This is a genomic window from Enterobacter sp. Ap-867, assembly GCF_011752855.1.
GTDB lineage: Bacteria > Pseudomonadota > Gammaproteobacteria > Enterobacterales > Enterobacteriaceae > Cedecea.
In genome coordinates this window covers 456,701-514,371 of the sequence record NZ_VWWS01000002.1, presented here as the reverse complement: position 1 = coordinate 514,371, position 57,671 = coordinate 456,701, and the positions used below count along the sequence as shown (strand labels likewise).

Annotated in this window: 51 protein-coding genes and 1 riboswitch (1 of these 52 cut by a window edge); of the genes, 21 read left to right on the top strand and 30 right to left on the bottom strand. The window is 54.0% G+C overall.

Features of this window, described 5'->3' with window-relative positions; all coding sequences use genetic code 11:
- Positions 1-327: 327 nt before the first annotated feature.
- Positions 328-1,695, top strand: a complete 1,368-nt coding sequence (gene aroP, locus F3J26_RS09995; protein ID WP_166993637.1) for an aromatic amino acid transporter AroP — start codon at positions 328-330, stop codon at positions 1,693-1,695.
- Between the two features lie 49 nt (positions 1,696-1,744).
- Here the strand turns inward: aroP and ampE are convergent, their stop codons facing one another.
- Both ampE and ampD read right to left on the bottom strand, forming a co-directional pair.
- Positions 1,745-2,599, bottom strand: coding sequence for a beta-lactamase regulator AmpE (gene ampE / locus F3J26_RS09990; protein ID WP_166876761.1), 855 nt, complete (start codon positions 2,597-2,599; stop codon positions 1,745-1,747).
- Positions 2,596-3,159 (bottom strand): 1,6-anhydro-N-acetylmuramyl-L-alanine amidase AmpD, encoded by a 564-nt coding sequence (gene ampD, locus F3J26_RS09985; protein ID WP_166993563.1) that lies wholly within the window; start codon positions 3,157-3,159, stop codon positions 2,596-2,598. The genes ampE and ampD overlap by 4 nt, the downstream gene beginning before the upstream one ends.
- Positions 3,160-3,242: 83 nt before the next feature.
- On the opposite strand from ampD, the gene nadC reads away from it, so the two are divergent.
- From nadC to hofC, 4 genes are all read left to right on the top strand, one after another.
- Positions 3,243-4,133, top strand: coding sequence for a carboxylating nicotinate-nucleotide diphosphorylase (gene nadC, locus F3J26_RS09980; protein WP_166993561.1), 891 nt, complete (start codon positions 3,243-3,245; stop codon positions 4,131-4,133).
- 185 nt (positions 4,134-4,318) lie between these two features.
- The gene (ppdD, locus tag F3J26_RS09975; protein WP_166993559.1) at positions 4,319-4,774 is read left to right on the top strand and encodes a prepilin peptidase-dependent pilin; all 456 of its coding nucleotides are present in this window, start codon (positions 4,319-4,321) and stop codon (positions 4,772-4,774) included.
- Positions 4,771-6,150 carry a type II secretion system protein GspE gene (gene gspE / locus F3J26_RS09970; protein WP_166993557.1) on the top strand — a complete coding sequence of 460 codons (1,380 nt, stop codon included), beginning with the start codon at positions 4,771-4,773 and terminating at the stop codon, positions 6,148-6,150. The genes ppdD and gspE overlap by 4 nt, the downstream gene beginning before the upstream one ends.
- Complete coding sequence (gene hofC, locus F3J26_RS09965; RefSeq protein WP_166993555.1) at positions 6,143-7,348, top strand: protein transport protein HofC; 1,206 nt, start codon at positions 6,143-6,145, stop codon at positions 7,346-7,348. The genes gspE and hofC overlap by 8 nt, the downstream gene beginning before the upstream one ends.
- Before the next feature lie 29 nt (positions 7,349-7,377).
- On the opposite strand, the gene F3J26_RS09960 is transcribed toward hofC, so the two are convergent.
- Positions 7,378-8,421 (bottom strand): GMP reductase, encoded by a 1,044-nt coding sequence (locus F3J26_RS09960; RefSeq protein WP_008461816.1) that lies wholly within the window; start codon positions 8,419-8,421, stop codon positions 7,378-7,380.
- Between the two features lie 387 nt (positions 8,422-8,808).
- On the opposite strand from F3J26_RS09960, the gene coaE reads away from it, so the two are divergent.
- From coaE to yacG, 3 genes are read left to right on the top strand one after another with little or no spacing between them, the layout of a single operon-like run.
- Positions 8,809-9,429: a dephospho-CoA kinase gene (gene coaE, locus F3J26_RS09955; protein ID WP_166993553.1), complete on the top strand. Its 621-nt coding sequence runs from the start codon at positions 8,809-8,811 to the stop codon at positions 9,427-9,429.
- Positions 9,429-10,172 carry a cell division protein ZapD gene (zapD, locus tag F3J26_RS09950; protein ID WP_008461814.1) on the top strand — a complete coding sequence of 248 codons (744 nt, stop codon included), beginning with the start codon at positions 9,429-9,431 and terminating at the stop codon, positions 10,170-10,172. The genes coaE and zapD overlap by 1 nt, the downstream gene beginning before the upstream one ends.
- A 9-nt stretch (positions 10,173-10,181) precedes the next feature.
- On the top strand, positions 10,182-10,379 hold the full coding sequence (yacG, locus tag F3J26_RS09945) for a DNA gyrase inhibitor YacG (RefSeq protein ID WP_008461812.1): 198 nt from the start codon (positions 10,182-10,184) through the stop codon (positions 10,377-10,379).
- Here yacG and mutT read toward each other — a convergent pair.
- The 3 genes from mutT to secM all read right to left on the bottom strand — a co-directional run bounded on the left by mutT (position 10,376) and on the right by secM (position 14,103).
- Positions 10,376-10,765, bottom strand: coding sequence for an 8-oxo-dGTP diphosphatase MutT (gene mutT / locus F3J26_RS09940; protein ID WP_008461811.1), 390 nt, complete (start codon positions 10,763-10,765; stop codon positions 10,376-10,378). The two genes, yacG and mutT, sit on opposite strands and share 4 nt — an antisense overlap.
- 62 nt (positions 10,766-10,827) lie before the next feature.
- Positions 10,828-13,533: a preprotein translocase subunit SecA gene (gene secA / locus F3J26_RS09935; RefSeq protein ID WP_008461809.1), complete on the bottom strand. Its 2,706-nt coding sequence runs from the start codon at positions 13,531-13,533 to the stop codon at positions 10,828-10,830.
- Positions 13,534-13,596: 63 nt separating this feature from the next.
- The gene (gene secM / locus F3J26_RS09930) at positions 13,597-14,103 is read right to left on the bottom strand and encodes a secA translation cis-regulator SecM (RefSeq protein ID WP_166993551.1); all 507 of its coding nucleotides are present in this window, start codon (positions 14,101-14,103) and stop codon (positions 13,597-13,599) included.
- A gap of 22 nt (positions 14,104-14,125) precedes the next feature.
- Between secM and F3J26_RS09925 the strand changes: the two genes are divergently transcribed.
- A complete protein-coding gene (locus F3J26_RS09925; RefSeq protein ID WP_166993549.1) occupies positions 14,126-14,641 on the top strand; it encodes a DUF721 domain-containing protein in 516 nt (171 codons plus the stop codon).
- 8 nt (positions 14,642-14,649) lie between these two features.
- Here the strand turns inward: F3J26_RS09925 and lpxC are convergent, their stop codons facing one another.
- From lpxC to leuO, 20 genes are all read right to left on the bottom strand, one after another.
- Positions 14,650-15,567, bottom strand: a complete 918-nt coding sequence (gene lpxC, locus F3J26_RS09920; RefSeq protein ID WP_085541415.1) for a UDP-3-O-acyl-N-acetylglucosamine deacetylase — start codon at positions 15,565-15,567, stop codon at positions 14,650-14,652.
- 101 nt (positions 15,568-15,668) lie between these two features.
- On the bottom strand, positions 15,669-16,820 hold the full coding sequence (ftsZ, locus tag F3J26_RS09915) for a cell division protein FtsZ (protein WP_166993547.1): 1,152 nt from the start codon (positions 16,818-16,820) through the stop codon (positions 15,669-15,671).
- A 63-nt stretch (positions 16,821-16,883) separates the two neighbouring features.
- On the bottom strand, positions 16,884-18,140 hold the full coding sequence (gene ftsA, locus F3J26_RS09910; protein ID WP_008461798.1) for a cell division protein FtsA: 1,257 nt from the start codon (positions 18,138-18,140) through the stop codon (positions 16,884-16,886).
- Positions 18,137-18,973: a cell division protein FtsQ gene (gene ftsQ / locus F3J26_RS09905; protein WP_166993545.1), complete on the bottom strand. Its 837-nt coding sequence runs from the start codon at positions 18,971-18,973 to the stop codon at positions 18,137-18,139. Before ftsQ ends, ftsA begins: the two co-directional genes overlap by 4 nt.
- 1 nt (position 18,974) lies before the next feature.
- Positions 18,975-19,895, bottom strand: coding sequence for a D-alanine--D-alanine ligase (locus F3J26_RS09900; protein ID WP_166993543.1), 921 nt, complete (start codon positions 19,893-19,895; stop codon positions 18,975-18,977).
- Positions 19,888-21,363 (bottom strand): UDP-N-acetylmuramate--L-alanine ligase, encoded by a 1,476-nt coding sequence (gene murC / locus F3J26_RS09895; RefSeq protein WP_166993541.1) that lies wholly within the window; start codon positions 21,361-21,363, stop codon positions 19,888-19,890. Before murC ends, F3J26_RS09900 begins: the two co-directional genes overlap by 8 nt.
- 70 nt (positions 21,364-21,433) lie before the next feature.
- The gene (gene murG, locus F3J26_RS09890) at positions 21,434-22,501 is read right to left on the bottom strand and encodes an undecaprenyldiphospho-muramoylpentapeptide beta-N-acetylglucosaminyltransferase (RefSeq protein WP_008461791.1); all 1,068 of its coding nucleotides are present in this window, start codon (positions 22,499-22,501) and stop codon (positions 21,434-21,436) included.
- Positions 22,498-23,742 (bottom strand): cell division protein FtsW, encoded by a 1,245-nt coding sequence (ftsW, locus tag F3J26_RS09885; protein ID WP_039290282.1) that lies wholly within the window; start codon positions 23,740-23,742, stop codon positions 22,498-22,500. Before ftsW ends, murG begins: the two co-directional genes overlap by 4 nt.
- Positions 23,742-25,058 carry a UDP-N-acetylmuramoyl-L-alanine--D-glutamate ligase gene (gene murD, locus F3J26_RS09880; protein ID WP_166876797.1) on the bottom strand — a complete coding sequence of 439 codons (1,317 nt, stop codon included), beginning with the start codon at positions 25,056-25,058 and terminating at the stop codon, positions 23,742-23,744. The genes ftsW and murD overlap by 1 nt, the downstream gene beginning before the upstream one ends.
- 2 nt (positions 25,059-25,060) lie before the next feature.
- Complete coding sequence (gene mraY / locus F3J26_RS09875; protein WP_039290277.1) at positions 25,061-26,143, bottom strand: phospho-N-acetylmuramoyl-pentapeptide-transferase; 1,083 nt, start codon at positions 26,141-26,143, stop codon at positions 25,061-25,063.
- Complete coding sequence (murF, locus tag F3J26_RS09870; protein ID WP_166993539.1) at positions 26,137-27,495, bottom strand: UDP-N-acetylmuramoyl-tripeptide--D-alanyl-D-alanine ligase; 1,359 nt, start codon at positions 27,493-27,495, stop codon at positions 26,137-26,139. Before murF ends, mraY begins: the two co-directional genes overlap by 7 nt.
- A complete protein-coding gene (gene murE, locus F3J26_RS09865) occupies positions 27,492-28,979 on the bottom strand; it encodes a UDP-N-acetylmuramoyl-L-alanyl-D-glutamate--2,6-diaminopimelate ligase (protein WP_166993537.1) in 1,488 nt (495 codons plus the stop codon). The genes murF and murE overlap by 4 nt, the downstream gene beginning before the upstream one ends.
- A complete protein-coding gene (gene ftsI, locus F3J26_RS09860) occupies positions 28,966-30,732 on the bottom strand; it encodes a peptidoglycan DD-transpeptidase PBP3 (protein ID WP_008461778.1) in 1,767 nt (588 codons plus the stop codon). Before ftsI ends, murE begins: the two co-directional genes overlap by 14 nt.
- A 15-nt stretch (positions 30,733-30,747) precedes the next feature.
- Entirely contained in the window at positions 30,748-31,110 is a 363-nt protein-coding gene (ftsL, locus tag F3J26_RS09855) for a cell division protein FtsL (protein ID WP_008461776.1), read from the bottom strand.
- A complete protein-coding gene (gene rsmH, locus F3J26_RS09850; RefSeq protein WP_039300407.1) occupies positions 31,107-32,048 on the bottom strand; it encodes a 16S rRNA (cytosine(1402)-N(4))-methyltransferase RsmH in 942 nt (313 codons plus the stop codon). Before rsmH ends, ftsL begins: the two co-directional genes overlap by 4 nt.
- 2 nt (positions 32,049-32,050) lie before the next feature.
- A complete protein-coding gene (mraZ, locus tag F3J26_RS09845) occupies positions 32,051-32,509 on the bottom strand; it encodes a division/cell wall cluster transcriptional repressor MraZ (RefSeq protein ID WP_008461772.1) in 459 nt (152 codons plus the stop codon).
- A 562-nt stretch (positions 32,510-33,071) separates the two neighbouring features.
- The gene (gene cra, locus F3J26_RS09840) at positions 33,072-34,076 is read right to left on the bottom strand and encodes a catabolite repressor/activator (protein WP_008461770.1); all 1,005 of its coding nucleotides are present in this window, start codon (positions 34,074-34,076) and stop codon (positions 33,072-33,074) included.
- Positions 34,077-34,252: 176 nt separating this feature from the next.
- On the bottom strand, positions 34,253-34,744 hold the full coding sequence (gene ilvN / locus F3J26_RS09835; protein WP_008461768.1) for an acetolactate synthase small subunit: 492 nt from the start codon (positions 34,742-34,744) through the stop codon (positions 34,253-34,255).
- Between the two features lie 2 nt (positions 34,745-34,746).
- On the bottom strand, positions 34,747-36,471 hold the full coding sequence (ilvI, locus tag F3J26_RS09830) for an acetolactate synthase 3 large subunit (protein ID WP_166993535.1): 1,725 nt from the start codon (positions 36,469-36,471) through the stop codon (positions 34,747-34,749).
- Between the two features lie 405 nt (positions 36,472-36,876).
- Positions 36,877-37,821, bottom strand: coding sequence for a transcriptional regulator LeuO (gene leuO / locus F3J26_RS09825; RefSeq protein WP_166993635.1), 945 nt, complete (start codon positions 37,819-37,821; stop codon positions 36,877-36,879).
- A 427-nt stretch (positions 37,822-38,248) separates the two neighbouring features.
- Between leuO and leuL the strand changes: the two genes are divergently transcribed.
- The 5 genes from leuL (at position 38,249) to leuD (ending at position 43,111) form a co-directional block, all read left to right on the top strand.
- Positions 38,249-38,332 carry a leu operon leader peptide gene (gene leuL, locus F3J26_RS22785; RefSeq protein WP_139827388.1) on the top strand — a complete coding sequence of 28 codons (84 nt, stop codon included), beginning with the start codon at positions 38,249-38,251 and terminating at the stop codon, positions 38,330-38,332.
- A gap of 90 nt (positions 38,333-38,422) precedes the next feature.
- On the top strand, positions 38,423-40,000 hold the full coding sequence (gene leuA / locus F3J26_RS09815; protein ID WP_008461762.1) for a 2-isopropylmalate synthase: 1,578 nt from the start codon (positions 38,423-38,425) through the stop codon (positions 39,998-40,000).
- Positions 40,000-41,091: a 3-isopropylmalate dehydrogenase gene (gene leuB, locus F3J26_RS09810; protein WP_166993533.1), complete on the top strand. Its 1,092-nt coding sequence runs from the start codon at positions 40,000-40,002 to the stop codon at positions 41,089-41,091. Before leuA ends, leuB begins: the two co-directional genes overlap by 1 nt.
- A 2-nt stretch (positions 41,092-41,093) precedes the next feature.
- Positions 41,094-42,494, top strand: a complete 1,401-nt coding sequence (leuC, locus tag F3J26_RS09805; RefSeq protein WP_166993531.1) for a 3-isopropylmalate dehydratase large subunit — start codon at positions 41,094-41,096, stop codon at positions 42,492-42,494.
- 11 nt (positions 42,495-42,505) lie between these two features.
- Positions 42,506-43,111: a 3-isopropylmalate dehydratase small subunit gene (leuD, locus tag F3J26_RS09800; protein WP_008461753.1), complete on the top strand. Its 606-nt coding sequence runs from the start codon at positions 42,506-42,508 to the stop codon at positions 43,109-43,111.
- Between the two features lie 36 nt (positions 43,112-43,147).
- On the opposite strand, the gene F3J26_RS09795 is transcribed toward leuD, so the two are convergent.
- Both F3J26_RS09795 and sgrT read right to left on the bottom strand, forming a co-directional pair.
- The gene (locus F3J26_RS09795) at positions 43,148-44,326 is read right to left on the bottom strand and encodes a sugar efflux transporter (protein WP_166993529.1); all 1,179 of its coding nucleotides are present in this window, start codon (positions 44,324-44,326) and stop codon (positions 43,148-43,150) included.
- A gap of 112 nt (positions 44,327-44,438) precedes the next feature.
- Complete coding sequence (gene sgrT, locus F3J26_RS09790; RefSeq protein ID WP_008461749.1) at positions 44,439-44,618, bottom strand: glucose uptake inhibitor SgrT; 180 nt, start codon at positions 44,616-44,618, stop codon at positions 44,439-44,441.
- Between the two features lie 87 nt (positions 44,619-44,705).
- Here sgrT and sgrR point away from each other — a divergent pair, with 87 nt between their 5' ends.
- From sgrR to thiQ, 4 genes are all read left to right on the top strand, one after another.
- On the top strand, positions 44,706-46,364 hold the full coding sequence (sgrR, locus tag F3J26_RS09785) for an HTH-type transcriptional regulator SgrR (protein ID WP_008461747.1): 1,659 nt from the start codon (positions 44,706-44,708) through the stop codon (positions 46,362-46,364).
- A 49-nt stretch (positions 46,365-46,413) separates the two neighbouring features.
- Positions 46,414-46,515: riboswitch (TPP riboswitch) on the top strand.
- A gap of 31 nt (positions 46,516-46,546) precedes the next feature.
- Entirely contained in the window at positions 46,547-47,530 is a 984-nt protein-coding gene (thiB, locus tag F3J26_RS09780; protein ID WP_166993527.1) for a thiamine ABC transporter substrate binding subunit, read from the top strand.
- Entirely contained in the window at positions 47,506-49,116 is a 1,611-nt protein-coding gene (gene thiP / locus F3J26_RS09775) for a thiamine/thiamine pyrophosphate ABC transporter permease ThiP (protein WP_166993525.1), read from the top strand. Before thiB ends, thiP begins: the two co-directional genes overlap by 25 nt.
- Positions 49,100-49,798, top strand: coding sequence for a thiamine ABC transporter ATP-binding protein ThiQ (thiQ, locus tag F3J26_RS09770; RefSeq protein ID WP_166993523.1), 699 nt, complete (start codon positions 49,100-49,102; stop codon positions 49,796-49,798). Before thiP ends, thiQ begins: the two co-directional genes overlap by 17 nt.
- Here thiQ and F3J26_RS09765 read toward each other — a convergent pair.
- Complete coding sequence (locus tag F3J26_RS09765) at positions 49,795-50,562, bottom strand: DedA family protein (protein WP_166993521.1); 768 nt, start codon at positions 50,560-50,562, stop codon at positions 49,795-49,797. The two genes, thiQ and F3J26_RS09765, sit on opposite strands and share 4 nt — an antisense overlap.
- A gap of 198 nt (positions 50,563-50,760) precedes the next feature.
- On the opposite strand from F3J26_RS09765, the gene polB reads away from it, so the two are divergent.
- From polB to rluA, 3 genes are all read left to right on the top strand, one after another.
- Complete coding sequence (polB, locus tag F3J26_RS09760; RefSeq protein WP_166993519.1) at positions 50,761-53,121, top strand: DNA polymerase II; 2,361 nt, start codon at positions 50,761-50,763, stop codon at positions 53,119-53,121.
- A 222-nt stretch (positions 53,122-53,343) separates the two neighbouring features.
- Positions 53,344-56,250, top strand: a complete 2,907-nt coding sequence (gene rapA / locus F3J26_RS09755; RefSeq protein ID WP_166993517.1) for an RNA polymerase-associated protein RapA — start codon at positions 53,344-53,346, stop codon at positions 56,248-56,250.
- A gap of 136 nt (positions 56,251-56,386) precedes the next feature.
- Positions 56,387-57,046: a bifunctional tRNA pseudouridine(32) synthase/23S rRNA pseudouridine(746) synthase RluA gene (gene rluA, locus F3J26_RS09750; RefSeq protein WP_008461732.1), complete on the top strand. Its 660-nt coding sequence runs from the start codon at positions 56,387-56,389 to the stop codon at positions 57,044-57,046.
- A 29-nt stretch (positions 57,047-57,075) separates the two neighbouring features.
- Here rluA and djlA read toward each other — a convergent pair whose 3' ends face one another.
- Positions 57,076-57,671, bottom strand: the 3' portion of a protein-coding gene (djlA, locus tag F3J26_RS09745) for a co-chaperone DjlA (protein WP_166993515.1). Its footprint extends 217 nt past the window's final position; only the last 596 of its 813 coding nucleotides appear in the window; its start codon lies beyond the right edge, outside the window — the gene reads right to left on this strand; it ends in the stop codon at positions 57,076-57,078.

Genomic DNA, 57,671 nt, shown 5'->3' with positions numbered 1-57,671 from the left:
TTATGAAACGATATATTTTTCAAAAACAACCGAAAGACGCGATGAATGTATGTCATTTTTGTGACGCAAAATGGCCGCTCAAGAAGTATTCTCGACTCACCTTGTCCTCCCCTCTTTTTTACAAATGGTTTCTTTTTGCCCAACTCGTCAGAGCAGTGGCAGAAAGCAGGTGCAAAGGCCTGCGCTTAACATTATTCTTTGCGATGCGGTAGCCCTATCCGCAAAATTCATAATTGATAACCGTAAAAAAAAGACTACACATTACGGAATAAAACAATTACATCCGCGTCAATGTAGCGCAGACATTAACCACTACGAGGTTACATGATGGAAGGTCAACAGCACGGCGACACGCTGAAGCGCGGTCTTAAAAACCGCCACATTCAGCTTATCGCGCTTGGTGGAGCTATCGGGACGGGCCTGTTTCTGGGCAGCGCATCCGTCATCCAGTCCGCAGGTCCGGCAATTATTCTCGGCTATGCTATCGCCGGGTTTATCGCATTTTTAATTATGCGCCAGCTGGGTGAAATGGTTGTTGAGGAGCCGGTAGCCGGGTCCTTCAGCCATTTTGCTTACAAGTACTGGGGTGGTTTCGCGGGCTTCGCTTCAGGCTGGAACTACTGGGTACTCTACGTTCTGGTTGCCATGGCTGAACTGACGGCCGTCGGCAAATACATCCAGTTCTGGTGGCCGGAGATCCCAACCTGGGCTACGGCGGCGGTATTCTTCATCGCTATCAACGCCATCAACTTAACTAACGTTAAAGTCTTTGGTGAGATGGAGTTTTGGTTCGCCATTATTAAAGTGGTGGCGGTTATCGCCATGATTCTGTTCGGCGGCTGGTTACTCTTTAGCGGCAACGGTGGCCCACAGGCGTCCGTCAGCAACCTCTGGGATCAGGGTGGCTTTCTGCCGCACGGCATCACCGGGCTGGTCATGATGATGGCTATCATTATGTTCTCCTTCGGCGGGCTTGAGCTGGTCGGTATTACCGCCGCAGAGGCAGACAACCCGGAAGTGAGCATTCCAAAAGCGACCAACCAGGTTATCTACCGTATTCTGATTTTCTATGTGGGTTCGCTGGCGATTCTGCTGTCCCTGCTGCCGTGGACGCGCGTGACCGCAGACACCAGTCCGTTCGTGCTGATCTTCCATGAGCTGGGCGACACTTTCGTGGCTAACGCTCTGAATATCGTGGTGCTCACCGCCGCCCTGTCGGTTTACAACAGCTGCGTTTACTGCAACAGCCGTATGCTGTTCGGCCTGGCACAGCAGGGGAACGCGCCGAAGATGTTGAAAAGCGTCGATAAGCGCGGTGTACCGGTGAACACGATTCTGGTTTCCGCAGGCTTCACCGCCCTTTGCGTGCTGATTAACTACCTGGCACCGGAATCCGCTTTCGGCCTGCTGATGGCGCTGGTTGTCTCAGCCCTGGTGATCAACTGGGCGATGATCAGCCTGGCTCACATGAAATTCCGCCGTGCTAAGCAGCAACAAGGGGTGAAAACCCGCTTCCCTGCCCTGTTCTATCCGTTAGGAAACTGGGTCTGCCTGCTGTTTATGGTTGGCGTGTTGGTCATCATGCTGATAACGCCAGGCATGGCCATCTCGGTTTACCTGATCCCAGTGTGGATTGCGATTCTGGGCGTCGGTTATTTCCTGAAGCAGAAAAACCTGAAGACAGTGAAAGCCTGATAAAGAAAACGCCCCGCAATGCGGGGCGTTTTCTTACAGCCTTCCGGCCCTAAACCAAAGTGCCGTAAATCGTCAGTAACGCCACCACGACCACAATCACCAATGAAATTTTCTTCGCCAGCGATACCGCAGCTTTCGGTGTTTTCATCTTATCCTGATGGGGTTCTCTCGCCAGCGAGTACTGTGCCAGTTGTGTGAGAACCTGGTATTGAGAGGTATGCCTGTCGGCAAGGGATGCAAACCAGGCTGGAAGCGCTCGCTCACCGTGGCCCAACAGGGCATAAGCGACACCCACCAAACGCACGGGCACCCAGTCAAGAATATGAAGAATGCCGTCAATTCCCGAGAGCAAGCGCTCGTGTGCCGTATGATGCCGGGCAAGCCATGTCTGCCATGCGCGCAGGAAAGCATACCCTGCGAGCGTAACCGGCCCCCATGTTCCGCCCACCACAAACCAAAACAGCGGCGCGAGATAGAAACGGAAGTTAATCCACAGCAGCGCGTTTTGTAGCTCGCGCAGGTATTCACGCTCGCTGCACTCAGGCGGAACACCATGAATCAATGTAAGCTCTGCAGCCATTGCATCACGGGCATGTTCATCATCATGGCTGGCGGCTTTAAGATACGAATGATAATGCAGCCTGACCTGCCCGGCCCCGATGCAAAGCACACCCAGCGCAATCCAGAACACCAGCAGTGGGACGTTGAATAGTAACCCATGCAAAGCACGGAGAATCAGGAAAACCACGGCCATAAATGCAGCGGTCATTAACAGCGTTCTTAACAGAGAAAAATGCTTAACCCGTCCAAACAGGACTTCAAGACGATGATCTAACTGCCAGTGTTCGCCCATTTTGAACAATCGCTCGCCCATCAGGACTAACAGCAGGGTAAACAGGGTCATGTGCTCTCCTTGTCAGTTGCCTCTTCAACCGCACCCCAAAAGCGCGGCCAGTCAAACGAAGGGCCTGGATCGGTCTTCCGACCAGGTGCTATATCGCTGTGGCCCGTGATGTTTTTCGCCATATCAGGATAGTGTTGAATCAGTAAGTTAGCTAAGGCTGTGAGTTGTTCATATTGAGCGTCGGTATAGGCCAGCGTATCGGTACCTTCCAGCTCAATACCGATAGAAAAGTCGTTGCACTTTTCTCTTCCCTGATAGCTCGAGACGCCCGCATGCCAGGCTCGTTTATCGAAAGGGACGTACTGAACAATTTCGCCGTCCCGGCGAATCAGACAATGGGCAGACACGCGCAAATGCGAAATACCGGCAAAGTAAGGGTGCGCTGCAGGATCGAGCGTTCCGGCAAATAACGCATCAATCCAGGGGCCACCGAACTCCCCCGGCGGCAAACTAATATTGTGCACCACCAGCAATGAGGGGTTTTCCTCTTCCGGTCGGCCGTCACAATGCGGGGATGGCAGATGTTTTACCCCCACCAGCCAGCCGTCTTTAAGCTGCATGAGAGGTTCTCCTTAGAGTGGTACTTGAAGTCGCTTCAGAGTAGCATGAAACAATATTAACTTATTCATTCTGGAGTTTAATCATGCCGCCCCGCCGTTATAATCCTGACCGCCGACGTGACGAGCTGCTCGAACGAATTACCCTCGATATCCCTCTCGCCGTAGCCCAGGCGCTGCGGGAAGATCTGGGCGGTGAAGTCGACCCAAACAACGACATCACGGCACAATTATTACCCCCAGAAAACACGTCGCATGCGGTTGTTATCACCCGCGAAAAGGGGATTTTTTGCGGTAAACGCTGGGTAGAAGAAGTCTTTATTCAGCTTGGCGGCGACGTGACGGTGACCTGGCATGTCGAAGATGGCGCTGAAGTCACCATCAATCAGCCACTTTTTGAGCTTAATGGCCCGGCCCGTATTCTCTTGACCGGAGAAAGAACGGCGCTGAACTTCGTGCAAACGCTCTCAGGCGTAGCCAGCGAAGTTCACAGTTACGTGGCGCTGCTTGAGGGCACTAAAACGCAGTTGCTGGATACCCGTAAAACACTTCCGGGCCTGCGCACCGCGCTGAAATATGCCGTGCTATGCGGCGGGGGCAGCAACCATCGCCTCGGCCTTTCCGATGCTTTCCTGATCAAAGAAAATCACATTATTGCTTCCGGCTCTATTCGTCAGGCAGTGGAGAAAGCATTCTGGATGCACCCTGACGTGCCGGTAGAAGTGGAAGTTGAGTCACTGAATGAATTGGAACAAGCGCTCAAAGCTGGGGCTGACATCATCATGCTGGACAACTTTACCGTTGAGCAAATGCGTGAAGCCGTGGCACTTACCCAAGGGAAAGCGCGCCTGGAAGTCTCTGGCAACGTGACCAAAGAGACGCTGAGAACATTCGCTGATACCGGCGTGGACTACATCTCCGTAGGTGCTCTGACTAAGCACATACGCGCCCTCGACTTGTCTATGCGCTTCCGCTAATGCAACACCACGGCGGGCCAGCCATTACTGCGCCCGCTTTTTTGCGTACTGATTTCCATTTTTATTGTCGATACATACAACTGCGTTAACTAACACGGAAAGCATTTCCCGAATGTCCTTTTCCCTGTTCGCTATTGCTTAGCCTGTTCAGCACAGTGTTGCTCTCTAACCAAAAGGAGCGACAGATGAACAAGCAAAAAGGATTTACGCTAATTGAGCTTATGGTGGTGATAGGCATCATCGCCATTCTGAGCGCCATCGGCATTCCTGGATATCAAAACTACCTTCGTAAAGCAGCTTTGACCGATATGCTGCAAACCTTCCTGCCCTATCGTACCGCCGTCGAACTTTGTGCCATCGAGCGTGGAGGGATCTCCGATTGCAATGCCGGCAGTAACGGCATCGCTGAAACCAAAACGACGCGCTACATCAGTTCAATGAGCGTTGCCAGCGGGATTGTGACGCTCAACGGCCAGGAATCCCTGAACGGGCTGGCGGTTACGTTCACCCCTCAGTGGAGCGACGCTAACGGCGTAACCGGCTGGGCAAGGGTCTGCAGTGCTGAAAACGGATCGCCGCTGAAACAAGCCTGTGAAGATGTATTCCGCTTTAACGAAACGCAAGCGGGGACGGGTAAATGAGTACAAAAGAACAGCTTAACGCCCTATGCCAGCACTACAACGCCATACTGATAGAGGAAACGCCTGACGCGGTACGAATTGCTGCGGTTGAAGCCCCAAACGAGCAAATGTACGAGGCGCTCCGCTTTCTTTGCGATAAACACATTGATGTAGAGATCTGGCCCATTGAACGGCTCGAGAAATGGCAAACGCTGGAGCCCTCTCAGCCTTCGGAGCACGACCGCAGCAGTTCAGCGGTCGCACTTTTGAATACAACACTTGCCACCGCCGTACAGCAGCGTGCATCCGATATCCATTTTGAGCCCTTCGAAAATGCCTATCGAATTCGGCTTCGCATTGATGGCGTGCTGCAATGTCAACCGCTACTGCCTCAGGCAATGGCCGCGCCCGTCACTGCAAGGCTCAAAATTCTGGCTAACCTGGATATCGCAGAAAAGCGGCTGCCTCAGGACGGACAAATGGACTACCTCGCCGAGGAGGTGAAAGCGTCATTTCGCGTCTCGACGCTGCCTTGTCGATACGGCGAGAAGGTCGTTTTACGGCTTCTTCAGCAGGGCAAACAGCATATGGACATTCATTCTCTGGGGATGTCAGAGGATGAAAAAAAACAACTTCAGCAATCACTCCAGGCCCCGCAGGGGATGATTCTGGTAACCGGTCCTACAGGGAGCGGAAAAACCATTACGCTGTATAGCGCCCTGGCGGCGCTTAACCAACCGGGTATCAACGTCTGCAGCGTAGAAGATCCCATAGAAATTCCTCAGGAAGGGCTGAACCAGACGCAGATAAACCCTAAGGCTGGTCTCACCTTTCAGCACGTCCTACGCGCATTACTGAGGCAGGATCCAGACGTCATTATGGTCGGTGAAATCAGGGATGGTGAAACAGCAGAAATTGCCATCAAAGCTGCCCAGACCGGGCACCTGGTTTTATCGACATTGCACACCAACTCCACCGTTGAAACGCTTGTCCGCCTGGAGAAAATGGCCATTCCTCGCTGGATGATCGCATCTGCCTTGAATATCATCGTGGCTCAAAGGCTGGTGAGAAAGCTTTGCCCTCACTGCAAAACACACCACGAATCAGCCATAACATTACCTGGACACATTTGGCCTTCCGCGCTGCCCAATTGGCATGCGACAGGATGTGAACGTTGCTACGGAGGATATTATGGGCGAACAGCGTTATTTGAAATCCTGCCGCTATCCGCCGCTCTAAGACAAGCCATCACGCAAGGCAAATCCGCAAGTAACATTGAAAGTCTCGCCAGAGAGCAAGGGATGAGTACGCTTTTCGAAAATGGCTGCGTTGCCGTAGCACAAGGCCATACGACGCTGGAAGAGGTTTACCGCGTGCTGGGTATGCCACATGCCTAAACCTCTGCTTTGGCGATGGGAAGCCATAGACCACGAAGGCCAATTAAAAAATGGTGAATCACTTGCCGGCGAGCGCGCTTCTCTTGAGGAGGAGCTTGCTCAGCAGCAGCTTCAGCTCCTGTCCGTTAAAAAATCATCGCTGTCAGGGAGATCCTGTTGGCATATTCAGCACAAAATTGACTTTGTCCGGCAACTTGCAGCGCTGATCCATGCCGGTATCGCCTTAACTGACGCGCTGTTGCTCATAGCCCGACAGCATCCCAAACCTGCATGGTCGGCATTATTACAGCACACAGAACGACAGGTAGCGCAGGGCATACCGTTTTCCGAAGCGCTTAAGCAATGGCCCCATATCTTCCCGCCCCTGTTTATTGCATTACTGCATACCGGAGAGCTGACGGGAAGGCTTGCAGAGTGCTGCCAGCGGCTGGCAGAACAACAAGAACAACACTACCAACTCAGCAAAAAGGTCGTGAAAGCCCTGCGTTATCCGCTCTTTATTTTGATTGTTGCACTGCTGGTAACCGCAGGCATGGTTGGGTTTGTTCTGCCTGAGTTTGCCAATATCTATCGTTCTTTTAACGCGCCTCTGCCCGCGATCACCCAGGCCGTTATGAGTCTTTCAGAGTGGGCAACGTCTCAAGGAGGATGGTGGATTTTAACCGCTATGCTCTTAGCCGTTATAGGTTGGTGGCTTCGCCGCACCCAACCCGTCATTCGAGAAAAAGAACAATTACTGCTGTTAAAAGTACCGGTCATTGCTCCCTTGAGGCGAGGCCAGCTACTCAGCCAGATATTTACCGTACTAACGCTGTCTCAGCACTCTGGCGTCCCCTTGTTACAGGGTCTTGAAGCGGTTGAAAAAACGCTGACCCAGACGTTCTGGCAACGGCAAATTACTGATGTACGCGATCGGGTTTCCGAGGGAAAGCCCCTCTGGCAGGCGTTGGAGCAGTCGGGGTATTTCACACCACTTTGCCAACAGTTGGTTCGAATTGGTGAAGAATCCGGTTCTCTGGATCTGATGCTTGAGCGCCTGGCGCGCTGGCATTATGAGAAAACGCAGGAGCTGGCTGAAAATCTTGCCGCCACGCTGGAGCCAGTCATGATGCTGGTCATTGGCTTGATCATTGGCACGCTGGTGATAGCCATGTATCTACCTATTTTCCAGATGGGGGATGCCATGGGAGGAGGATGACGCAGCCTGAGCTGCGTCATCGATGCTCATCAGAGGCTATTGAAAACGCGGTTTTCCTGTTCCGCTACGCGGATGAAAGTTGTGCGTTTAGTCAGCTCTTTAAGGCGAGAGGCACCTACATAGGTACAGGCAGAACGCAGGCCGCCAAGGATATCGCGAGCGGTATTTTCCACCGGCCCGCGCAGAGGCAGCTTAACGGTTTTGCCTTCTGCAGCGCGGTACTGCGCAACACCGCCTACGTGGCGGGTCATGGCAGACTCGGAGCTCATGCCGTAGAACAACATAAACTTCTCGCCATCCTGCTCAACAACGGTACCACCGCTTTCTTCATGCCCTGCCAGCATACCGCCCAGCATAACGAAGTCAGCTCCCCCACCAAAGGCTTTAGCCACATCGCCCGGCACAGTACAGCCACCATCGCTGACGATCTGGCCGCCTAAGCCGTGAGCTGCATCAGCACATTCAATGACGGCGGAAAGCTGAGGGTAGCCCACGCCGGTTTTAACGCGCGTGGTGCATACAGAGCCTGGGCCAATGCCAACTTTCACGATATCGGCCCCTGACAGGATCAGCTCTTCACACATTTCACCGGTAACCACGTTACCCGCACAGATAACTTTATCAGGCCATGCTTCGCGGGCTTTGCTGACGAACTGGGTGAAGTGCTCAGAGTAGCCGTTCGCCACGTCGATGCAGATAAATTTCAGTGCAGGAGTCAGGGCCAGAATCTGCTTAGTTTTGGCAAAATCTGCATCAGAAGTGCCGGTTGAGACCATGATATGGCGCAACAGGTTTTCAGGCACGGAACGAATAAAGTTGCTCCACTCTTCTACAGAGTAGTGTTTGTGCACGGCGGTAAGAATATCGAATGAGGCCAGCGCCTGCGCCATCGCGAAAGTGCCTACGGTGTCCATATTCGCAGCAATAATAGGGACGCCAGACCAGGTGATACCGGAATGCTTGAATGTGAATTGACGTTCCAGCTCAACGTCTGAACGGCTTTTGAGGGTGGAGCGTTTTGGGCGAATTAAAACGTCTTTAAAACCTAACTTCAAATCTTCTTCAATACGCATGATGCAGATCCCTGGGTCGAATGGCGATGAACGCGATCGGCGGTAGGCTCTTCATTACTCAAGACAGAGAACAACGGCAAGCCCGGAACCCAGATATACAGAAATCAGACACTGGGGTGAGCAAGCACGGAAAACGTACCTGTGGCTTAAAGTAAAACGAGCAAACAACAGCCAACTCCAGTGACGCTATCATACGCAGTAATAATGACTCCGCAAGACTGCGAAAACCGACTTTTTTACGCTACAATCGTTTAAATTTACCTGGTAAACGGTAAAAAGCCCGCAGACGGCGAATACCCGATTTTTACGTGATACAAAATCACCTAAAATCACGCCACCAAAGACTTTTTATCTTATTGATAAATATAGCATCAGGATCGGTTATTTATGGTTTACACGGTTGCACTTACGGGCGGCATTGGCAGTGGTAAAAGTACCATCGCCGAAGCCTTTTCCCGCGCTGGAGTCACCGTCATAGATGCAGATGTAATTGCCCGTCAGGTTGTTGAGCCAGGCCAACATGCGTTAGCTCTCATTTCTCAACATTTTGGCCCAAAGATCCTTCTGGAAGATGGTTCTTTAAACCGTCGAGCGTTGAGAGAAACGATCTTCAGCTCCCCGCAGCAAAAGCAATGGGTTAATAACCTGCTACATCCTATTATCCAGCAGCAAACTCGTGATGAGATTGCTCGTGCTACCTCACCTTACGTGTTGTGGGTAGTCCCTCTGCTGGTAGAAAACAATCTGCAACAAAAGGCGGACCGGATTTTAGTGGTGGATGTTTCCCCCGAGACCCAGATTGCGCGTACTATGCTGCGGGACAATGTTTCCCGCGAACACGCCCAGCAGATTCTGGACGCTCAGGCGTCCCGGGAAGCTCGCCTCGCCGTGGCAGATGATGTAATTAATAATGACGGCAGTCCCCAGGACGTTGTCGTGCATGTTGACCGCCTGCATCGCCAGTACCTGAAACTGGCTGGTCTGGCCGCACAACAGGAAGCAGAATGATGAACACTCAGGTTCTTTTCGAACACCCATTGAATGAGAAAATGCGCACATGGCTGCGTATTGAGTTTTTGATCCAACAGATGCAGTCAGCACTTCCTATCAATGACAGCGCAAAGGCGCTGCATTTTTTTCGTAACGTCGGTGACTTACTGGATGTGTTTGAAAGGGGCGAAATTCGCACCGATATTCTCAAAGAGATAAGCCGTCAGCAGCGTAAACTGCTGAGCTGGTCAGAAGTCCCGGGGGTTGATATGCAGCGCATCGACTCGCTGCGAAGCCAGTTGGAGAGCTGCGGCAGCGTGTTGATGGCCGCGCCGCGCATCGGGCAAATTCTGCGAGAAGATCGCCTTATTGCGCTGGTACGCCAGCGGCTTAGCATCCCAGGCGGCTGCTGTAGCTTCGACCTGCCTACCCTGCACATTTGGCTTTATCTGCCGCAGGAACAACGCGATGCTCAGGTTCATTTTTGGCTAAACAGTCTCGAACCAGTGAAACAGTCGCTCGATCTTCTGCTGGACATCATCCGCAATTCTGCGCCATTCCGGAAACAAACCAGCCTCAATGGATTCTACCAGGACAATGGCGACGATGCCGACCTGCTTCGTCTTCATCTCACTCTCGGCGATCAGCTTTATCCACAGATTTCCGGCCACAAAAGCCGCTTTGCGATTCGTTTTATGCCGCTGGATTCAGAGAATGGCCTGGTGCCTGAACGCCTCGACTTTGAGCTGGCCTGCTGCTAAGGAAACAACATGAACGAAGAAACCATCGTTAATTGTCCTGGCTGCGGCAAAGCGGTTATCTGGAACGAAAGCAGCCCATACCGACCATTTTGCAGCAAGCGCTGCCAGCTTATCGACCTGGGCGAGTGGGCCGCTGAGGAAAAACGTATTCCCAGCAGCGGCGACCTCTCTGAAAGCGAAGGCTGGAGCGAAGAACAGGAACGCTAATCGTTTAGCAGCTTTAAAATGACGGGCTCATTGGCTGGCGGAAACTCGTCGGCGATGAGTTCCCCTTGAGCAACCCAACGCCCGGGTTGCCCTTCTTTGCCCCAGGGTTCACCTTCCCAACTTTCTATCAGATAGAACCACAGGGAAATATGACGATCCGGGAACTGGTACTCCAGGGTTTCAAACAGGCTGGCACTTTGCACCACAATACCGGTTTCTTCCTGTAATTCCCGGATAACGGCCTGTTCCGGGGATTCACCTGCCTCAATCTTCCCGCCGGGAAATTCCCATTTATTCGCCATGTGCGCATCGGCTGCGCGCTGCGTGATAAAAATTTCACCCTGTTGATTACGGATAATGCCGACAGCGATTTGCAGTTGCTTCATATTCTCAAACTCCATGCGTAAAAAAGGCGCAGCAAGCTGCGCCTTTTCGATTTTGTCAGACCTTAGCTCAGACGGCCATGGCACTGTTTGTATTTCTTACCGGAACCGCAAGGGCAAGGATCGTTCCGACCCACTTTACGATCGCCAGTTTCTGCTGCCAGCGCCTGTGCGGCCTGAGTTTCATCATCCACATGACTAAGCTGCTGCATACGTGCCAGACGCTCGGCTTCTTCACGACGCTGTTGTTCCATCGCTTCAACTTCTTCCGGCAGGCGGACCTGAACTTTGCTCAGGGTGCTGATCACTTCATATTTCAGTGACTCCAGCATCGCGGCAAACATAGAGAAGGATTCACGCTTGTATTCCTGCTTCGGATCTTTCTGCGCATAACCGCGCAGGTGGATCCCCTGACGCAGGTAATCCATTGCGGCCAGATGCTCTTTCCACAGGGAATCCAGCGTTTGCAGCATCACGCCTTTTTCGAAGTGGCGCATCATTTCTGCACCCACGACTTCTTCTTTACGTTGATAAAGCTCAATCGCCGTCTGCAGAATACGCTCACGCAGCGTTTCTTCGTGCAGCTCAGGTTCTTTATCCAGCCACTCTTTGATTGGCATCTCGAGATCAAAGTCGTTTTTCAGACGCTCTTCCAGACCTTCTACATCCCACATTTCTTCCAGAGACTGAGGCGGAATATGCGCATCGATGGTGACTTTGAAGACGTCTTCACGAATGCTGGCGATGGTTTCGCTCACGTCGGTAACGTCGAGCAGCTCATTACGCTGGGTATAAATAGCGCGGCGCTGATCGTTTGCGACGTCATCGTATTCCAGCAGCTGCTTACGAATATCAAAGTTACGGCTTTCGACTTTACGCTGTGCGTTGGCAATCGCCTTGGTTACCCAAGGGTGTTCAATGGCTTCGCCCGGCTTCATACCCAGTTTACGCATCATATTGGATACGCGATCCGAGGCGAAGATACGCATCAGGGCATCTTCCATCGACAGGTAGAAGCGGGAAGAACCGGCATCACCCTGACGGCCAGAACGGCCACGCAGCTGGTTATCGATACGGCGGGATTCATGACGCTCGGTGCCGATAATATGCAGACCACCTGAAGCCAGTACCGCATCGTGGCGAACTTTCCAGTCCGCTTTGATCTGAGCAATTTGCTCTGGCGTTGGCTCATCCAGCTCAGCAATCTCTTCCTGCCAGCTCCCGCCCAACACGATATCCGTACCACGACCCGCCATGTTAGTCGCGATAGTTACCGCGGCTGGGTAACCCGCCTGAGCAACGATAGCCGCTTCGTTGGCGTGGAACTTGGCATTCAGAACATTGTGTTTGATACCGGCCTTGGTCAACTCATTGGAAACCACTTCAGATTTCTCAATGGAGATGGTCCCCACCAGCACAGGCTGGCCGTTCGCGGTACGCTCTTTAATGTCTTCGATAATCGCGCCAATTTTATCCAGTTCGGTCATGTAGACCAGATCCGGCATATCTTTACGGATCATTGGGCGGTTGGTCGGCACAACGATGGTGTCGAGCTTATAAATAGAGCTAAATTCAAACGCTTCGGTGTCTGCAGTACCGGTCATCCCTGCCAGCTTCTCGTAAAGACGGAAGTAGTTCTGGAAGGTGATGGACGCCAGCGTCTGGTTTTCATTCTGAATTTCGACGCCTTCTTTTGCCTCAACGGCCTGGTGAAGACCATCTGACCAACGACGCCCCTGCATAGTACGGCCCGTGTGTTCATCAACGATGATGACTTCGCCATCTTTAACGATGTAGTCAACGTCGCGGGTGAACAGCGCATGGGCGCGAAGTGCCGCGGTCACATGATGCATCAGCATGATGTTGGCTGGTGAGTACAGCGACTCGCCCTCTTCCATCATGCCTTCTTGCACAAGCAGCTCTTCAATCAGCACCAGACCACGTTCGGTCAGGTTAACCTGGCGAGATTTTTCATCCACGGAGAAGTGGCCTTCACCCTGGAAGGTGTCAGAGTCTTCTTTTTCCTGACGCATCAGGTGCGGAATGATTTTGTTCACGCGTTTGTACAGCTCAGAGCTGTCTTCCGCAGGGCCGGAGATGATCAGCGGCGTACGCGCTTCGTCGATCAGGATGGAGTCAACTTCATCCACCAGCGCATAGTGAAGCTTGCGCTGCACGCGCTCTTCAGGGCTGAAAGCCATATTGTCGCGGAGGTAGTCGAAACCGTATTCGTTGTTGGTACCGTAGGTGATGTCTGCTGCGTAAGCTTCACGCTTAGCAGGCGCTGGCATGCCTGGTAGGTTGATACCTACGCTCAGCCCCAGATATTCAAACAGAGGACGGTTGTTTTCGGCGTCACGCTGGGCCAGGTAGTCGTTCACGGTAACAACGTGCACACCTTTGCCGCTCAGTGCGTTCAGATAAGCTGGCAGCGTTGCCGTCAGGGTTTTACCTTCCCCAGTACGCATTTCCGCGATGCAGCGATCGTTCAGGACCATACCGCCCAGCAGCTGCACGTCGAAGTGACGCATGCCGAAGACGCGCTTACTTGCTTCACGAACAACAGCGAAAGCTTCCGGGATTAGCGTTTCCAGCACTTCACCTTTTTCCAGACGCGCGCGGAACTCACCGGTTTTAGCCTTCAGCTCATCATCCGTGAGCTTTTCCATCTGCGGTTCCATGCTGTTGATCACGGAAACCACTTTGCGCATACGGCGCAGTGTACGATCGTTACGACTACCGAAAACTTTAGTTAATAATTTGATTAGCATAATAAATTCTCAAACGCCTGCCGTCAGTACGGTCAATAAATTGTTGTTAGTTTGGAAGATGAATTAGCTGAGGCAAAGCGGGCCTGCGCGGATGCCCTGTACCTGACGGATCCACGCCACGGTACTGAAAACGTCTCCTACAGGAGATGCCCTAAACGCAGTCTGGCGAACAATAACGGGAGGTTTACTTTCCTGCGTTAACAGCGCGCTAAGCGTGTCCAGCAGGGCAAGGTGCTGTGCCTGAAGCGGCACGCTTTCCTGTGCCACAGGCAAAGCCTGAGGTGCCATAGCAAAGGAAAGATGACGGATAACGGTGCGGATTGCATGCTGGTGCCAGTAGTCCACACCAAAGGAAGGACGGCGAGTGCTTTCTTGCAGTTGAACAAGGCTATCGAAACGCAGCTGCCGTGCCGAATCGTGACGGCTGGCGGAAGCTTCAGCGGGCACGCCGGTTTCTGTGTTACCGTTGAGCGCAGGCATGCCAAAACTCGCCGCGACCATCCCCAACAGGAGATGCGGCCAGAAATAACGTCTGCCAAATTGTCGCCAACGATTTAGAATACCAATCACTTTTTCCGCCGGAGCTTAATGTATGCGCGACAGTCGCCCGCAATCTTTAGAAAATCTGTTTGACGAAGCCGGTCAGGAAAGCATGCTACAGAACGTACAGCAACGTGCCGTCGCTCTGCTGCGTCTTAACCGGGCAGTGAAAAGCATTTTGCCTGCTCCACTGCATCCCTGGTGCCGGGTGGCCAACTTCCGTCAGGGCATTCTCGTCCTTGAAACCGCAAATGCCAGCTGGCTGATGCGCTTACGCTATGAACAAGCCACGCTGCTGAGTGCATTACGCGCCCAAATCTTACCATCATTGACATCAATCGACATCAGGATTAATCCTTCGCTGGCGGCAAAAGGGCAGGAATTTGTTCAAGAAAACACCACTCAGACAGAGACTGAGAAATACGAAGTGAATCGTCAACTGAGTAAGCAGAGTGCAGGAGCGTTGAGAGAGGTGGCTAAACGTAGCCCGGAGAAATTAAGAGCAACAATAGAACGACTGGCTTCACTGGCCGGAGAGGGTACCAGCAAAACCAGTCGTAATCGCTAATTTAAGCGTTACGCCAGCACCAGTTTAGGTGCTTTAAACGCCAGCGGAAGTTCGGCTTCGTCTTCGAAGGTCGCCCATTCCCAGGCTTCCTGTTTAGCCAAAACAGCCTGCAGCAGTTTGTTGTTCAGGGCATGACCAGACTTATAGGCGGTAAACGCGCCGATAATGTTGTGGCCACACATGAACAGATCGCCGATAGCATCCAGCATTTTGTGACGAACGAATTCATCTTCAAAACGCAGGCCGTCTTCGTTCAATACGCGATAATCGTCAACAACGATGGCACAATCGAAGCTGCCGCCCAGGCACAGGCCGCGGGACTGCAGATATTCGATATCACGCATAAAACCGAAGGTACGCGCACGGCTAATCTGACGCATAAATGCTTCAGCAGAGAAGTTCATGGTGTAGCGCTGGGTGCTTGCATCAATCGCCGGATGGTTGAAGTCGATGGTAAAGTCCAACGAGAAACCATTAAACGGTGACATTTCAGCCCATTTATCGCCATCTTCCACGCGAACCGTCTCTTTCAGACGTATAAATTTCTTGGCCGAGTTCAGTTCGTCAATCCCTGCATCAAGCAGCAGATAGACAAACGGCGCCGCACTGCCGTCCATAATAGGGATTTCTGGCGCATCGACTTCAACAATAATGTTGTCGATACCCAGCCCTGCCAGGGCAGCGTTGAGGTGCTCTACGGTAGAAATCCGTACATCATGCTCGTTGACCAGACAAGTACAGAGCATGGTATCCCGCACGGATTTGGCATCAGCCGGAAAATCTACCGGAGGATTCAAGTCGGTGCGACGATAGATGACCCCGGTATTTGCCGGCGCAGGGCGCAGCGTCAGTGTGACTTTTTTGCCGGTATGTAAACCGACGCCAGTCGCCTGAACGATACGTTTAAGTGTCCTTTGTTTGATCATCGTATAATCCCGCCAAATTACTAAGCTAGCCGAGAGTGTATATCACTAACGGCAGGCCAGTTTAGCACAAAGAGCGAATATTCCCAACTTCCGGTTTATTCTTAATCAGCTTGCTTACGCAGGAACGCTGGAATATCCAGATAATCAGGCTCTTTCGCCGTCTGCGGTGTGTTGTCGTTCACCACTTTAGCGACCGGCTTTTGCTCTTGCGTCAGCGGAGCCATACCGTGCTGCTGGTAGCGATCCATCACTGGCTGCTGTACCTGCTTGTTAGTCACCAGGGTAATCTCAGGACGTTTGTCCATGCCGATCCCAGTAGCAACAACAGTTACGCGCAGTTCGTCGTTCATCTCTGGATCCAGAGAAGTACCGATAACCACAGTTGCGTTGTCAGATGCGAACGCACGAATGGTGTTACCCACGGTTTCGAACTCATCCAGACGCAGGTCGAAGCCAGCGGTGATGTTAACCAACACGCCACGAGCGCCAGACAGGTCGATATCTTCCAGCAGTGGGCTGGAGATAGCCATTTCTGCTGCTTCTTCAGCGCGGTCTTCGCCGCTGGCAACGCCGGAGCCCATCATGGCGTAGCCCATTTCAGACATCACTGTACGCACGTCCGCGAAGTCAACGTTCATCAGGCCCGGACGAGTAATCAGCTCGGCAATACCCTGCACGGCGCCTTTCAGTACGTCGTTTGCCGCACCAAATGCGTCAAGCAGAGAAATGCCGCGTCCCAGCACTTTCAGCAGCTTGTCATTCGGGATAGTGATCAAGGAGTCAACGTGCTTAGACAGCTCGGCGATACCCTGCTCCGCGAAAGCCATACGCTTCTTGCCTTCAAAGTTGAAAGGCTTAGTCACGACGGCAACGGTCAGGATACCCAAATCTTTAGCTACTTCGGCAACAACAGGAGCAGCACCCGTACCGGTACCACCACCCATACCAGCAGCGATGAACACCATGTCTGCCCCGTCCAGCGCAGCGCGTAAAGCTTCGCGGTCTTCTTCCGCAGCGTTACGACCCACTTCTGGATTTGCGCCTGCGCCCAGACCTTTAGTGATCCCATTACCGATCTGGATCGTCTGGCCGACAGCGGTTTTACGCAGTGCCTGAGCGTCAGTGTTCACCGCAAAGAATTCAACGCCTTCGATGCGTTCACGCACCATGTGTTCAACGGCGTTACCGCCGCCGCCACCGACGCCGATGACTTTAATCACCGCGTCGTTGGTCAGTTCCATAGGTTCAAACATAGTTTCTCTCCGTTTTGTGCCTGTCGCCTGAGACCGCTAATTGTCTCCGGTCTCTTATAAAAATTAAAATTCTTTTCTCAGCCAGCTGTTCAGTCGCTTAAACCATGAGCCAACAGAGGTCCTTTTTTCCACTTCTGCTTCACCACTGAGATGTGACTCTTTCCCGTAGTGCAGCAACCCTACTGCGGTCGAGTAATACGACTCCTGGGCATAATCAGTAAGGCCAGTAATATTCAACGGCTGACCGATACGCACCTGCGTATGGAACACACGCTGAGCACAGGCTGCCAGGCCTTCAATTTGTGCCGCGCCGCCGGTTAACACAATCCCCGCCGCCAGATGATGTTTCACACCCTGCTGGCGAAGCTGTTCCTGTAACTGCAAAATCTCTTCATTGACCAGGTTGAGCAGCTCGGTGTAACGAGGCTCAATCACTTCAGCCAGCGTCTGACGCTGAAGACTGCGTGGTGGGCGTCCACCCACGCTCGGAACCTCAACGTTCTCGTCTTTGCCGACGATAGATCCCAGGGCACAACCATGGCGAACTTTAATCGCCTCAGCATCGCTCGGTGGCGTTCCGAACGCATAGGCGATATCACTGGTAACCACGTTCCCTGCATAAGGGATAACTTTGGTGTGACGCAGCGCACCGCCGGTATACACCGCCATATCCATGGTACCACCGCCGATGTCCACAACACAGACACCCAGCTCGCGTTCATCTTCGGTCAGTACCGCGTAGCTTGCGGCCAGACCGGCGAAAATTAATTGGTCAACTTTCAAACCACAACGTTCAACCGCTTTAACGATGTTTTTTGCCATATCGTTATGGCAGGTAATCAGATGCACTTTCGCCTGCATACGGACGCCGGACAGGCCTACCGGATTTTTGATCCCTTCCTGGTAATCAATAGCGTATTCCTGCGGAATCACATGCAGAACGCGGTGTTCATCGCGAACACGCACTGATTTTGCCGTATGCACCACATTTTCAACATCTTCTTGCGTCACTTCCTCTTCCGAAATCGGCACCATGCCTATCTCGTTTTGGCAGCTGATATGCTTGCCGGACAGCGCCAGGTAAACTGAAGATATCTGGCAGTCTGCCATCAATTCAGCCTGGTCAATCGCCCGTTGAACGCATTTAACCACCGACTCAAGGTCGTTTACTCCGCCTTTGTCCATACCACGCGAAGGGCAGCTGCCCACGCCAATAATATTGACCATACCGTCGGGCAGAACTTCCCCTACTAAAGCGGCAACCTTCGCGGTGCCAATCTCCAGTCCAACTACCAGTTTTCTGTCCGTCGCCTTGATCATCGTTGTTCTGCCTGTGCCTGATTCTGTTGCTGATTCGGATTAGGTACCGGAGGAGGAAGTGCCTCCCAACCTACCGCGGCGCCTGAATCGTATCGCAGGTCGACATAACTGATCCGTTTGTTATCAGCCTGCGCCTGCTGCTGCAGAACCGGGTACAGTTCTACAAAACGATCCAGACGTTTCATCGTGTCGCCCCGACCAAGGTTGAGCTTAATTCCGTTATTCAGCGTCAACTGCCAGGAGCGACGAGCGGTCATAGCCGCTTGTTTCAACGTAAATTTATCCTTTGCCAGCACCACGCCCATGTCACGGTAACCTTGCAGAACTTCGTTTTCGCTGCCTTCCGGGCCGGAAAGCATCGGCAAAGTCTGCTTGCTGGTGCGTTCTGCTGGTACGCTGAAGGAATTTCCCTCTGCGTCAACCATATGCTGGTCATTCCAACGTGCTATCGGCACATATTCAACCAGATGAATCTTCAATTCGTCCGGCCACTGCTTTCTAACGCTTGCCTGCTTAATCCAGGGCAAGCGTTCTATCTGCTGTTGGATGATATTCACATCCTGGGTCATAAAAGTACCCGGAGGCCCCAGGGCCAGAATAGACTGGCGTATATCATCATTACGTGTGTAGTGCCGCTCCCCGGTTACCACCAGCCTGGAGAGTGGTAAACGCTGGGCATCTTCCATCCAGCCCACCACAATCCAACCACCGATAAACACGCTCAACAGTACCGCACACAGGAAAATCATCCCTGCCAGACGGGAGCCGTTGCTGCGCCGAGCGCTGGCATTTTCCTCGGCACGATTACGCGCATTCAGTGCAGCCTGCGACATATCAGTCCGCCAGTTCCAAAATACGTACAACCAATTGTGAGAAGCTCATTCCCGCCTGGCGAGCCGCCATCGGCACCAGGCTGTGGCTGGTCATCCCCGGAGAAGTGTTCACTTCTAACAGGTAAAACTGACCATCGCTATCCAGCATCACATCGACCCGGCCCCAGCCGCTACAGCCGAGAATCTGCCAGGCCTGCAGAACTAATGCCTGCAATTCCTGCTCTCTTTGTTCAATTAATCCACCGGGGCAGAAATATTGAGTTTCATCAGAGAGATACTTCGCTTCATAATCATAGAAGGTTCCAGCGGGTTGGATGCGAATAGACGGTAAAATTTCCTCGCCTAAAATCGCAACCGTATATTCCGGGCCACTCAACCATTTTTCAATCAGCACTTCTTCGTCATGCTCGAAGGCCAGCTCAAGCGCGGCTGGCAGCACATCTACGCTGTCCACCTTAGACATACCTACGCTGGAACCTTCACGGCTCGGCTTGACGATAACCGGTAAACCTAATGCAGTAACACGCTCAACCAGCGCTGCGCTCAGGCCTGCTGCAAAATCATGACGGTTGACGGCAACCCATGGTGCAACGGGTAAACCTGCCCCCTGCCACAGCAGTTTGCTGCGCAGCTTATCCATCGTTATCGCCGAAGCCATAACGCCGCTGCCGGTATAAGGCAGTTGAAGGAACTCCAACAGCCCTTGCAAAGTCCCGTCTTCACCCCCGCGACCGTGCAGCGCGATAAAAACCTTGTCAAATCCCTGGGCCTTCAGCTCAAGTACAGACTCGCTTTGTGGATCAAAAGCATGTGCATCAATACCCGCTTCTTTTAATCCCGCCAGCACCGCGCTGCCGGATTGCAGAGAGACCTCGCGCTCGGCAGAGGTTCCTCCCAGAAGAACGGCGATCTTATCAGCCATGACGCCCTTCCTCTTTAGTTTGAGGCTGCAATTTGATTTCAGCCAGGTTTCGGGCGATTTTGCCGATATTCCCGGCACCTTGAACGAGGATCAAATCATTTCCCGTCAACACAGGAGCTAAAATTTCCGCCACTTCCGCATGATCGGAAACTAAAATAGGGTCAACTTTGCCACGGCCGCGAATGGTGCGGCATAAAGAACGGCTATCCGCACCAGGAATGGGTGCTTCACCTGCAGGATAAACTTCCAGCATCACCAGGGAGTCTACCTGGGACAGCACCCCAGCAAAGTCATCATACAAATCACGCGTACGCGTATAGCGGTGTGGCTGGAAAATCATCACCAGATTTTTATCCGGCCAGCCTGCACGCGCCGCCTTAATGGTGGCATCCACTTCCGTCGGGTGGTGGCCATAGTCGTCCACCAGCATAGCGGTACCCGCTTTGCCGTTTACCGGTGCCAGCGGATATTCGCCCAGGAAATCGAAACGGCGCCCCGTCCCCTGGAAGCTTTCGAGCGCACGCAAAATAGCGTCGTCTTCGATGCCCTCTTCCGTCGCCACGGCAACCGCGGCAGCCGCATTCAGCGCGTTATGCCGGCCTGGCGCATTCAGCACCACATGCATCTCAGTCTTGTCCTGACGCACAATGGTGAAAAAGCCCTGAGCGCCCTTTTGCTGATAATTTTCAACGCGCACATCCGCGTCGTCGCTAAAGCCATATGTGGTGATTTGACGACCCACGCGCGGCAGAAGCTCACGAATCACCGGATCGTCTACGCACATCACCGCACGTCCATAAAACGGCAAGTTGTGCAGGAAATTAATAAACGTCTGCTTTAAATTTTCGAAGTCGCCCTGGTAAGTATCCATATGATCGGCTTCGATATTGGTCACAATAGAGACCATCGGCTGCAGGTGCAGGAACGAAGCATCGCTTTCGTCAGCCTCTGCAATCAGGTAGCGACTGTTGCCCAGGCGGGCATGGACACCTGCGGCTTTCACCAGACCACCATTTACAAACGTTGGATCCAGGCCCGCTTCGGCATAAATGCTCGATACCATCGCCGTTGTCGTGGTTTTGCCATGCGTCCCCGCAATCGCAATGCCGTGACGGAAACGCATCAGTTCAGCCAGCATTTCAGCACGACGGATGACCGGAATACGCGCTTCGTGGGCAGCAACAATTTCTGGGTTATCCGCAGAAATTGCCGTAGAAACAACAACCACGCTTGCCTCGCGCACATTTTCAGGGCGATGGTTGAAATAAATCGTGGCACCCAGTGCCGACAACTGCTGCGTGACCGGGTTCGGCGCCAAATCGGAACCGCTGATCTGGTAACCTTCGTTAGCCAATACTTCAGCAATACCGCCCATACCGGCGCCGCCGATGCCAACAAAGTGAATGTGCCGGACGCGACGCATCTCAGGCACAATTGAACGCAGTTTCGCCAGTTGTTGTGTATTCATTCTCTAAACCTGCAAGCGGCATGCCGCCATTACATCAAATTTACGGGCGACAATTTGCCACCCACAAGTATTACGCGCGCGCTGCGGCGCTGACTTCGTTTGCTACACGTTCAGTTGCATCAGGAATGGAGGCAGCGCGCGCGCGCTCGGCCATTGCCAGCAGCGTTGCTCTGTCCCATCCGGCCAGGGTACGGGTAACGGCATCCACGGTAAACTGCGGTTGCTCCAGTATTTTCGCGGCGCCCGCTTTTTCCAGCGGCAGCGCATTCCAGTACTGCTGTCGATCTTTGTGCTGGAAAGGAACGAACAAGGCTGGTAACCCTGCAGCCGCGATTTCACTCACGGTTAACGCCCCGGAGCGACAAACCACAACATCAGCCCATTCGTAGGCTGCTGCCATATCATCAATAAACTCGGTGACCTTGTGCTGAGGCTGCCCTGCTTCAGCGTAAGCCTGCTGCACAACCGCCTGACCACCCTTTCCGGTTTGGTGCCAGACAGTCACGGATTCACCTAAACGCCCCGCGACCTGCGGCATGGTTTGGTTCAACACTCGAGCGCCCTGAGAACCGCCGACAACCAGCACGCGAACCGGACCTTCTCTTCCGGCAAAACGCTCTTGCGGCAGCGGTAAAGCAAGCACATCTGTCCGCACCGGATTGCCAACAACGTCCGCTTCAGGGAATGCACCGGGAAAGGCCTGCATTACCTTGGTGGCGATCTTTGCCAACCATTTATTCGTCAGACCGGCAATGCCGTTCTGTTCATGCAAGACAACCGGAATGCCAAGAGACCAGGCAGCCAGACCACCGGGTCCGGAAACATACCCGCCCATGCCCAGCACAACATCCGGCTTCCAAGCTTTCATGATGGCGCGAGCCTGGCGCCACGCGTTAAAAATACGTACAGGAGCCATCAACAAGGCCTTTACGCCTTTGCCGCGCAGGCCAGAAATGCGAATAAAATCGATCTCAATCCCGTTTTTCGGCACCAGATCTGCTTCCATACGGTCTGCAGTACCAAGCCAGCGAATATCCCATCCTTCCGCCCGAAGGTGATGGGCAACGGCCAGGCCTGGGAAAACATGCCCACCTGTACCACCCGCCATCACCATCAATCGCTTCGCTTTGCCCGTCATTTGGCACTCCGTGTAAACGCCTGAGCCTTAGCCAGACGCGTTTCATAATCTATTCTCAACAACAGCATGATTGCCGTGGACATAATCAACAGGCTGGAACCGCCGTAACTAATAAGCGGCAGCGTCAGGCCTTTCGTGGGCAACATCCCCGCCGCAGCGCCAACGTTAACCAGCGCCTGGAAGCTAAACCAGATCCCGATAGAACACGCCAGGAAACCGGAGAAACGCTGATCCAATTCCAGCGCGCGCTTGCCGATGGACATCGCGCGAAAAGCGACGAAGAATACCATCAAAAGTGCAAGCACCACACCGATATATCCCAGCTCCTCGCCGATGATCGAGAAGATAAAGTCAGTGTGCGCTTCAGGCAGATATTCCAGCTTCTGAACCGAGTTCCCAAGCCCTTGTCCCCACAATTCACCGCGCCCAAAAGCCATCAGTGATTGCGTTAACTGGTAGCCGCTGCCGAATGGATCTTCCCACGGGTTCCAGAACGACGTTACGCGGCGAATACGGTAAGGTTCGGCGAGGATCAGCAGGATAACTGCCGAGATCCCCATCCCGATGATCGCGATAAACTGCCACAGCTTTGCTCCTGCGAGGAACAACATCGCCAGCGTAGTGACAAACAGCACAACTACGGTACCAAGGTCAGGCTGGGCTAGCAGCAGAACGGCCATCACCAGAATCACGCCCATTGGCTTCAGGAAGCCGCGCAGGTTATTTCGAACTTCATCCACCTTGCGCACAAGATAGTTGGCGAGATAACAGAACAGTGACAGCTTGGAAAACTCTGCGGGCTGAATACGCAGCGGGCCGAAAGCAATCCAGCGCGATGCCCCATTAACCGAGCTACCGACGACCAGTACAATTAGCAGCATCACGATCGAAGCCAGCAGCATGGCCGTGCTGTGACGCTGCCAGAAATCCATCGGCAAGCGCAGCGTCACCATCGCCAGCACAAACGCGACGATGATGTAGAGCCCGTCGCGTTTGGCAAACAGGAATGGATCGTTTGCCAGGCGCTGGCCTACCGGCATCGACGCCGAGGTCACCATAATAAAACCGATCGCAGCAAGGCCTAAGGTCAGCCAAAGCAGCGTGCGGTCATACAGCACCATGCTGTTGGCGTCGGCCTCACGGGAGCCCATTACCCACCCTTTTAACGCCGAAGCGACCCAGGCCAGGATACCAAACCCTGGAATACGGGGGACGCGAAGGCGAGGGAGAGATAAACGCATCAGCCTAGCTCCTTCGCTAATTGAGTAAACATGTCGCCGCGTTGTTCAAAGTTTTTAAACTGATCGAGACTCGCGCAGGCTGGAGAGAGCAGCACCATATCGCCAGATTCCACACGGGCAGCGGCAAGCTTCATCGCCTGCTCCATGGTTTCTGTACGCTCGGCAATATCCGGGCGTAACTCAGCCAGTTCAGCACCGTCACGACCAAAGCAGTAAAGGCGTACGCGATCACCCTGCAGGTAGCGAGCTAAAGGTGAGAAGTCGGCAGACTTGCCGTCACCGCCTAACAAAAGATGCAGTGTTCCTTCAACGTGCAGACCGTTTAACGCGGCTTCAGTACTGCCGACGTTGGTGGCTTTAGAGTCATTAATCCAGCGAACGCCATTCCGTTCCCAGGCCAGTTGGAAGCGATGAGCCAGGCCAGTATAGGTGGTCAACGCTTTCAGGCTGCTGGAACGAGGCAGATTCACCGCATCCGCCAGCGCCAGCGCTGCCAGCGCGTTAGTATAGTTATGCTGCCCAACCAGTTTCATTTCTTTGGTGTTGAGGATTTTCTCCCCTTTCACCCGCAGCCAGGTGTCACCCTGCTGACGATTAAGATGATAATCGCCGACGTCCACACCGAAGCTGATACAGCGCTCGTCCGCGCCGCGTACCGGCATCGTTAATGCGTCATCTGCGTTGACCACGCAAACTTTGGCATTTTCATAGATGCTCAGTTTTGCCGCACGATATTGCTGCATCCCGAACGGATAGCGATCCATATGATCTTCCGTCACGTTCAGAACGGTCGCCGCCGCAGCCTTCAGGCTATGGGTGGTTTCCAACTGGAAGCTTGATAGCTCAAGAACATAAAGCTCACAGCCTTTGTCCAGCAGCATCAACGCCGGCAGACCAATATTTCCGCCAACGCCCACGTTCACACCCGCGGCTTTCGCCATCTCTCCCACCAGGGTGGTGACGGTACTTTTCCCGTTGGAGCCGGTAATCGCGACAATCGGCGCCTGGGCCTCTCGGCAAAACAGCTCTATATCACCAATAACCTCGACCCCGGCATCCACCGCCGCACTCAAGGCTGGAGTTGCCAGCGCTACGCCAGGGCTGGCAATAATCAAATCCGCCGCCAGCAACCAGTCCTCATTCAGCGAACCGGTATGACGATCAACGTTCTCAGGCAGCTTATCAAGACCAGGAGGGGAGATACGGGAATCCATTACGCGTGGCGTAATGCCGCGCGCAATAAAGAAATCCACGCAGGACAGGCCCGTCAGGCCCAGTCCAATGATGACAACATTTTTACCCTGGTAATCTGCCATATTTAGCGAACCTTCAGCGTAGCCAGGCCAATAAGCACCAGCATCAGCGAAATAATCCAGAAGCGCACAATCACGCGTGGCTCCGGCCAGCCCTTCAATTCATAGTGATGGTGAATGGGCGCCATACGGAAGATACGCTGCCCTCTGAGCTTGAACGAGCCCACCTGCAGGATCACCGATAGCGTTTCAACGACGAACACGCCACCCATAATCACCAGCAGGAACTCCTGACGCAGCAGTACCGCGATAGTCCCCAGCGCCCCGCCAAGAGCCAACGAGCCTACATCGCCCATGAAGACCTGAGCCGGGTATGTGTTGAACCACAGGAAGCCCAGGCCTGCGCCGACAATCGCCGTACAGACGATAACCAGTTCACCCGCATGGCGCAGGTAAGGAATGTGGAGGTAGCCCGCAAAATTCATGTTCCCCGTAGCCCATGCCACCAGCGCAAAACCTGCAGCGACAAACACGGTAGGCATAATCGCCAGGCCATCAAGACCATCCGTCAGGTTTACCGCATTACCGGTACCAACAATTACAAAATACGCCAGCAGTACATAGAACAAACCAAGCTGCGGCATCACGTCTTTGAAGAACGGCACAACAAGTTCAGTTGCTGGCGTCCCTTTCCCGGCTGCATACATTGTGAAAGCAACGACCAGTGCAATCACCGACATCCAGAAGTATTTCCAGCGAGCAATCAGACCTTTGGTGTCCTTACGAACCACTTTGCGGTAGTCATCGACAAAGCCAACAATCCCGAAGCCGATCAGTACGAACAGCACGCACCAGACGTAAGGGTTCGAGGGATAAGCCCACATCAGCACGGACACCACAATGGCGGTCAGGATCATGATCCCGCCCATGGTTGGCGTTCCTTTCTTGCTAAAGTGCGACTCTGGACCATCGTTACGTACAACCTGCCCGAAGGAGAGTTGCTGTAAACGCGCGATCATCCGCGGTCCCATCCACAGGGAGATAAACAGAGCGGTCAGCAGGCTGACGATGGCGCGAAACGTCAGATAGGAAAAGACGTTAAAGCCGGAATAATATTTGACCAAATGTTCGGCCAGCCAAACTAGCATGCTTGTTTCTCCTGTAATGCGCGAACCACCTCTTCCATGGCCGCACTACGTGAACCTTTCACCAAAATGGTTAAAATTGAATGTTCCGCGATAAGCGCTTTCAAACGCGCCACCACGGCCTGTTTATCGGCAAAATGTTCACCAACTTCTGATGCGTCACTCAGCGTTTTACTTAACACGCCAACGCTCAAAACACGGTCAATACCTGCGGCTTTTGCCGCTTCGCCAACCTGACGATGGCAAGCTTCGGCTTCCTCACCCAGCTCGCCCATATCGCCAACTACCATCACACGGTAACCCGGCATTTCTGACAGAACCTGTGCCGCCGCGGTCATTGAACCCACGTTAGCGTTGTAGCTGTCGTCCAGCAGCAGTTGATTCTCTGCAAGCTGGATAGGGAACAGGCGGCCCGGCACGGCTTTAAGCTCAGCAAGCCCTGCTTTTACTGCTTCGAGCGTCGCGCCAACGGCCATTGCCAGCGCGGTAGCCGCCAGCGAGTTAGCAATATTGTGACGACCCGGCAGCGGCAGAATGACATCAACATCGCCCTGCGGCGTATGCAGAGTAAATTCGGTACCGTGGGAGGTGATATGGATATTCGTTGCGGTGAAATCGCTTCCGGCAGCGTTCGGTGAGAAGCGCCAGGTTTTACGATCGCCAATGATCGCCTGCCAGTTCAGCCAGTCGTTGTTATCGGCATTAAGGATCGCCGTACCGTTTGCCGCAAGGCCGGTAAAGATCTCGCCTTTGGCTTTTGCCACGCCCGCCAGGGAACCAAACCCTTCAAGATGCGCAGCCGCCAGGTTGTTTACCAGAGCCGCTTCCGGGCGGGTTAACCCTACGGTCCAGGCGATTTCCCCCTGGTGGTTTGCACCCAGCTCAATAACGGCATAATCGTATTCCGGCGTCAGGCGCAGCAGCGTCATCGGCACGCCAATATCGTTATTCAGGTTGCCAGCTGTATAAAGCGTGTTGCCGCACTGGCGCAGAATAGATGCCGCCATTTCCTTCACGGAGGTTTTGCCGGAAGAGCCGGTTAGCGCCACAACGCGAGTAGGCACCTGCTGGCGAACCCACGCACCTAGTTCGCCAAATGCAAGGCGGGTATCGGCCACAACCAGTTGGGGAACATCAATATCCAGCTTACGGTTAACCAATAATGCGCCTGCCCCGCCTTTCACCGCATCGGCGGCAAAGTCATGGGCATCAAAACGCTCGCCTTTCAGCGCAACAAACAGACAGCCAGCTGTCAGCTTACGGGTATCCGTTGTGACATCAATAATGTCGGCGTCTGCGCCATGTAGCTGCCCATTAAGAATGGATGCCAGTTGCTTCAGGGAGACGCGAATCATGCCACAACCCCCAGCAGGCGCGCTGCGGTAACGCGGTCGGAGTAATCCAGACGACGGTTGCCAACAATCTGATAGTCCTCGTGGCCTTTGCCCGCCAGCAGAACCACATCATTTTCTTTGGCCTGCATAATCGCGTTAGTCACCGCTTCTGCGCGGCCCAGCACAACGTGCACACGGCCTGCATCCAGCATACCGGTCAGGATATCGTCGACGATGGCCTTCGGTTCTTCGGTGCGTGGGTTGTCATCGGTCACCACCACCACATCGGCATATTGTTCGGCAATACCGCCCATAATTGGCCGTTTACCTTTATCGCGATCGCCGCCACAGCCGAATACACACCACAGTTTGCCGGAACAGTGCAGACGAGCTGCCTGTAGCGCTTTTTCCAACGCATCCGGCGTGTGGGCATAATCCACTACCACGGTAGGTTTGCCGGTAGTGCTGAACACTTCCATTCGCCCACAAACAGGTTGCAGACGCGGACCTGTGGCAATTAATGCTTCGAGCGGATAACCCAGCGCCAGCAGCGTGGCTAAAGCCAACAGCAGGTTACTGACGTTAAACGCGCCCATCAGGCGGCTTTCAATTTCGCCATTACCCCACGATGAACTGAAGTGAATCGTCGCTCCACCATCGTGATAAACCACTTCATCCGCTTTCAGCCAGCGCCCATGCGCCCCCGGCTCAAGGTTATTTTCCATTGTGACCGCCACGGCATCCGGCAGGCGCGCCAACCAGCGGTGACCCACTTCGTCATCGGCGTTGATGATCGCCTGACCGCAGTCATGCTCGGAAAACAACAGCCACTTAGCGGCTTCGTAATTCGCCATATCACCGTGATAATCAAGGTGATCTCGGCTTAAATTGGTAAACACCGACGCGGCAAACTTCAGCGCCGCCACGCGATGCTGAACCAGACCATGGGATGAAACTTCCATGGCACCAAAGGTTGCACCTTGAGCCTTCAGGCTCGCCAGCACGTGCTGCACGTCTACCGCAGAACCCGTGGTATTTTCTGTCGGCACAACCTGCCCGAGCAGGCCATTGCCTACGGTCCCCATCACTGCGCCGGTTTCACCCAGCAGCTGCGCCCACTGCGCCAACAGTTGAGTCGTTGTCGTTTTGCCGTTGGTGCCGGTGACACCAACCAGACGTAAGGATTCAGAAGGTTGATGATAGAAACGGCCAGCCAATGCAGACAGGCGCTGATGCAACTGGCTCAGGTAAATGACCGGTACGCCGTGCATCTCGCGAACTTCGCCATCCGCCGCTTCACCGTCCGCTTCTGCGATCACGGCAGCCACACCCTGTGCTATCGCCTGCGGGATATAACGACGCCCGTCCGCCTGATGACCGACCACGGCCACAAAAAGATCGCCCGCAGCCGCCACGCGGCTGTCGAGTGTCATCTCTCGCAGCGCTCTCGCAGGTAGCCCGGCTACCCACGGAGCAAGAAGGTCGCTCAAATTACGATCTGCCACCTGATGCCTCTTTCTGATTAATTACAAATTCGCTTTTCTCACCGGTTGCCAGCGCATCCGGCTCGATGTTCATGGTGCGCAGTACGCCGCCCATGATGGCACCGAACACAGGTGCAGATACGGCACCGCCGTAATACTTACCGCCCTGCGGGTCATTGATAACCACCACCAGCGCAAATCGCGGCTGGCTGGCTGGCGCAACGCCTGCGGTGTAAGCAATGTATTTGTTTATGTATTTACCGTCCGGCCCGACTTTTTTCGCAGTACCGGTTTTAATCGCAATACGGTAGCCCTTAATGGCCGCCTTCACGCCGCCGCCGCCGGGAAGCGCCACGCTTTCCATCATGTGCACCACGGTGCGGACGGTTGATTCAGCAAAGATACGCTCGCCGGGAACCGGCGGGTCAACTTTGGTTATCGACAGCGGGCGATAAATGCCGTAGCTGCCAATCGTTGCGTAGACTCGCGCTAACTGTAACGGGGTTACCATTAGCCCATAGCCGAAAGAGAAGGTGGCCCTCTCTATGTCAGACCACCGTTGTTTTTGAGGATATAAGCCACTGCGTTCCCCGACCAACCCCAAATTGGTCGCTTTTCCCAGTCCAAAACGTGAGTAAGTATCTACTAACGCTGAGGAGGGCATCGCTAACGCCAGCTTAGAAACACCGACGTTACTCGACTTCTGTAATACCCCGGTAAGGGTCAATTCGCTGTACCGCGCCACATCTTTGATCTCATGACCATTAATGCGGTACGGAATCGTATTCAGTACGCTATTTTCATTCACCACACCACGCTGCAACGCGGTCATTACCACCATCGGCTTAACGGTGGAACCCGGCTCGAAGACGTCGGTGATGGTGCGGTTACGCATTACGTCTTTTGCCGTGCCGGTTAGATTGTTCGGGTTGTAGGACGGGCTGTTCGCCATCGCCAGAACTTCACCAGTATTAACATCAACCAAAACGGCACTGCCCGATTCGGCTTTGTTGAAGGCAACGGCGTTATTCAGTTCACGATAAACCAGCGCCTGTAGGCGTTCATCAATGCTCAAAGCCAGGTTATGGGCGGCCTGGCTGTCGGTAGAGGAAATGTCTTCGATAACGCGCCCGTAGCGGTCTTTACGCACAATGCGCTCGCCAGGCTGACCGGTGAGCCATTTATCAAAGCTTTTTTCCACCCCCTCGATCCCTTCGCTGTCCACGTTGGTGAAGCCGATGAGGTGAGCAGTCACTTCGCCGGATGGGTAGTAGCGACGAGATTCCTGGCGAAGGTGAATTCCCGGAAGCTTAAGCTTTTTGATGTAGTCGCCAATATCCGGGTTAACCTGACGCGCAAGATAAATAAACCGCCCATTGGGGTTGCTGTTCACGCGAGATGAAAGCTGGTCGAGAGGCATTTTTAGTGCATCGGCTAGCGCTTTCCAGCGGTTGTCCAGCGTGACTCCGCCAGCGTCATGCAATTCTTTCGGGTCGGCCCAGACGGCATTTACCGGTACGCTAACCGCAAGAGGGCGTCCCGCGCGATCGCTTATCATCCCTCGGGAAGTAGACACTTCCTGCACGCGCAATGAACGCATGTCACCCTGACGTACCAGCATGTCCGGGTTGATTATCTGCAGCCAGGCAACACGGCCCAGAAGGAAAGCCAGCGCCAACAGAATGCAACCGCAGAGCAACGCAAAACGCCAACTCACAAAGTTGGCCTGTTCTTCCTGACGTTTTGGTTTAAGCGTTTTTGCCGCTGCTCTCATCTGCCGCACTGTTCCTTATTGCTGAACTACGATGTTTTCCTGTGAAGGATCGACATGCTGCAGCTGCAGCTTTTCCGTCGCGATCCGTTCTACCCGGCTATGATCGCCGAGCGCATTTTCTTCAAGAATCAGGTTGCGCCATTCAATATCCAGCGCATCACGTTCGAGTACCATCTGCTCGCGCTGTGCAGTGAGCAGACGAGTATGGTGCGCCGTCGTGACCACGGAAACCGCGGTCACAATAATGGCAACGAACAAGCAAAGTGCCAGTTTCCCATGGCGCAGAAGATCGCCACCAATCACGGCAGGCAGCGCATGACGCTCGTTGCTGCCGAGCTGCGTCACTCTGCTGAGGGTTTCTGTCACCCGATTGATCATGCGTTAGTCCTCTCCGCAATCCGCAAAACAGAACTACGGGCGCGTGGATTTTCCGCCACCTCTTCTTCACCTGGCATCAGCTTACCTAGCGCTTTCAACTGGCGGCCACCCAGCTTATTCAGCTGTGCTTCTGTCATCGGTAAACCGGCTGGGACCTGTGGCCCACGGCTGTTTTCACGCATGAAGCGTTTAACAATGCGATCTTCCAGAGAATGGAAGCTGATGATCGATAAACGGCCACCGGGAGATAACGCCTCCAGCGAGCCATTCAGCGCTTTTTCAATTTCATCCAGCTCGCTGTTGATCCAGATCCGGATAGCCTGAAATGTTCGGGTAGCCGGGTGCTTAAACTTATCTTTAACCGGCATAGCGGCAGAGACGACGGCCGCCAGCTCTTTGGTACGCGTCATCGGCTCTTCCCGGTTACGCTCAACGATGGCGCGTGCAATGCGCTTACCAAAACGTTCTTCACCAAAGGTTTTAATAACCCAGGCAATATCAGCCTCTTCCGCCGTCATCAACCATTGGGCAGCGGATTGACCTCGCGTTGGGTCCATACGCATATCCAGCGGCCCATCACGCATAAACGAGAAACCGCGTTCTGCATCATCCAGTTGAGGAGAAGAGACGCCGAGATCCAGCAAAATGCCGTCGATCTTGCCGTCCAGTTCGCGCTCACGTGCGTAATCTGCAAGCGCAGAGAATGGGCCATGAATGATGGAGAAGCGTGGGTCATCGATAGCGGCAGCCGCAGCAATCGCCTGCGGATCGCGGTCGATCGCCAGCAGCCGTCCTTGCTCACCGAGCTGGGACAGAATCAGGCGTGAATGGCCACCGCGACCAAAAGTGCCATCAATGTAGATGCCGTCGGGACGAATATTCAGGCCGTTCACGGCCTCGTCCAGCAGCACCGTAGTGTGTTTAAAATTTTCCATCATTTCTAAAGTGACAAGTCCTGCAGACGATCCGACAAGGTGTTTGTCGAACCCTGCTCAGCGTCGATATCTTCCTTGACCTGTTGATGCCAGGTCGCTTCATCCCACAGCTCAAACTTATTGAACTGGCCGACCAGCATGACTTCTTTGGTAAGCCCGGCGTGCTGCCGTAAAACGGGCGCCAACAGCAATCGCCCGGCGTTATCCATCTGACATTCACTGGCATGCCCCAATAACAGACGCTGTACGCGGCGTTCTGCGGGGTTCATGCTCGACAGACGGGCAAGCTTTTGTTCAATGATTTCCCACTCAGGAACGGTATAAAGCAGCAGGCAGGGGTGATGGATGTCGATGGTACAAACCATCTGACCTTCTGAGGTTTCGATCAGCTTTTCCCTATAACGGGTAGGCACGGCGAGCCGCCCCTTGCTGTCGAGATTGACTAACGTTGCCCCACGGAACATGCCAGCCTCACCCTTTAATGACCCATTTCACCACTTTAACCCACAAATTCCCACATAAAGGAGTTTACGGAGGGGAGGAAAACCTTGTCAAGCCAGCCAGGCCGCTTACGGGAATAAATTCCCGCGCCTAAGCGATTGATAAATGGCTGGCGTGAAAAAGCCCGCAATAGCGAGGCAAAATTAACGTTATGAATATTTGAAAGAAAAAGACCAATAAACATCAACAGCGTTAAAACGACCGAATACTTGTCTGGAGAAATATTAAGTACTCAGTTTGCGACGCGGGCGGCATTTTAAGGTATTTCAAAGCGAGTGAACAGCGCCAGATGCCCGTCTGGCGCTGGCTCGGCGCGAGACAGAAGTAAAGAGAGGTTGCTAATGATTAATAATCCAACATTTCTTAGCTGCTGGTGTGTAACAAAATAATACAAAGAAGAGATTTATTTCTCGATGGAGATTTTTTTACCCGATTTTTCCCGCCTAATTAATTGCCTTAAAAAATAAGGGTAAATATACGGGAAAAATCTTAATTAACTTTAAGTGGCTGATAATGATCTCTTTATCAGTAACGACTTAAGCTACCCCGACGATAAAGATTGCGGCGAATTCGGGTCAACCCAGGCTTCGGCTTACGTGGCTCATCAAGGCTTGCCAGCACCAGTTCCAGTACGCGTTCGGCAACATCGCGGTGACGCTGTGCGACCGCCAATACCGGACACTGCAGGAAATCCAGCAGCTCATGATCGCCGAAGGTGGCGATCGCCAACTCCGAAGGCAGCCGCCCCTGACGGCGCAGCGTGACATCCATCACGCCCTGCAGCAGTGCGAAGGACGTTGTGTACAGCGCATCAGGCATCTCGTGAGTTTCCAGCCACTTTTCAAAAAGCTGAGCGGCAGCCTCACGCTCATAGCTGTTAGCGTAGAGATAATTGACGGTACGAGGATCGTCTTTCCAGGCAGTACGGAACCCTTGCTCACGCAGGAAACTCACGGACAGTTCAGGTAATGCACCAAGGTAAAGGATATTTTCACCAGGGAATTTCCGTAGCTCTTCAGCCAGCATTTCTGCATCGTCCTGATCGGCACCGACAACGCTGGTGAAGTGTTCACGGTCTAACGCACGGTCGAGCGCAATAATCGGGAACGAATCGTTTGCCCAACGCTGATAAAAAGGATGCTCCGGCGGCAACGAGGTAGACACTATAATGGCATCAACCTGCCGCTGCAGAAGATGTTCAATACAGCGCATTTCGTTGTCGGGTTGATCCTCAGAGCAAGCGATCAGCAACTGATAGCCGCGCTGGCGAGCCTGACGCTCAAGGTAATTTGCTATACGGGTGTAGCTGGTGTTTTCCAGGTCTGGGATCACCAGCCCAATAGAACGCGTGCGTCCTGCACGTAGCCCAGCGGCTACCGCATTAGGGTGGTAATTATGCTCACGTACCACCGCCATGACTTTCTCAACGGTTTTATCGCTGACGCGATACTGTTTTGCTTTTCCGTTGATAACATAGCTTGCCGTGGTGCGCGACACGCCAGCCAGACGCGCGATTTCATCCAATTTCACTGTAGCCCCTTACTCTCCAGGTGATCCATACCCATGCTCTGGTTATGGTTAACGACATTCACATCTAAGCGCAGAATAATAACTCCGGCAACCGCTTTTGCAGGCGCTTGTTTTCTTATTTGCAAAAAAAAGCCCGGCAGTGATTACCGGGCATGTGAATTAGATCACATTCGGGACTAACGCATGATCTTATCGCCACGCGAAACGCCAACAATACCCGAACGGGCCACTTCGACGATTTTCGCAACATCACGGATCGTATCAAGGAACGCATTGAGTTTATCGCTGGTCCCGGCAAGCTGGACGGTGTAAAGCGTTGGCGTCACATCAATGATTTGCCCACGGAAAATTTCCGTGCTGCGCTTCACCTCTTCCCGCCCGTATCCGCTGGCCTGTACCTTCACCAGCATGATTTCACGCTCAACGTAGGCCCCCTGCCCCAGCTCACTGACGCGTAACACATCCACTAGCTTGTGCAGCTGCTTCTCAATCTGTTCCAGTACCTTCTCGTCACCCACGGTTTGGATTGTCATACGAGAAAGCGTGGGATCGTCCGTAGGCGCTACGGTAAGGCTTTCAATGTTGTAACCACGCTGGGAAAACAGACCAATGACCCGGGACAGCGCACCTGATTCATTTTCCAGTAATACAGATAATATCCGGCGCATAATCAGGTTCTCTCCGTTTTGCTTAGCCACATTTCATCCATACCGCCACCGCGAATCTGCATCGGATAAACGTGTTCAGTACCGTCAACTGTGACATCGACAAAAACAAGTCGCCCGCCGCGCACGGTTTCCAGCGCTTCGGCAAGTTTGCTTTCCAGTTCTTCTGGCTTAGTGATACTAATCCCCACATGGCCATAAGCTTCAGCCAGGCGAACAAAGTCCGGGAGCGACTCCATATAAGACTGAGAGTGGCGGCCCGAATAAATCATGTCCTGCCACTGTTTCACCATGCCGAGGTAACGGTTGTTAAGGTTCAAAACCAGAACCGACAAGCCGTACTGCAGCGCGGTAGAAAGTTCCTGAATATTCATCTGGATACTGCCATCGCCGGTGACGCAAATGACCGTTTCATCCGGCAACGCCATCTTCACGCCAAGCGCGGCAGGAAGACCAAAGCCCATCGTGCCTAAACCACCGGAATTTATCCAACGGCGTGGCTTATCGAACGGATAATAGAGCGCGGCAAACATTTGGTGCTGGCCCACATCGGAGGTGACATAAGCATCACCGTTCGTCAGGCGATAAGCGGTTTCAATAACAGCCTGCGGCTTGATAGCCTGGCTATGGCGATCGAACTCAAGGCAGTGACGAGCGCGCCACTGTTCAATCTGTTGCCACCAGTCCCGAATATCATCCCCGGATTGCTGAACGTCTTCCTGAGCAAGCAAGTCCAGCATTTGCGTCAGAGCTTGACGCGCATCCCCCACAATTGGGATATCCGCCGCAACTGTTTTGGAGATAGACGTAGGGTCAATATCAATATGCAGCACTGTCGCATTCGGGCAGTATTTAGCGAGATTGTTAGTGGTTCGGTCATCAAAGCGAACGCCAACGGCAAAGATAACGTCCGAATGATGCATCGTCATGTTGGCTTCGTAGGTGCCGTGCATGCCCAGCATACCCAGCGACTGCCGATGTGTAGCCGGAAATGCACCTAGCCCCATCAGCGATGAGACAACCGGAATATTGAGCTTTTCGGCAATCGTCAACAATTCTGCCTCGCAGGCTGAATTGATCGCCCCACCGCCTACGTACATCACCGGTTTTTTAGCCGCAATCAGCGTCTGCAGGGCGCGCTTGATCTGCCCTTTGTGGCCCTGCGTCGTTGGATTGTAAGAGCGCATACTAACGGCGTCTGGCCAGGCATACGGCAGCTTATTCAGCGGACTCATGATGTCTTTGGGTAAATCAACGACCACCGGCCCTGGCCGGCCGCTGGACGCAAGCCAGAATGCCTTTTTGATGATCCCAGGTATGTCCTCGACCTGTTTTACCAGGAAGCTATGTTTAACGACTGGTCGGGAGATACCGACCATGTCACATTCCTGAAAGGCGTCGTAACCAATCAATGAAGTTGCGACCTGCCCGGACAACACAACCATCGGAATGGAGTCCATGTAGGCGGTTGCAATGCCGGTAATAGCATTTGTAGCGCCAGGCCCTGAAGTCACCAGCACAACGCCGGTTTCTCCCGTAGCACGCGCCAGGCCGTCGGCCATATGCACTGCAGCCTGTTCATGGCGTACCAGCACATGATCGATCCCACCCATAGTATGAAGCGCATCGTAAATATCGAGTACTGCGCCTCCCGGATAGCCGAATACTTGTTTTACGCCCTGATCGATTAACGACCGGACGACCATCTCGGCTCCTGACAACATCTCCATGGTTTTGCCTCCAGGCTCACGTTTTTGACGGCATGCAGAAGTCATTTCCGCACCGTCGTTGCGACAGGTTTTGTCTCTGCCTGTATCATTTTTATAGGTTTAGCCCATTAACATAACCGCTCAAGATCCGTCAGGCAATTACCCGCCAGAGCAACCTGAAGAGAAGAAATTGCACTCACCTCTATAAAAATCAGGCATAGCGGAGCGATCGACTAAATAGAGAGGGTGACTAATGACGAATATGCCAAAGATGCGGGGAATCACAGTGCGTTATGTATTAATTTAGCATTATTAAGCTGTGAGGAAGAGGCCACCAGAAAATGCTAAAGTACAAAATACTGCCTTTCTAACATAAAAAAGTGAAAACGGGCTGTTCAGGCCCGAGCATCCATAATACTGGTAACGTTATTGACATAAGCTTTTTGCTATCTGATTTTTCATCCACAAATGCCCCTTGTCTTGCCCTACGGAGCCATACCAGGATAAATAACAAGTACGCTTTCTTTTGATAAAAGGCACAGGAAACACTCTTAGATTCAATTCATTAGGAACACTATCAACCAACCAGCGTGGTGCAAGTGCCACAAGCCGTGTTTGTGAAACCACATTTAATACACAGGTCATTGCCATTCCCTGATAGGCAATCGCATTTTGCTTATTCAACGTGTCATACCACGGTGAACTGAAGGAGCCATAACATTCTGGAGAAGCCACCGCATGCTGCTGATTATAGAAATCACGCGTCGTTAGCGGAGAACAAAAACCAGGGTGCTCCTGGCCAGTGACTAAAACGATTTCATCCTCAAACAGTGGGATTCTTTTAAACTCAGGCCGAGAGATTTGATCATAACAAATCAAAAAATCAACTTCCTGATAGCGTAGCTGCCGCTCAATATCTTCATTAAAAGAAGATTTAAAAATTAATTGAACGTTTGGTGCCTTATATTTCATCGTATCTAAAATACGTGACATTATTTTACTGTCTAAAGGACTGGCAACGCAAAGCGTAAACTGCCGCTTGCTCCTTAGAGGATCAAAGTCCCCTTCCGGTAGCTCATTCTGGACCATCTGTAAGGCGTCACGAATCACGTCATAAAGCTGAAAAGCTCTGGCTGTTGCTTGTATCGTCCGCCCATTGCGAACAAATAACTCATCCTTGAAGGTGGTTTTCAACCGGGACACGGCGTTGCTGACGGCTGGCTGAGACATCCCCAACAGCCTGGCTGCACCGGTAATACTTTGTGCCCTCATTACCGTGTCAAAAACAGTCAGCAGGTTTAAGTCTACATTACGTAACAGAGGTCTTATTGCATCCAGAGTCTCCCGACTCTTATGTATTTTAGAATCCATTTTTACTCCAGTAATAAATAGAGTGCCATTCCACAATGCATAAGTTGGAAATTTCATTTTAATATCTTTCTGACAAGAATTTATAACGACTCAATTAACCAGAACAGTTATTACTGAAGCAATAAAACCACTCAATAAAAACCAGTAAATCACCGGATGGGTAATAAGAAATCTGTCAGCCCGTGAACAATACATCAGTTCTATCATATTCATAAGATGAATTATTTAAATTCAGTCTGTTCTCAGACGATATTACGCCTTTTAATCTTAATTAATATATTAAGAAAAGACATTTTCTCGGTATCTTTCACTGAGCAAACACGACGAACGCATCGGCCCAGCGATCCCACAACCGGCCTAAAGGTTGACACCTGCGTTGAGATCAAGTACCAATAAATACATCACGAAATTGCACAGGGCTTGAAACATGAATCGCACCGTCCGCCTACTTGGTCTACTACTAAACGCATCTTATTTGCGCGGTAGACTGGTGGGCGACAATCAGCGTTGATTCAAGCCTTCAGACAGAAAAAACCCGCGCCAATGCGCGGGTTTTTTTATGCTCGTCGCGAAGGCACCCAAAGAGATAAAGGACCGAACCATGAGCCAGCAAGTCATTATTTTTGATACCACATTGCGCGACGGCGAACAGGCTTTACAGGCAAGCCTGAGCGTAAAAGAGAAATTGCAGATCGCTATGGCGCTGGAACGTATGGGCGTCGACGTCATGGAAGTCGGCTTCCCTGTCTCTTCCCCCGGTGATTTCGAATCCGTACAGACTATTGCCCGCAATATCAAAAACAGCCGCGTTTGTGGCCTCGCTCGCTGCGTTGAAAAAGACATAGATGTTGCCGCTGAATCCTTAAAAGTCGCTGAAGCCTTCCGTATTCATACTTTCATCGCCACCTCTCCAATGCACATCGCCACCAAGCTGCGCAGTACGCTGGATGAAGTTATTGAACGTGCTATTTATATGGTGAAACGCGCCCGTAACTACACCGATGACGTAGAATTTTCCTGTGAAGATGCTGGCCGCACGCCGATTGCCGACCTGGCTCGCGTAGTCGAAGCCGCGATCAACGCAGGCGCAACCACCATTAACATCCCGGATACCGTCGGCTACACCATGCCGTTTGAGTTCTCCAACATCATCACCGGTTTGTATGAGCGCGTGCCGAACATTGATAAAGCGATTATTTCCGTGCACACCCATGACGATTTGGGGCTGGCCGTAGGTAATGCCATGGCGGCAGTTCACGCGGGTGCTCGCCAGGTGGAAGGCGCAATGAACGGTATCGGTGAACGCGCGGGTAACTGCTCACTGGAAGAAGTCATCATGGCTATCAAGGTGCGCAAGGACATCATGAACCTGCACACCAATATCAATCATCAGGAAATCTGGCGCACCAGCCAGATGGTTAGCCAAATCTGCAACATGCCAATTCCGGCCAACAAAGCTATCGTCGGCACCGGCGCCTTCGCCCACTCCTCCGGTATTCACCAGGACGGCGTGCTGAAAAATCGCGAAAACTACGAAATCATGACGCCAGAATCCATCGGCCTGAATCAGGTACAGCTGAACCTGACCTCACGCTCCGGACGGGCCGCGGTGAAGCACCGCATGGACGAGATGGGTTACAAAGAGGCTGATTACAATCTGGATAACCTGTACGACGCCTTCCTGAAACTGGCAGATAAAAAAGGCCAGGTATTTGACTACGACCTGGAAGCATTGGCCTTCATCAACAAGCAGCAGGAAGAGCCTGAGCACTTCAGCCTGGATTATTTCAGCGTGCAGTCGGGTTCTAACGGTATCGCGACGGCATCCGTGAAGCTGGTTTGCGGCGAAGAGGTCAAAGCTGAAGCAGCAAACGGTAACGGCCCGGTGGATGCGGTCTATCAGGCAATTAACCGCATCACCGATTACAACATTGAGCTGGTGAAATACAGCTTAACCGCCAAAGGGCAAGGCAAAGACGCCCTGGGCCAGGTAGATATCGTGGTGGATTACAACGGCCGCCGCTTCCACGGCGTAGGGCTGACAACCGACATCGTCGAATCATCAGCCAAAGCCATGGTCCACGTGCTGAACAACATCTGGCGTGCCGGTGAAGTCGAAAAAGAATTGCAACGCAAAGCTCAACATCAGAATAAAGAACAAAATCAGGAAACCGTGTAATGTCGAAAAATTACCATATTGCAGTTTTGCCGGGTGACGGTATTGGCCCGGAAGTGATGGCTCAGGCCCTGAAAGTACTGGATGCAGTTCGCAATCGCTTTGATATCCGCATCAGCACCAGCTCCTATGACGTCGGTGGTGCCGCGATTGATCGCCACGGCAGCCCGCTGCCGCAGGCCACGGTCGAAGGTTGTGAGCAGGCCGATGCGATTCTGTTCGGCTCTGTAGGTGGCCCGAAATGGGAACATCTGCCGCCAGCAGAACAGCCTGAACGCGGTGCCCTGCTGCCGTTGCGTAAACATTTTAAACTCTTCAGCAACCTGCGTCCTGCGCGTCTGTATCAGGGGCTGGAAGAGTTTTGCCCGCTGCGCGCCGACATCGCAGCTAACGGCTTCGACATTCTGTGCGTTCGCGAACTGACCGGCGGGATTTACTTCGGCCAGCCGAAAGGCCGTGAAGGTAGCGGTATGCACGAGAAAGCCTTCGATACCGAGGTTTACCACCGCTTTGAGATCGAGCGCATTGCACGCATCGCCTTTGAATCTGCCCGCAAACGCCGCAGCAAAGTAACCTCCATTGATAAAGCAAACGTGCTGCAAACCTCACTGTTGTGGCGTGAAATCGTCAACGAAATCGCTAAAGAATACCCGGATGTGTCGCTGTCCCACATGTATATCGACAACGCCACCATGCAGTTAATTAAAGATCCATCGCAGTTCGACGTTCTGCTGTGCTCCAACTTGTTCGGAGACATCCTGTCCGACGAGTGCGCCATGATCACCGGATCTATGGGCATGCTGCCTTCTGCCAGCCTCAACGAACAAGGCTTTGGCTTATACGAACCTGCGGGTGGTTCAGCACCGGATATCGCCGGGAAGAACATTGCCAACCCTATCGCGCAGATCCTGTCGCTGGCGCTGCTGTTGCGCTATAGCCTGGATGCTGAGGAAGCCGCGCAGGCTATCGAAAGCGCCATTAATCGCGCGTTAGAAGAAGGCCACCGTACCGGGGATTTAGCCCGCGATGGTCACGCAGTCAGCACCGACGAAATGGGCGATATCATTGCCCGCTACATCGCTCAGGGGAAATAATCATGGCCAGGACCTTATATCAGAAGTTGTACGACGCCCACGTCGTGTATGAAGCCCCGGAAGAGACACCGCTGCTGTATATCGATCGCCACCTGGTGCATGAAGTGACTTCCCCGCAGGCCTTTGACGGATTGCGCGCCCATGGCCGCCCGGTTCGTCAGCCGGGGAAAACCTTCGCCACAATGGACCACAACGTGTCGACCCAAACTAAGGACATCAATGCCTCCGGCGAGATGGCCCGTATTCAGATGCAGGAACTGATGAAGAACTGCAAAGAGTTTGGCGTTGAGCTGTACGATCTGAACCACCCTTATCAGGGCATCGTTCACGTTATGGGGCCAGAACAAGGGATCACCCTGCCGGGCATGACCATCGTGTGCGGCGACTCCCATACTGCCACTCACGGCGCATTCGGCGCACTGGCTTTTGGGATTGGGACTTCCGAAGTTGAGCATGTCCTGGCAACGCAGACTCTGAAACAGGGTCGTGCGAAAACCATGAAAATTGAAGTCCAGGGCAAAGCGGCTCCGGGGATCACGGCCAAAGATATCGTGCTGGCTATCATCGGCAAAACCGGCAGCGCCGGCGGCACCGGTCACGTGGTTGAATTCTGCGGCGACGCTATTCGTGCCCTGAGCATGGAAGGCCGCATGACGCTGTGCAACATGGCTATCGAAATGGGGGCCAAAGCCGGGATTGTTGCGCCGGATGAAACCACCTTCAGCTATGTGAAAGGTCGTCTGCACGCCCCTAAAGGTGCGGCCTGGGATGAAGCCGTCGAGTACTGGAAAACCTTCAGCACCGACGATGGCGCTAAATTTGACACCATCGTCACCTTAGACGCCGCCGACATTGCTCCGCAAGTGACCTGGGGAACCAACCCAGACCAGGTGATTTCCGTCACCGATAATATTCCTGCTCCGGAGTCTTTCAGCGATCCGGTAGAACGTGCCTCGGCAGAAAAAGCGCTGGCCTATATGGGCCTGCAACCGGGTATTCCCCTGACCGAAGTGGCTATCGATAAAGTCTTTATCGGTTCCTGCACCAACTCGCGTATCGAAGACCTGCGCGCAGCAGCTGAAGTTGCCAAAGGTCGCAAAGTCGCACCAGGCGTTTTGGCCATGGTTGTGCCAGGCTCAGGTCCGGTTAAAGCTCAGGCCGAGTCTGAAGGGCTGGATAAGATCTTCATTGAAGCCGGTTTCGAGTGGCGTTTGCCTGGGTGTTCCATGTGCCTGGCCATGAACAATGACCGCCTGAATCCAGGCGAGCGTTGCGCCTCCACCAGCAACCGTAACTTCGAAGGTCGTCAGGGCCGTGGCGGGCGTACTCATCTGGTCAGCCCGGCGATGGCAGCCGCCGCCGCTGTTTCCGGTCATTTTGCCGATATTCGTACACTGAAATAAGGGGAACTACCATGGCAGAGAAATTTATCCAACATACCGGCCTGGTCGTTCCGCTGGACGCGGCGAACGTCGATACCGATGCCATTATCCCGAAGCAGTTTTTGCAGAAGGTCACCCGCACCGGTTTTGGCGCCCACCTGTTTAACGACTGGCGTTTTCTGGACGATGCCGGGCAAGTGCCTAACCCGGAGTTCGTGCTGAACTACCCGGAATTTAAAGGCGCCTCTATTTTGCTGGCGCGTGAAAACTTCGGCTGCGGCTCTTCGCGCGAGCACGCCCCGTGGGCATTAACCGACTACGGTTTCAAAGTGGTCATTGCGCCAAGCTTCGCGGACATCTTCTATGGCAACTCGTTTAACAACCAGCTGTTGCCGGTTATCTTGAGCGATGAGCAGGTTGATGAGCTGTTCAAGCTGGTCGATGCCCAGCCCGGCATTAAGTTTGTCGTCGACCTTGAAGCACAGACGGTTCAGGCGGGTGAGAAAAGCTATTCGTTCGAGCTGGATAGCTTCCGCCGCCACTGCATGTTGAACGGCCTGGACAGCATCGGCCTGACGCTGCAGCACGAAGCCGCTATTTCCGGCTACGAGCAAAAACTGCCAGCGTTTATGCGGTAGTTCATTTTCCCCTCTCGCTCATGAGAGGGGAAAATTTTAAACGTTCTTAACCCGGCTAGTCAGGAACAGCGCGACCACCGCCAGCGCCGCCATCAGCCAGTAAACAGAATAGTGACCAAAACCTTCCGCCAACGCGCCCTGCAGTATCCCAGCCAGAATCACGCCCGTTGAAATACTGTTGGTGAATAGCGTCGTTGCAGAGCCCGGTCTTCCAGGCATCAAATCCTGGAACCACAGCATGCCTATCCCCGCAATGATCCCGATAAACACCGCATTAAACAGCTGTAAGATCACCAATGCCGTTTTAGAGTGGAACAGAATCAGCCCAACATAAAACAGGATGCCAGCAACAACCGCCGCCACCATCATGTTACGTTTTCCAAAGCGTTTCACGTAGTAGCCGGCGAGGATCATCGCGGGGATCTCAATCCCTGCAGCCGTGCCCATTAATAACCCCGCCAGCTCATCCGGCAGCCCAAGATCCTGGCTTATCCACAGCGGCATATCGATGATGTACATGGTGTTGCAGGTCCACATCAGCATCGAAGCGATAAAGAGCATCCGCACGTTACTGTCTTTCCAGCCGCTGACCTGCGTTATTGCCACCTCTGCGGGCTGCTCAACTCTCGGCACGGACGGCAGCGCGAAAATAATCAGCGCGAGTGAAATAACGAATATCCCGGCAGCGATAAGAAACATCGTGGTAAAGCCATATTTCAGCGCCAGCATAAAAGAGAGTGGCGGCCCGATAACCCACGCCAGAGAAAGCTGCGCCCGCATGATCGAGCTGAACATCACCACTTCGCGGGCAGAACGGTCGGCGTACTCACGCGCCAGGGCAAAAATCTGCGGCATGGCGGTATTGGCTATTGAGGCAAACATCACGCCAAGCGTAATCAGCGTCAGATAATGACGATTAAAGGCAAACAGAACGCAGTTTGCCACCGCCATCGCGCAGCAAACCATAATCAGTTTTCGCCGGTCGCCCCGACTGTCCGACCTTTTGGCCAACAGCAAACTGACGCCAATCCCGGCAATCGCGTTAACGGTGTAAAACAGGCCGACCCAAAACGGCCTCACTTCGACTTCTCGAGTTAAAAAAAGGCTAAGCGTCGGTGCCTGCAAAGCCCCGGCCACGCCAATCATAAAAGAGACGGCCATGAAGGCAGCGTAAACAGGGTTAAAACGGCGTGCGCGGGTCAAAAACCAGAGCATGGAATGTCCTTAAAAGGAGATGTAATCAGAGGTATTTGTTAAATGCATAAAGATTAAACGAAAAAAGCCAGCAGTAAACAGCTGCTGGCCGGTGAAAAGCACCAATACTCAGTCACACATGAGTCGGCGCGTTGGCGTTCTCGGGCATCGGGGTTGTAACCTCCCACTGCATCAAGTCTTCGAGCATCCTTAGTCTTTGCTCCACCGTCAGGCGAGCCAGCCATCCAGAGCAAACAAACTGTGTTGCGGCAAAGTACTGTTGGAAAAACTTCGCAGGTGATGACCGCTTCATAAACACCTCCTCGCTTCATCGGGAATCATTATTGACGTAATATAGGGAGAGTTAAATTGATGAGTTTCCGCCAGGAGTTCCTCTTTTATGTCTTCGTCACGCCTGCAACAACAATTCATCCGCCTGTGGCAATGCTGCGAAGGCAAACCTCAGGAAACCACGCTCAATGATTTAGCGGATTTGCTGAGCTGTTCCCGCCGCCATATGCGTACGCTGCTTAATGCGATGCAGGAAAAAGGCTGGCTTAGCTGGCAGGCGGAAGCCGGACGAGGCAAGCGCTCGCAGCTCACTTTCCTCTATACCGGGCTGGCCCTTCAGCAGCAGCGGGCGGAAGATCTGCTGGAGCAGGATCGCATCGATCAGCTGGTTCAAATCGTCGGCGACAAAGCCGCTGTCCGCCAGATGCTGATTTCTCATCTTGGCCGCAGCTTTCGCCAGGGTCGACACATTCTGCGTGTCCTTTACTATCGCCCGCTGCTAAATCTGCTGCCCGGCTCGGCGCTTAGGCGCTCCGAAACCCACATCGCCCGCCAGATTTTTAGCGGCCTGACGCGAATAAATGAGGAAAATGGGGAACTCGAAGCGGACATTGCTCACCACTGGCAGCAAATTTCCCCTTTACGCTGGCGCTTCTTCCTGCGCCCAGGCATCCATTTCCATCACGGTCGCGAGCTGGACATGCTCGATATCATCTCTTCCCTGCAGCGCATCAACGCTCTGCCGCTTTTTGCCCATATCACGCAAATCACCTCGCCGACTATCTGGACACTGGATATCCACCTTAGTCAGCCTGATGACTGGCTGCCGTGGCTGTTGGGCAGCGTGAACGCCATGATCCTGCCGCGCGAATGGACAACGATGACAAATTTCGCCAGCCAGCCCATCGGCACGGGCCCCTATTCCGTGGCTCGGAACAACCGCAACCAGTTGAAGATCCACGCCTTTGATGATTACTTTGGCTTCCGGGCGCTCATTGACGAGGTCAACTTTTGGGTACTGCCGGAAGTTGGCGAGGAGTCCAGTTGCGGCGTGCAGCTCCAGGGCATGCCGGACAGCGAAAAAGCCGTGGAAAGCCGCCCGGAAGAAGGTTGCTACTATCTGCTGTTCGACAGCCGATCCAGCCTTGGCGTTGACGAAAGCGTGCGCCAGTGGATTGGGCATATTCTCTCCCCGGTTAACCTTATATACCGCGCTACAGAGCAGTATCAGCAGTACTGGTTCCCGGCTTATGGTTTGCTCCCCCGCTGGCACCATTCGAGGCCAGGGCCGTTGCTCCCTAAACCTGCCGGCCTGGAGAGCATAACGCTCACCTACTACCGCGACCACGTAGAGCACCGGGTGATCAGTAGCATCATGACCGAATTACTGGCAGAGCAGGGCGTGAAGCTGGTTGTGCAGGAGATAGACTATGCTGAGTGGCATCAGGGCGAGGCCGAAAGCGACATCTGGCTGAACAGCGTGAACTTCACCATGCCGCTGGAATACTCTCTGTTTGCCCAGCTTTACGAAGTCCCGCTGATTCAAAAATGCATCCCTGGCGACTGGCAGGGCGATGCCCGTCGCTGGCACAGCAAAACGCTGGCCCTGCCTGAGTGGTGCAAGCAAATGCTGGAGCGCAATGACGTTATCCCATTGATTCACCACTGGTTGCGCATTGAAGGCCAGCGCAGTATGCGTGGGGTGAGGATGAACACGCTAGGCTGGTTTGATTTCAAATCTGCCTGGTTTGCCCCACCGGGCCCATAACGCTTTCGTAACATGACTTCCGTAACCCAAAGGAAATCAGTAGAATCCTCCCTGCTCAACGGGGTGCCAGGACAGTTTGTCCGCGCTGAGATAATACCCGTCGAACCTGATCCGGATAACGCCGGCGAAGGGATTTGAGACACTCAACTCAATTCCTTTGCCCCCTTTTACTGAGGTGCAAAGTGTTCAAAAAATTTCTGCCGCTGCTGGCGCTGGCCGCCATGCCCGTTTTCGCTAAACCTGTATTAACCGTTTACACCTACGACTCGTTCGCCGCCGACTGGGGCCCTGGCCCGGCGGTGAAAAAAGCCTTTGAGGCCGACTGTAACTGCGAGCTGAAATTTGTGGCGCTGGAAGACGGCGTTTCTCTGCTGAACCGCGTGCGCATGGAAGGCAAGAACAGCAAAGCGGATGTCGTGCTGGGGCTGGACAACAACCTGGTAGAGGCCGCCACGCAAACCAAACTGTTTGCGCCTTCTAATATAGAAAGCGGCGTCCTTCAGGTGCCAGGCGGCTGGAAGAACAGCACCTTCGTGCCTTACGATTACGGCTACTTTGCTTTCGTATACGACAAGAACAAGCTAAAAAACCCGCCAAAAAGCCTGAAAGAGCTGGTTGAAAGCGATCAAAAATGGAAGGTCATTTACGAAGATCCGCGCACCAGCACTCCAGGGCTTGGCCTGCTGCTGTGGATGCAAAAAGTGTACGGCAATAAAGCCCCGGAAGCCTGGCAAAAGCTGGCGAAAAAAACCGTCACCGTCACCAAAGGCTGGAGCGAAGCTTACGGCTTGTTCCTGAAAGGGGAAGCCGACCTGGTACTGAGCTACACCACCTCCCCGGCCTACCACATCATCGAAGAGAAGAAAGACAACTACGCCGCCGCGAACTTTAGCGAAGGGCATTACCTGCAGGTTGAAGTTGCGGGCCGACTGGCGAACAGCAAGCAGCCTGAACTCGCCGAGAAATTTATCAAATTCATCACCACGCCAGGTTTCCAGAACACCATTGCTACCGGCAACTGGATGTATCCGGTGACCAACGTGGCATTACCTGCTGGCTTCGACAGCCTGGTGAAGCCGCAAACCACACTGGAATTTCTCCCTCAGCAGGTGGCCACCCAGCGCGCAGAATGGATCAATGAATGGCAACGCGCCGTCAGCCGCTAATACCAGGCTGGCTGTATCCAGGGCTCTTTGCCGCAACGCTGGTCGTGGCGGTAGCCCTGGCGGCTTTTCTGGCGCTGTGGCTTAACGCTCCGCAGACGGATGTCTTTGCCATATTGCGGGACGACTATCTTTGGCACGTCCTGCGCTTTTCCTTCTGGCAGGCCTTTCTTTCCGCCGCACTTTCCGTTTTCCCGGCCATCTTTTTAGCCCGTGCGCTCTACCGCCGCCGCTTTCCTGGCCGACTGGCGCTGCTGAGGCTGTGCGCCATGACGCTGGTGCTGCCGGTGCTGGTCGCCGTTTTCGGTATTCTTTCCGTTTATGGGCGAGAAGGCTGGCTGGCCACGCTCTGCGGCTGGCTGGGCGTTGAATGGCACTTTTCCCCTTATGGCCTGCAGGGCATTCTGCTGGCGCACGTCTTCTTTAATATGCCGATGGCGACCCGTCTTCTGCTGCAGGCGCTGAACAATATCCCTTCGGAACAGCGTCAGCTGGCGGCACAGCTGGGGATGCAGGGCTGGCATTTCTTCCGTTTCGTCGAGTGGCCCTGGCTGCGCCGCCAGCTACTCCCGGTTGGCGCCCTGATTTTTATGCTTTGCTTCGCCAGCTTCGCCACCGTGCTTTCTCTGGGCGGCGGCCCGCAGGCAACCACCATCGAGCTGGCCATTTTTCAGGCATTAAGCTACGACTACGATCCCGCCAAAGCGGCATTGCTGGCTCTGCTGCAAATGGCGTGCTGCCTTGGCCTGGTGTTATTGAGTCAGAAGTTAAGCAAGGCGATTCCCGTCGGCGTCAGCCAGCTTCAGGGCTGGCGCGATCCACAGGATTCTCTGCGCCGAAAACTTAGTGATGGCCTGCTTATTGTGCTCGCCCTGCTGCTGCTTCTCCCACCGCTGCTAGCGGTGATGGTCGATGGGATTAACGGCAGCATGGGCAGCGTGCTGCGGCAGCCAGCGCTCTGGAACGCGCTCTGCACTTCACTGAGAATTGCCATTGCCGCCGGGCTTGTCAGCGTGACGCTGACGCTGATGCTGCTCTGGAGTTCGCGTGAACTTCGGCTGCGTAACCAACGCTTCGCCGGGCAGGCCATTGAACTTAGCGGCATGTTGATTCTGGCGATGCCGGGCATCGTCCTCGCCACCGGCTTCTTCTTGCTGCTAAACAATACCGTGGGCCTGCCGCAATCCGCCGACGCTATTGTTATTTTTACCAATGCGCTGATGGCGATTCCTTACGCCTTAAAGGTGCTCGAAAACCCCATGCGAGACGTGGCAGAACGCTACACTCAGCTTTGCCAGTCGCTGGATATCAGCGGCTTTAATCGCCTGCGATTTATTGAGCTAAAAGCGCTGAAACGCCCGATAGCCCAGGCGCTGGCCTTTGCCTGCGTCCTGTCGATTGGCGATTTCGGCGTGGTGGCGCTGTTCGGCAATGAAGATTTCCGCACGCTGCCCTTCTGGCTGTATCAGCAGATCGGCTCTTACCGCAGCCAGGAAGGCGCTGTCACAGCGCTACTTCTACTGCTGCTTTGTTTTATGCTGTTTACCTTGATTGAAAAACTTCCGGGGCAAGATGCTAACTCTGACTGATGTAACCTGGCTGTATCAGCACTTACCCATGCGCTTTTCCCTGAAGGTTGCGGCGGGGGAACGAATCGCCATCCTGGGGCCAAGCGGGGCGGGGAAAAGTACGTTACTGAGCCTGGTCGCCGGGTTCCTGCAGCCTGCCAGCGGCAACATCGTCATCGACGGCGTGGATCACACCCGGACACCGCCTTCAGCTCGCCCGGTTTCCATGCTTTTCCAGGAAAATAATCTGTTTAGCCATTTGACCGTCCGGCAAAATATCGCCCTGGGCATGCATCCGGGAATGAAACTTAATGAAGCCCAGAAGCTGCGGTTGCAGGAAATAACGGCACGCGTGGGGTTAACTGACATGCTGGACCGTCTGCCGTCTCAGCTTTCCGGCGGCCAGCGGCAGCGCGTCGCCCTGGCCCGCTGCCTGGTTCGTCAGCAGCCCGTTTTACTGCTGGACGAACCTTTCTCGGCGCTTGATCCGGCGCTGCGCAAAGAGATGCTACAGCTGCTCGACGAGCTGTGCCGGGAGCAACGGCTGGCGCTGCTGATGGTCTCTCACAGTATTGAAGATGCCGCCCGCATCGCCAGCCGTAGCATCGTGATAAAAGACGGGCGCATTGCATGGGACGGCGAAACGGGCAGGTTGCTCAGCGGCGAGGCAAGCGCCTCCGCGCTGTTGGGAATCTGCACTTAGTGCGACAGCACCTTCCGCAGGATATCCCAGTACACCGGCATCAAGGGATGCTGCAGCAAGGCGGCAAAACTGCCAATGCCCGCCACCAGCATCAACGGAGCCAGCCAGTTGAGTCGGGCCTGCGGTAGATAGCGGGCCAGGCGATCTGAGCCACGCTTACCGCTGCGATACCAACGCCAGCACAGCCATGCAGCCAGCCAAAGCAGTAAAGCCACCGCCAAAAGCAGCCACTTGAAGCTGGCGCTTTTCATGTCCGCAGGAATATCTATGGCCGCTCCGGCAAGGATCCCCGGCAGAAAATAGAGCGGCGGCCAGAGCAGGCAGCCGATGATATTCGGCAGCAAAAACTTCGCCAGCGGTAAATCCAGCATCCCAGCAACCATCGGCACCAGCGGGCGCGTAGGGCCAACAAAGCGCCCCACCAGGATCGTAAACATGCTGTGCTGATGCAGCGCGTGTTCGGTTTTATCCAGCAGAGCTTTATTCTTCTTCATAAATGACCAGCGGTGCAGCGGCCCTTTGAAACGCTGCCCAAGCCAGAACGAGATCCAGTCCCCCAGCAGACAGCCGACGATCCCGGCGCCCCAGGCATAATAGAAATTCACCTGGCCACTGCCGATCAGCGCCCCCAGTCCGGCCATCATTACCGTGCCCGGCAGGATCAGTCCCACCAGCGCCAGCGACTCAAAAAAGGCCACCAGCATCACCGCGATAAGCGAATATGCAACTGACTGTGTAATAAAGTGTTCCAGTAAGGCTTCCATAAGCTTTCCGTCGATGAGCGAGCGGGCGATTCTCCAGAATTAACGTGACAGGCGTCAAGGTCTCATTTCTATGAATAAAGAATAGACGGTAAAGTTCCGGACAATTCGCACACCCGGCCAACAACACTGTATATAAATGCAGTAACTAACGGTTGTTTGCGCTATAATCGAAACACTTTTCCTGAGAGAGAATGCAGCGTGTCTCAAGCTCGTCAGGGGTTTCTGCTGACCAGGCACTGGCGAGACACCCCGCGCGGTACCGAAGTCGATTTCTGGCTGGCCACGGACGATGGCCCGCTTAAGGTGCGCCTGCCGCCGCAGGAATCCGTCGCTTTTATTCCCCAGGCGCAGTTAGCCCAGGCGCAGCGTTTGCTAGCCGGTGAAAACCAATTCCGCCTTACGCCGCTTGAACTCAAAGACTTCCATCACCAGCCGGTAGCGGGCCTGTATTGCCAGCAGCACCGCCAGTTAATGCGGCTGGAGAAACTGCTCCGCGACGGCGGCGTGACGGTCTATGAGGCGTATATTCGCCCTCCGGAGCGCTTCCTGATGGAACGCTTTATTACCGCGCCGGTCTGGTTTAGCGGATACCCTCAGGGAGATGTACTGCTGGATACCCGCCTGAAACCTGCTCCAGAATACCGCCCGCCGTTGAAATGGGTCTCTCTGGATATCGAAACGAATCGACACGGGGAGCTGTACTGCATCGGCCTTGAAGGCTGCGGGCAGCGTCACGTCTATATGCTGGGGCCTGAAAACGGCGATGCTGAGGGCCTGGACTTTACGCTGGAATATGTCGCCAGCCGCCCTTTGCTGCTGGAGAAGCTGAATAGCTGGTTTGCCGAGCACGATCCCGACGTCCTGATCGGCTGGAACGTCGTGCAGTTTGACCTGCGCGTGCTGCAAAAAATGGCCGAACGCTACCAGGTTCCGCTCCGTCTGGGCCGCGGCAACAGCACGCTAGAATGGCGTGAGCACGGCTTTAAGCAGGGCGTTTTCTTTGCCCAACTTGCGGGCCGGGTGATTATCGACGGCATCGAAGCGCTAAAATCGGCGTTCTGGAATTTCTCTTCGTTTTCGCTGGAAACGGTCTCCCGTGAACTTCTGGGTGAAGGGAAGTCGATTGATAATCCCTGGGATCGTATGGATGAGATCGACCGCCGCTTTGCCGAAGACAAACCCGCGCTGGCTACCTATAACCTCAAAGACTGCGAGCTGGTCACGCGTATTTTCCACAAGACTGAGCTGATGCCTTTCCTGCTGGAGCGGGCGACGGTCAACGGGCTCCCGCTGGATAAACATGGCGGCTCGGTAGCGGCTTTCAGCCACCTTTATTTCCCGCGTATGCATCGTGCAGGCTATGTCGCCCCCAATCTGGGCGAGGTTCCGCCGCAGGCAAGCCCCGGCGGCTATGTGATGGATTCCAGTCCTGGACTCTATGACTCGGTGCTGGTGCTCGATTATAAAAGCCTGTATCCGTCGATTATCCGTACCTTCTTAATCGATCCGGTCGGCCTCGTCGAAGGTACAACCCAGCCGGACGTGACGCACTCCGTGGAAGGGTTTATTGGCGGCTGGTTCTCCCGCGACAAACACTGCCTGCCCGAGATCGTGAGCCAGATCTGGCATGGCCGGGAAGAGGCAAAACGCCACGGCAACAAGCCGCTCTCCCAGGCGCTCAAGATCATCATGAATGCGTTTTACGGCGTACTGGGTACCAGTGCCTGTCGCTTTTTCGATCCCCGCCTTGCTTCGTCGATCACCATGCGCGGTCACGAGATCATGCGCCAGACAAAAGCGCTGATTGAATCCCAGGGCTATGACGTTATCTACGGCGATACGGATTCAACCTTTGTCTGGCTGAAACAGGCCCACAGCGAACAGGACGCCGCACAGATTGGCAGGAAGCTGGTCGAGTACGTCAACACCTGGTGGCAACGGCATCTGAAAACCACGCTGAATCTCGACTGCGCCCTGGAGCTGGAGTACGAAACGCACTTCTGCCGCTTCCTGATGCCTACCATTCGGGGGACGGACCAGGGCAGCAAAAAGCGCTACGCCGGGCTTATTCAGGAGGGCGACGAACAGCGCATGGTATTTAAAGGGCTTGAAACAGTGCGCACCGACTGGACGCCACTCGCCCAACAGTTCCAGCAAACGCTCTATTGGCGAATTTTCCGCGGCGAGCCCTATCAGGACTACATCCGTGAGACCATTGCCAGCCTGATGTCGGGCGAGCTGGATTCACAGCTGATCTATCGCAAACGCCTGCGCCGCCCGTTAAGCGAGTACCAGAAAAACGTGCCGCCTCACGTTCGTGCGGCCAGGCTTGCCGATGAACATAACCAACGTCTGGGCAGGCCGGCGCAATACCAGAATCGCGGCACGATAAAATATGTCATGACCCTGAGCGGCCCGGAGCCGGTTGATTATCAGCAATCTCCGCTGGATTATGACCACTACCTGACTCGCCAGCTGCAGCCCGTTGCCGAGGGGATTTTGCCCTTCCTTGAGGACGACTTTGCTACACTGATGACGGGGCAGATGGGGCTATTTTAAAAACCCTCTACATAACTCAGCTTACGGCGAGGCGCTAAGAGCGTGCAGCCAGCGTCGCCGTAATTTGAAGCATGACGAGTGCGTGACGAATCCGTTGCCATCCAGTACCATAGCGCCCTTTCTTCGAATCCTTAGACCCAATTTTAAACAACTGCGCCGCCTGTGCGCGGTTGCCATGCTATTGCCTGCAAATTTAAGTCACTGAAATAGAGCCGAAAACTTATGCCTTTTACACTTGGTCAACGTTGGATCAGCGATACCGAAAGCGAACTGGGACTGGGAACCGTGGTGGCGCTGGATGCGCGTATGGTTACCCTGCTCTTCCCGGCAACGGGTGAAAATCGTCTGTACGCCAGAAATGACTCCCCGATCACCCGCGTGATGTTTAACCCAGGCGATGTGATTACCAGCCATGAAGGCTGGCAGCTGAAAGTTGATGAAGTTAAGGAAGAAAAGGGTTTACTCGCCTACCTCGGCACCCGTCTCGATACCGAAGAGTCTGACGTCCTGCTGCGCGAAGTGTTTCTCGACAGCAAATTGGTCTTCAGCAAACCACAGGATCGCCTGTTCGCCGGGCAAATCGACCGTATGGACCGCTTTGCGCTGCGTTTCCGCGCCCGCAAATATCAGAGCGAACAGTCGCGCCAGATTTGGAGTGGCCTGCGCGGGATGCGCACCAGCCTGATCCCTCACCAGCTAAACATCGCTCATGATGTTGGCCGCCGCCATGCGCCACGCGTATTGCTCGCGGATGAGGTTGGCCTGGGTAAAACCATTGAAGCCGGGATGATCATCCACCAGCAACTGCTGGCCGGTAGCGCCGAGCGCGTGCTGATTGTGGTGCCGGAAACACTGCAGCATCAGTGGCTGGTCGAAATGCTGCGCCGCTTTAACCTGCGCTTCGCGCTGTTTGACGATGAACGTTACGCGGAAGCCCAGCACGACAGCAGCAACCCGTTTGATACCGAACAATTGGTCATTTGCTCGCTGGACTTCGTGCGCCGCAATAAACAGCGCCTGGAAAACCTCTGCGAAGCGGAGTGGGATCTGCTGGTTGTCGATGAAGCTCACCATCTGGTGTGGAGCGAAGATGCGCCCAGCCGTGAATACCAGGCCATTGAACAGCTGGCCGAACATGTTCCTGGCGTCCTGTTGCTGACCGCCACGCCTGAACAGCTGGGCATGGAAAGCCACTTCGCGCGCTTACGCCTGCTGGACCCAAATCGCTTCCATGATTTCGCCATGTTCGTCGCCGAGCAGCAGAATTACCGCCCGGTTGCAGACGCCGTCGCCTTGCTGCTGGCAGGAGATCGCCTGACCGATGAGCAGCTGAATACCATGGGTGAGCTGATTGGCGAGCAGGATATCGAGCCACTGCTGCAAACCGCCAACAGCGATCGCGAAGGCAGTGAAGCCGCGCGCCAGGAGTTGGTTTCCATGCTGATGGACAGACACGGCACCAGCCGCGTGCTGTTCCGTAACACCCGTAACGGCGTGAAAGGTTTCCCGAAACGCGAACTGCACACCATTCGCCTGCCGCTGCCAACCCAGTACCAGACGGCGATTAAAGTCTCCGGTATTATGGCCGCGCGTAAGTCCGTGGAAGATCGCGCCCGCGACATGCTGTACCCGGAGCAGATTTATCAGGAATTCGAAGGCGACACCGGCACCTGGTGGAACTTTGACCCACGCGTTGAATGGCTGATGGGTTACCTGACCAGCCACCGTTCGCAGAAAGTGCTGGTGATCTGCGCCAAGGCCGCGACGGCACTTCAGCTTGAGCAGGTTCTGCGTGAGCGCGAAGGCATCCGCGCCGCCGTCTTCCATGAAGGCATGTCCATCATCGAACGCGACCGCGCTGCAGCCTGGTTTGCGGAAGAAGATACCGGCGCTCAGGTGCTGCTGTGCTCCGAGATTGGCTCAGAAGGCCGTAATTTCCAGTTCGCCAGTCAGCTGGTGATGTTTGACCTGCCGTTTAACCCGGACCTGCTGGAGCAGCGTATTGGCCGTCTCGACCGTATTGGCCAGGCGCACGACATCCAGATCCACGTTCCGTACCTGGAAAAAACCGCTCAGTCGGTCCTGGTGGACTGGTACCACGCCGGTCTGGACGCCTTCGAGCATACCTGCCCGACCGGCCGCACCATTTATGACAGCGTCTATCCGCAGCTGATCGAATATCTCGCCGCCCCGGAAAATACCGAAGGCTTTGACGCGCTGATCAAGCAGTGCCGCGAGCAGCACGATGCCCTGAAGCAACAGCTTGAGCAGGGCCGCGACCGTCTGCTGGAAATTCATTCCAACGGCGGTGAAAAAGCGCAGGCGCTGGCAGAAGCCATTTCCGAGCAAGATAACGACACTAACCTCGTTAGCTTTGCCATGAACCTGTTTGATATCGTCGGCATTAACCAGGACGATCGCGGCGACAACATGGTCGTCATTACTCCGTCCGACCATATGCTGGTCCCTGACTTCCCGGGCCTGCCGGAAGACGGCTGCACAATCACCTTCGAGCGTGACGTCGCCTTGTCCCGCGAAGACGCGCAGTTTGTGACCTGGGAACACCCGATCATCCGCAACGGCCTGGATTTGATCCTGTCAGGCGATACCGGTAGCTGTGCCCTGTCTCTGCTGAAAAACAAAGCGCTGCCGGTGGGCACGCTGCTGCTGGAGCTGGTGTACGTTGTAGAGGCCAAAGCGCCTAAACAGCTGCAGCTCAACCGCTTCCTGCCGCCGACGCCGGTGCGCATGCTGGTGGATAAAAACGGCACCAACCTCGCGGCGCAGGTGGAGTTTGAAAGCTTCAACCGCCAGCTCAGCGCGGTTAACCGTCATACCGGCAGCAAACTGGTGAATGCGGTGCAGTCCGACGTGCACGCTATTCTGCAGGTGGCGGAAGAAAAAGTTGCCGATGCGGCACAGGCGCTGATCGACGCAGCTCGTGAAGAAGCCGATGAGAAGCTGAGCGCTGAGCTGTCCCGTCTGGAAGCGTTGAAAGCCGTTAACCCAAACATTCGTGACGACGAGCTTGCGGCTATCGAAACCAATCGCCAGCAGGTGATGGAAGCGTTGAGCCAGGCTAACTGGCGTCTTGATGCCCTGCGTTTGATCGTTGTGACGCACCAGTAAATATGCGTCGCTTTACTCAAATCATTCGAGTTGCAGCAAGGCGGCAAAAGAGAGAATTCCCAGGAGCTGACTAAAGTCAGTGACTGGGATAAGTGAGAGCAGCCAACGCGGCTGCAGCTTGAAGGATGCAGAGTAAATGCTGATGGAACCCTACAATCCGCCTCTCGATCCCTGGCTGGTTATCCTGTACCAGGATGAGCACATCATGGTGGTTAACAAGCCCAGCGGCCTGCTGTCCGTTCCGGGACGTCTTGACGAGCACAAAGACAGCGTGATGACGCGCATTCAGCGCGACTTTCCGCTGGCGGAATCGGTCCATCGACTTGATATGGCAACCAGCGGCGTGATCGTGGTGGCGCTGACCAAAGCGGCAGAGCGCGAGCTAAAGCGCCAGTTCCGTGAACGCGAGCCGAAAAAGCAGTATGTGGCTCGCGTTTGGGGACATCCACAGCCGGAAGAAGGTTTGGTGGATCTACCGCTGATTTGCGACTGGCCTAACAGACCAAAGCAGAAGGTATGCTACGAGACAGGGAAATCTGCGCAGACTGGATATCAGGTGCTGGAATACGCGGCGGACAATACCGCTCGTGTACAGCTCATGCCGATTACCGGGCGTTCGCACCAGCTTCGCGTGCATATGCAGGCGCTGGGGCACCCGATTCTCGGGGACCGCTTCTACGCGACGCCAGAAGCGCTTGCCATGGCGCCGCGTCTTCAGCTCCATGCCGAGATGCTCACCATCACGCACCCGAGCTACGGTACGCCAATGACGTTTAAAGCGCCGGCGGACTTCTAAAAAAGGCCTCTCAACTGAGAGGCCTTTTTCTACTTAAACCCTTTTGCGGTTTTAATCAGATCGTAAGCGCCCTGAATCTCCTGGGCCTTTTGCTTCGCCATCTGCATCATTTCCGGCGGCAGGCCTTTTGCCACCAGCTTGTCAGGATGGTGCTCACTCATTAACTTACGGTACGCGCGCTTGATAACCGTTGGCTCATCGCTGCTTTTTACCCCAAGCACCTTGCAGGCATCTTCCAGCGTCGGGCCTCTTTGTTGCTGCGCGAAGCCGCCTTGCGATTGCTGGTATTGGCCACCACCGAACTGCTGGCCGCCTTCCATCATGCGCAAGAACTGGTCGAACTGGGCACGCGAGATCCCCAGTTCTTCGGCAATCACATACAGCACCTGACGCTCATTTGGGTGCAGCGAGCCATCCGCAAACGCAGCCTGGATTTGTATTTCCAGAAACATCCGAATTAAGTCAGAACGGCCAAAACAGACGCTTCGCATCTGCCCCATCTTTTCTCTGAGCGGATAGTTATTTTCTTTCCCCGCGCGAAATGCTCGCTGAGCGGCGGCGCGCGCCTCACCATGAAGCTGCATTCGGTCCATCAATAAAGACGCTATTTGAATATCAGCTTCCG

Coding starts and splice junctions, on each gene's coding strand:
- ampE (WP_166876761.1), bottom strand. CDS start 2,599: ATGACCCTGTTTACCCTGCTGTTAGTCCTGATGGGCGAGCGATTGTTC.
- ftsZ (WP_166993547.1), bottom strand. CDS start 16,820: ATGTTTGAACCTATGGAACTGACCAACGACGCGGTGATTAAAGTCATC.
- gspE (WP_166993557.1), top strand. CDS start 4,771: ATGAGTACAAAAGAACAGCTTAACGCCCTATGCCAGCACTACAACGCC.
- F3J26_RS09900 (WP_166993543.1), bottom strand. CDS start 19,895: ATGGCTGATAAGATCGCCGTTCTTCTGGGAGGAACCTCTGCCGAGCGC.
- ftsA (WP_008461798.1), bottom strand. CDS start 18,140: ATGATCAAGGCGACGGACAGAAAACTGGTAGTTGGACTGGAGATTGGC.
- mraY (WP_039290277.1), bottom strand. CDS start 26,143: ATGCTAGTTTGGCTGGCCGAACATTTGGTCAAATATTATTCCGGCTTT.
- leuL (WP_139827388.1), top strand. CDS start 38,249: ATGAATCGCACCGTCCGCCTACTTGGTCTACTACTAAACGCATCTTAT.
- rsmH (WP_039300407.1), bottom strand. CDS start 32,048: ATGATGGAAAATTTTAAACACACTACGGTGCTGCTGGACGAGGCCGTG.
- rapA (WP_166993517.1), top strand. CDS start 53,344: ATGCCTTTTACACTTGGTCAACGTTGGATCAGCGATACCGAAAGCGAA.
- thiP (WP_166993525.1), top strand. CDS start 47,506: ATGGCAACGCGCCGTCAGCCGCTAATACCAGGCTGGCTGTATCCAGGG.
- F3J26_RS09765 (WP_166993521.1), bottom strand. CDS start 50,562: ATGGAAGCCTTACTGGAACACTTTATTACACAGTCAGTTGCATATTCG.
- F3J26_RS09960 (WP_008461816.1), bottom strand. CDS start 8,421: ATGCGTATTGAAGAAGATTTGAAGTTAGGTTTTAAAGACGTTTTAATT.
- ppdD (WP_166993559.1), top strand. CDS start 4,319: ATGAACAAGCAAAAAGGATTTACGCTAATTGAGCTTATGGTGGTGATA.
- ftsI (WP_008461778.1), bottom strand. CDS start 30,732: ATGAGAGCAGCGGCAAAAACGCTTAAACCAAAACGTCAGGAAGAACAG.
- sgrT (WP_008461749.1), bottom strand. CDS start 44,618: ATGAAGCGGTCATCACCTGCGAAGTTTTTCCAACAGTACTTTGCCGCA.
- hofC (WP_166993555.1), top strand. CDS start 6,143: ATGCCTAAACCTCTGCTTTGGCGATGGGAAGCCATAGACCACGAAGGC.
- mraZ (WP_008461772.1), bottom strand. CDS start 32,509: ATGTTCCGTGGGGCAACGTTAGTCAATCTCGACAGCAAGGGGCGGCTC.
- nadC (WP_166993561.1), top strand. CDS start 3,243: ATGCCGCCCCGCCGTTATAATCCTGACCGCCGACGTGACGAGCTGCTC.
- mutT (WP_008461811.1), bottom strand. CDS start 10,765: ATGAAGCAACTGCAAATCGCTGTCGGCATTATCCGTAATCAACAGGGT.
- murF (WP_166993539.1), bottom strand. CDS start 27,495: ATGATTCGCGTCTCCCTGAAGCAACTGGCATCCATTCTTAATGGGCAG.
- ampD (WP_166993563.1), bottom strand. CDS start 3,159: ATGCAGCTTAAAGACGGCTGGCTGGTGGGGGTAAAACATCTGCCATCC.
- zapD (WP_008461814.1), top strand. CDS start 9,429: ATGAACACTCAGGTTCTTTTCGAACACCCATTGAATGAGAAAATGCGC.
- F3J26_RS09925 (WP_166993549.1), top strand. CDS start 14,126: ATGCGCGACAGTCGCCCGCAATCTTTAGAAAATCTGTTTGACGAAGCC.
- leuO (WP_166993635.1), bottom strand. CDS start 37,821: ATGGATTCTAAAATACATAAGAGTCGGGAGACTCTGGATGCAATAAGA.
- rluA (WP_008461732.1), top strand. CDS start 56,387: ATGCTGATGGAACCCTACAATCCGCCTCTCGATCCCTGGCTGGTTATC.
- leuB (WP_166993533.1), top strand. CDS start 40,000: ATGTCGAAAAATTACCATATTGCAGTTTTGCCGGGTGACGGTATTGGC.
- ftsQ (WP_166993545.1), bottom strand. CDS start 18,973: ATGTCGCAGGCTGCACTGAATGCGCGTAATCGTGCCGAGGAAAATGCC.
- F3J26_RS09795 (WP_166993529.1), bottom strand. CDS start 44,326: ATGCTCTGGTTTTTGACCCGCGCACGCCGTTTTAACCCTGTTTACGCT.
- leuD (WP_008461753.1), top strand. CDS start 42,506: ATGGCAGAGAAATTTATCCAACATACCGGCCTGGTCGTTCCGCTGGAC.
- ftsL (WP_008461776.1), bottom strand. CDS start 31,110: ATGATCAATCGGGTGACAGAAACCCTCAGCAGAGTGACGCAGCTCGGC.
- ilvI (WP_166993535.1), bottom strand. CDS start 36,471: ATGGAGATGTTGTCAGGAGCCGAGATGGTCGTCCGGTCGTTAATCGAT.
- ftsW (WP_039290282.1), bottom strand. CDS start 23,742: ATGCGTTTATCTCTCCCTCGCCTTCGCGTCCCCCGTATTCCAGGGTTT.
- murC (WP_166993541.1), bottom strand. CDS start 21,363: ATGAATACACAACAACTGGCGAAACTGCGTTCAATTGTGCCTGAGATG.
- aroP (WP_166993637.1), top strand. CDS start 328: ATGGAAGGTCAACAGCACGGCGACACGCTGAAGCGCGGTCTTAAAAAC.
- ilvN (WP_008461768.1), bottom strand. CDS start 34,744: ATGCGCCGGATATTATCTGTATTACTGGAAAATGAATCAGGTGCGCTG.
- sgrR (WP_008461747.1), top strand. CDS start 44,706: ATGTCTTCGTCACGCCTGCAACAACAATTCATCCGCCTGTGGCAATGC.
- leuA (WP_008461762.1), top strand. CDS start 38,423: ATGAGCCAGCAAGTCATTATTTTTGATACCACATTGCGCGACGGCGAA.
- secA (WP_008461809.1), bottom strand. CDS start 13,533: ATGCTAATCAAATTATTAACTAAAGTTTTCGGTAGTCGTAACGATCGT.
- thiQ (WP_166993523.1), top strand. CDS start 49,100: ATGCTAACTCTGACTGATGTAACCTGGCTGTATCAGCACTTACCCATG.
- murD (WP_166876797.1), bottom strand. CDS start 25,058: ATGGCAGATTACCAGGGTAAAAATGTTGTCATCATTGGACTGGGCCTG.
- yacG (WP_008461812.1), top strand. CDS start 10,182: ATGAACGAAGAAACCATCGTTAATTGTCCTGGCTGCGGCAAAGCGGTT.
- lpxC (WP_085541415.1), bottom strand. CDS start 15,567: ATGATCAAACAAAGGACACTTAAACGTATCGTTCAGGCGACTGGCGTC.
- leuC (WP_166993531.1), top strand. CDS start 41,094: ATGGCCAGGACCTTATATCAGAAGTTGTACGACGCCCACGTCGTGTAT.
- murG (WP_008461791.1), bottom strand. CDS start 22,501: ATGACGGGCAAAGCGAAGCGATTGATGGTGATGGCGGGTGGTACAGGT.
- coaE (WP_166993553.1), top strand. CDS start 8,809: ATGGTTTACACGGTTGCACTTACGGGCGGCATTGGCAGTGGTAAAAGT.